The following is a 57288-nucleotide window of genomic DNA, read 5'->3' on the forward strand; positions in this document are numbered from 1 at the left end:
GCTGTCGTCGTTCTTTCCGTCGCAGTCGGTGGGCGACAGGTAGGTCGGCACCCCGAGTTGCTCGAACTGGTCCCGGTCGGCCACGCCACCCGCGCCGAGCGTGCCCCCGAAGGATGCCGAGACGAAGTCCGGTTCGGTATCGAGAACGACCTCGAAGGACGGCTTGTTGTCGGCGAGGCGGCGAACGGTCTCGTTGTCGGCGGCCAGGTTTGCGCGCACCGGGTCGGTCCACGTCGCGGTTCCCACCATGCGGTCCGCGAGACCGAGCGAGAGCAGGATCTCGGTCGAGCCCTGGTTGAGCGACACCGCCCGCTGCGGCGGCGCGGCCACGGTGACGGTCCGGCCGCAGTTCTCGACGGTCAGCGGGTAGGCGGTGGAGGCAGAACCGCTGCCGTCACCTCGATCGGCATCCGCTTCGGACGGGGCCGGTGAGCATCCGGTGGCCACGGTGGCCACCGCCAGCAATCCGATCCCCGTGTGCAGCAGCGATCGCCGCCCGTTCCGGGCGGAAGTTCTCCAGTTGTACATGTCCATCCTCGTGGTAGCGATATTCGGCGCAGGTGTCCTGGCTCCCGGATCGACGCTCTCCCCCGGCCTTCCAACCCTGATGGGCCGTGGCCGAGCGTTGGGGGATCGCTCCTCGGTGACAGTTGCGGGACAGCCCCGGATTCCCACCGGTGTTCCCTACGTCGATTTCGAACAGTACAAGATCGGCGACACCACGCGTCCCATCGCAACCGTGTCCTGCGTGTGACTCCCGCGTGCACGTCTCCCGTCTGCGGGGCGCATACTGGGGACCTTGTGCCCTGAGCGAGGAGGTCCGGTGCGCGACGACCTGTCCGCCTACCACAGCGAGTTCACCCGCATCGAGAAGAAGGTGGCCGGCGAGTTCGGCGCCGGCCGCCGGCAATGGGTGCTCGCCGGATGCGTGACCGTTCTGGTCGTCGCTCTGCTGATGCCCCAGACGGAGACCGCCGCGTCGTGGACGGTGCTGGGCGGCTGGTTCGGCGTGCACGCGACCGTCACGTTGCCGATGCGCCTCTTCGTCTCCCTCGCGCTCGTGTTCGGCGTTGCCGTGTCCACGGCGGCGCTGTGCCTGCGCCGGTGGCGTCTGGCAGTCGCCTCGATGCTCGGCTGCGGCCTGTCGTCGCTGTTCGGGCTGTTCGGGTACTGGTCGCAGAACGGTATGGAGACCTCGGCTCCGCATTCTCCGTCCTTCGGGATGGTGCTGGCCTGGCTCGCCGTGGTGGCGCTCACCTCGCAGTGGCTTCCCGTCGTCCTCAGCAGGTCCCCGACGGACTCCGGACCGCGTCCGGCGGTGCTGTTCGCGCAGCGGTGATACCTGCTCAGGCGCGCCGCAGCAGGTAGGTGTCCATCACCCAGCCGCGGGCGGACTTCGAGCGGGCGCGGGCCACCTCGATACGGTCCCGGACCTCGGACAGGCGCCCGGCGACGAGTTCCTCGTCCGCTGTCCCGAGGTTCGCTCCCCACCAGATGTCCCATTCCCCGGGCAATTCGGTACACGCGAGATTTCCGTCGAGCATCACGACGAGGTTGTCGCCGCCAGCCGCGACATCGTCGTGCAGACGACGCCCCGTCGTGATCGTCACCGGGCCGCCGATCCTGTTGAGCACCAGCCGGTGCCGGGCGGCGAGCATCTGCACGCTGCTGACACCGGGGATCACGTCGTAGTCGAGGTCGACGACCCCGCGTTCGCGGATTCGTTCGACGACGCGAATGGTGCTGTCGTACAGGCTCGGATCACCCCACACCAGGAACCCGACGGTTTCCCCGGCGCGCACCTGCTCGCGCAGCACCGTCTCGTAGGTCTCCGCGCGTGCGGCATGCCAGTCCCGCACCTCGTTTCCGTACCGTTGCGGTGCGCGGTCCCGGGGCGGGTCGGGTACGACGAGCACCCGATGGTCTCCGGTGATGTGACGGCGGCAGATCTCTTCGCGCACCGACACCAGGTCGTCCACGCCGCGTTGCTTGTCGGCGACGAGGAACACGTCCACATCGTTCAGGGCACGCACCGCCGTGACGGTCAGGTCGTCCGGCCCACCGGGTCCGATGCCGATGAGACGTAACCTCATTCGCGATCCTCGAGGTCTCCTTCGACGTCGAGGTAGGCCTGCTGCAGCGCCTGCATCGTCGCCGGGTCCGGTTCCGCCCACAGCCCACGGTCGGCGGCCTCGGTCAGTCGCTCGACGATTCCGCGCAACGCCCACGGATTCGCTTCACGCAGGAACTGCTGGTTCTCCGAATCCAGGGCGTACGTCTGCGCCAGAGTCTCGTACATCCAGTCGGCGACGACCCCGGCGGTCGCGTCGTACCCGTACAGGTAGTCGACGGTCGCCGCGAGCTCGAACGCGCCCTTGTAACCGTGCCGGCGCATCGCCGCGAGCCAGCGCGGATTGACCACCCGCGCCCGGAACACCCGCGCCGTCTCCTCTGCCAGCGTCCGGGTCCGTACGGCGTCGGGTGTGGTCGAATCCCCGATGTAGGCCTTGGGGTCGTGGCCGGTCAGCGCGCGCACGGTCGCGACCATGCCGCCGTGGTACTGGAAATAGTCGTCCGAATCCGCGATGTCGTGTTCGCGGGTGTCGGTGTTCTTCGCCGCGACCGCGATGCGCCGGTAGTTGGCGCGCATGTCGTCGGCGGCGGGTTCGCCGTGCACCCCGCGGCCGTACGCGAATCCGCCCCACGCGGTGTACACCTCGGCGAGATCCTCGTCGGTGCGCCAGTTTCCGGAGTCGATGAGCTGCAGGATGCCCGCGCCGTAGGAGCCCGGCTCGGATCCGAAGATCCGGCGGACCGCACGGTCCGCGTCGCCGTGCTCGGCCTCGTCGCGCCGGGCGTGGGCACGGACGTAGTTCATGTCGTCGGGTTCGTCGAGTGCCGCGACGGTGCGGATGGCGTCGTCCAGCATCCCGATGACGTGCGGGAACGCGTCGCGGAAGAACCCGGAGATCCGCACCGTGACATCGATGCGCGGACGGCCGAGTTCGGCGAGCGGCACGACCGTCAGCTCACGCACGCGGCGGGACTCGGGATCCCACTCCGGCCGGACACCGACGAGAGCGAGGACTTCGGCGATGTCGTCGCCCGCCGTGCGCATCGCGGAGGTCCCCCACACCGACAGTCCGACGGACCGCGGGTAGCTGCCGGTATCGGCGAGGTACCGCTCGACCAGTGCGTTCGCCAGTGCGACGCCGGTGTCGTAGGCGAGTCGACTGGGCACCGCCTTCGGGTCGACGGTGTAGAAGTTGCGCCCGGTGGGGAGCACGTTCACCAGACCGCGCAGCGGCGAACCGGACGGGCCGGCGGGCACGTAGCCGCCGTCCAGGGCATGCAGCACCATGTCGAGTTCGTCGGTCGTGCGCGCCAGTCTCGGCACCACCTGTTCGGCCGCGAAGGTCAGCACGCGTGCGATCTCCGCGTCGTCGGCACCGAGAACGGATTCGACTGCGCCCGAGACCGATCCGGTGGCCCACCCGGCGTCTTCCATCGCCTGCACCAGAGCCCGGGCCTGCGACTCCACCGCATCCACCTCGGTCAGGGGAGCATCGGGTTTCAGGCCCAGTGCGGCGCGCAGTCCCGGAACCGCATGGGCCTGCCCACCCCACACCTGTGCGGCCCGCAGGATCGACAGCACCAGATTCACCCGGGCCTCGCCGGCCGGAGCGCCGCCGAGCACGTGCAGACCGTCACGGATCTGCGCGTCCTTGACCTCGCACAGCCACCCGTCGACATGCAGCAGGAAATCGTCGAACTCGGCGTCGTGGGGCCGGTCGTCCAGACCCAGGTCGTGGTCGAGTTTCGCAGCCCGGATCAGCGTCCAGATCTGTGCGCGGATCGCCGGGAGCTTGGCGGGATCCATTGCCGCGATGTTCGAGTACTCGTCGAGCAACTGTTCCAAACGCGCTATGTCGCCGTACGATTCGGCGCGCGCCATCGGCGGGATCAGATGGTCGACGATCGTCGCGTGCGCGCGCCGCTTGGCCTGCGCGCCTTCCCCGGGATCGTTGACGAGGAACGGGTAGATCAGCGGGAGGTTGCCGATCGCCGCGTCGGTCGCGCAGGAGGCGGACAGTCCGGCGTTCTTGCCGGGCAGCCATTCCATCGAGCCGTGCTTGCCGAGATGCACGACGGCGTCGGCACCGAATCCTCGTTCCACCCATCGATAGGCCGCCATGTAATGGTGGGACGGCGCCATGTCCGGATCGTGGTAGATCGCGACGGGATTCTCCCCGAATCCCCTGGGCGGCTGGATCATCAGGACGATGTTCCCGGCCTGCAGGGTCGCCAGTACGACCGCCTCGTCCTCACCCTCGCCGTCGACGAACAACGATCCGGGTGCCTCGCCCCACGCCTCGGTCATCGCGTCGGTCAGCTCCGCGGGCAGGGACTTCGTCCACTCCCGATACCGAGCGGTGGTCACGCGTACCGGGTTACCGGACAGCTGCTCGGCCGTGAGCCATTCCTCGTCCTGACCGCCGGCGTCGATGAGCGCGTGGATCAGGGCGTTCCCGGCCTCCGTGTCGTCCTCCAGATCCATGCCGGGGAAGCCGTCGCCCAGGTCGTAGCCCTGGTCCCGCATGGCCCGCAGCAACCGGATCGCCGAGACCGGGGTGTCGAGACCCACCGCGTTGCCCACCCGCGAATGCTTCGTCGGGTACGCCGAGAGCATGATCGCGATGCGTCGCTGCGCGGGCGGCACGTGCCGCAATCGCGCGTGCGCGACCGCGATTCCCGCGACCCGGGCACAGCGTTCGGGGTCGGTGACGTATCGGGGAAGACCGTCGGCGCCGAGCTCCTTGAACGAGAACGGAACCGTGATGATGCGCCCGTCGAACTCCGGGACGGCGATCTGCGTAGCCGAATCCAGCGGGGAGACACCGTCGTCCGAGTCCGCCCAGTTCTCCCGGCTCCAGGTCAGGCACAGCGCCTGCAGGATCGGGATGTCGAGGGCGGCGAGCGTCGCGACGTCCCAGGCCTCGTCGTCGCCGCCCGCGCCGACGGTCGCCGGTTTGGTGCCACCCGCGGCGAGCACCGTCACCACCAGGGCGTCGAGGGTCCCCAGCAGACCGAGCAGATCCTCGGGTGCACCACGCAGCGACGCGCAGTGGATCACTACGGCCTGCGCCCGGCCGGTCGCGTCGATCGCGTCCGCGAGATCGTGCACGAACTGCACGTTTCCGCTCGCGTGGTGGGCGCGGTAGAACAGCACGCCCACCCTCGGCAACCCGCCGACGGCGGGCGCGGGACGGTCGGCGACGCCCCATTCGGGAAGTGCCGCAGGAGGTTCGAAACCGTCGCCGCCGAGGAGCACGGTGTCCGACAGGAAGGCATGCAGTTGCGCGAGGTTCCCGGGTCCGCCGTGGGCCAGGTATCGGTGCGCTTCGGACGCGGTGCCGATGGGCACGGTCGAGTAACCCATCAACTCGCCGTCGGGCGTCTGCTCGCCGCCCAGGACGACCACGGGGACACCCCGGGCGAGCACCCGATCGAGCCCCTCCTGCCAGGACCGGGCCGACCCGAGAATCCGCACGACGACCAGGTCGGAGCCCGCGAGCAGCGCGGGCAGGGCGGTCGGAGATTCACCGGTCAGGTCGAGCCGGGACGGGTTCCCCACCACCCAGTCGGCGCCGCTCGCCCGAGCCGACAGCAGGTCGGTGTCGGACGTCGACAGCAACGTCAGGCGCGTCACCGCACGCCCCGGAACAGCACGAAAACAGCCATGTTCAGTCTCCAAACCCTCGTGGACCTCGCGTGCCGTGGCCGGTCTCCTGGCTGACGGATCGACGCCGGCCGCACCGACCTTCCCGGAGGCAACTCCAGTGGTCTCCGCCCCGGCGAACCGGACCGGACGAGGGTGAGCCGACTACCCGCTCACAGTGGCGAGGGCCGCGCCGGTTTCTCACCGGCTTCCCGAACACCACGGCACGCCGAGAGTAGCGCACCTCCTGGGCAGGTATGCAACCATGTGCGGCCATGACGGACCGTTCGGCCGACCCCCTCCCCCCGGATCGATGCCCGGGGCTGCTGCGCCCGCACCTCGCCGCGGACGGCGCGCTGGTGCGCGTGCGTGCTCCCGGCGGGCGTCTCCCCGACCACGGGCTGCGTCGGCTCTCCGCCGCCGCAGCCCGGTTCGCCGACGGCGACCTTCACCTCACCTCACGCGGAAACATCCAGATCAGGGGTGTTTTCGTGGACGAGTGCGGTGGTGTCCCCGAGCGCCTGGTCACCGCGGTCGCCGACGCGGGCTTCCTGCCGTCCGCGAGCCACGAACGGGTCCGCAACGTCGTCGCGTCCCCGTTGTCCGGCATCACCGGAGGACTCGCGGACGTCCGCCCCCTCGTCGCCGAACTCGATGCGGCAGTGTGCAGCGAACCCGGCCTGGCGGACCTGCCGGGCCGGTTCCTGTTCGCAATCGACGACGGCCGCGGCGACGTCACCGGTCTCCGCTGCGACCTGTCCGCGACGGCGCTCGACGCCGAACGGATGCGGATCGGGATCGGCGGACTGAGCGGACCGGTCGTCCCGATCACCGGCGCGGTCCGGGCACTGGTCGACGCCGCGGTGAGGTTCGTCGAGGTGCGGGAAACGCTCTGGCACGTGCGGCAACTACCGGGCGAGGGCCGCGAGCTCGGTGGTGTGGCACCGCTCCCCCGGCTCGCGCCGTACCGGATGCCGTACGGGGTCCTCGACGGTGCCGTGTCCGTTCTGGTGCCCCTGGGAATCATCACTCCGGCGATGGCGTCGGTCCTGCCGGATCGCGGCGTGATCGTCACGCCGTGGCGGGGTCTCGTCCTTCCGCCCGACGTCGATGTGGATGCGCTCGCGGACGCGGGTTTCGAACCTGCCGAGAATTCTCCGTGGTCTCGGGTGTCCGCGTGCACCGGTGCGCCCCGGTGTAGTCTCGCCCGCAGCGATACGCGAGAAGCGGCCCGACGAACAGTCGCAGAGCCGTCCTCTTCCCGGCACGTCCACATCGTCGGATGCGAACGTGCCTGCGGCGCACCACCTTTTCCCCATACGCTCGTCGTCGCCAGGAGCCCCATGTGATCGAGACGCCCCCGCCCCGCCGGTACGACTACGAAACCGACGGTGCCGAGATCTATGTGCGGTCCTTCGCGACGATCCGGTCCGAGTCGGACCTGACCGGCATTCCCACCGACGCCGAGAAGGTCGCGGTGCGGATGATCCACGCCAGCGGCCAGACCGACCTCACCCGCGATCTCGTCATCCATCCCGGACTGGTCCGGGCGGCGCGGGACGCCTTGGCCGCCGGAGCGCCGATCCTCACCGACGCGAACATGGTCGCCTCCGGCGTCACCCGCAAGCGTCTGCCGGCGGACAACCCGGTGCTGTGCCTGCTCGGCGACCCACGGGTGCCGGGCATGGCCGAACGGTGGGGCACGACCCGGTCCGCGGCGGCGGTGTCGCTGTGGGCCGATCACCTCGCCGGCGCGGTCGTCGCGATCGGCAACGCACCGACCGCCCTGTTCCACCTGCTCGAGATGCTCGACGCGGGCGGCCCGCGACCGGCCGCCATCGTCGGTGTGCCGGTCGGCTTCATCGGCGCGGCGGAATCGAAGGAAGCCCTGATCGAACACGAACTGCAGATCCCGTTCCTGGCGGTCCGGGGACGACGCGGCGGCTCGGCGATGGCGTCGTCCGCACTCAACGCACTAGCGCAGGAGCAGGAATGAGCACCGGACGACTCTACGGCGTGGGCCTGGGCCCTGGCGATCCCGAACTGATCACCCGCAAGGCGGCGCGGCTGATCGCCGACGCCGACGTGATCGCGTACCACTCCGGCACTCACGGCCGATCGATCGCGCGATCCATTGCCGCCGAGATCATTCCGGTCGGCGTCGTCGAGGAGCGGATGGTGTACCCGGTGACCACGGGCACCACTGAACACCCCGGTGGGTACGACGGTGCGATCGCCGAGTTCTACGACGACTGCGCCCGGCGCCTCGCCGCCCACCTCGAGGCCGGGCGGACCGTCGTGGTGCTGTGCGAGGGCGATCCGCTGTTCTACGGCTCCTACATGTATCTGCACGACCGACTCGCCGATCGATATACGGCCGAGGTGGTCCCCGGCGTGACGTCGTTCTCGGCCGCGGCGGCGGCCACAGCGGAACCCCTCGTCCGGCGAACCGATGTGCTCACTGTCCTGCCCGGCACCCTGCCGGAACCGGAGCTGGCGCGGCGGCTCGCCGACACCGACGGTGCGGTGATCATGAAACTGGGACGGACCTTTCCCGCGGTCCGGAACGCTCTCGCGCAGGCCGGCCGGCTCGACGACGCCGTGTACGTCGAACGCGCATCGATGGGAGGACAACGCATCGCGCCGGTCGCCGACGTGGATCCCGATGCGGTGCCGTACTTCTCGGTGATCCTCGCGCCGGGCGACCGGGCCCCGCGCAATCGCGGCATCACCGACCGCTCCCGTCCGGCGAGCCCCGACCGCGTGGAAACCACTGCGGTACAGGAACTCCTGGTGATCGGACTCGGCCCCGCCGACGACAGGTGGCTGACTCCGGAAGCGTCCGCCGCATTGGCGTCCGTCGATCACGTCGTCGGTTACGGACCGTACGTGGACCGGGTACCGGTTCGGGCCGGACTGCAACGGCATTCGAGCGGAAACACCGTCGAGGTGGACCGGGCGCGCTTCGCACTCGACCTGGCGGCGGCGGGCGAGAAGGTCGCGGTGGTCTCCGGTGGTGACGCCGGCGTCTTCGGCATGGCGTCGGCCGTGTTCGAGGCCGCACAGGACGACCGCTACGACGAGATTCCGATCCGGGTACTGCCCGGGGTGTCCGCGGTGCAGGCCGTCGCCGCGCGGGCGGGCGCTCCGATCGGCGGCGACTTCGCGGTGATGAGCCTGTCCGACCGGCTCAAGCCGTGGCCGGTCATCGAGAAGCGCCTGATCGCGGTCGCGCAGGCGGACCTGGTGCTAGGCATCTACAACCCGGCGTCGCGGTCCCGCACCACGCAGGTCGCCGACGCCCGGGCCGTGCTCCTGCGGCACCGGCCCGCCGACACCGTCGTGGTCGTCGGCCGGGACGTGGGCCGTCCGGGGGAATCGCTCGACGTCACTACGCTCGAAAAGCTGGACCCGGCGACGATCGACATGAAGTGCCTGCTGATCGTCGGTGCGGCAGGTACGTCCGTGACACCCGCGGGCGCGGTGTGGACCGCCCGATCGGTGGACTGAACGCCACGCGGCCCGCTACAGCGCGGGGTCGTCGATGATCGCCTGCACGAGCGCGCCGTAGGTCGCGACGAGCCGGTCGCTCTCGATCACGTCGGGGGTGACCAGCTCGAAGGTTCGCAGTCCGCTGGCGAGCCCGAGCAGCATGCTGACGATGAGCCGCGCGCGCACCTGCGTCGGGGTGTCCTCGCCGATCGCGGCGGCGATGCGCGGGACGAACCGCGCCTCCATGTTCGCGCGCGCCGCGTCCCGGTCGGGTGCCTCCTGCAGCAGGAACGGCGCCATCGCCCAGAACTCGAAGTCGCCGGAATCACGACGCTCGACGAGCGCCCGGGTCATGCGGTGGCCGACCGGCTCGGCGGGATGGTCGAGTTCGTCGACGTTCGGTGCGTCGGGGACCGCGGCCTCGAACAGCTGCGCCTTGCTGCCGGTCAGCTTCATCACCAGCGCCGGCGAGACGCCGGCCCCCTCGGCGATGTCGCGGATCGTCGTCGACGTGAATCCACGCTCGGTGAACAGTTTCCGGGCCACCTCGAGGACGGCGTCCCGGGTGGTGCGTTCGGTCACAACCCTGCCCGGACGGACTCCGGGGTCGTCACCGGTTCGATGCGTGCGCGGGCGGGTCTGGGTAGGAACACACCGGCCAGGGTAGCCAACAGCGTCGCGGCACCGGCGACCGCGAACATCGCGACGAACGCGGCGTGTCCGGGGAAGGTGTGTCCGGCGGCCTCGACGGTGATGCCGGTCAGCAACGCCGCGACGACGGCGCTCATGCTCGACGAGCCGACGGTGCGCAGCAGCGAGTTGACGCCGTTGGCGGCGGCGGTCTCGTTCAGCGGCACCGCGTTCATGATGAGGATCGGCATGACGGCGAAGGCGAGCGCGTTGCCGATGCTCACCAGGACGCTGCCGACGACGATGAGGACGACCGTGTCGTCGAAGGTCATGCGGAAGGCGTAGGCCAGCGTCATCAGGAGTGTCGACGCGACCAGGGTGGTGCGGGCACCGAAACGTCCGGTGATCCGCGCGGAGAGCGGCGAGATGATCATCATGGCCATGCCGCCGGGCACCATGCACAGGCCCGCGGTCGCGGCACTGAGCCCGAATCCGAACCCCGTGATCTCCGGCAGCTGCAGCTGCTGGGTGGTCGCAAGGGTGTTGGCGTACGCGGCGAACGAGACGAACAGACCTGCGAGGTTGGTCAGCAGGACGGGACGGCGCACCGAGATGCGCAGGTCCACCATCGGCGCCTTCGCACGGAGCTCGTAGGGCACCCAAGCGGCGAGGACGAGGACGGCCGCGCCCAGGCTCAGCAGGATGCGGGGGCTGGTCCAACCCCAGGCCGGTCCTTTCGAGATGCCGAGCAGCAACGCGACCAGCGCGAGGGAGAGCAGTACCGCCCCGAGGACGTCGAAGCGGCCGGGGGTCCCGGAGACACCGGCGGGAACGAGGATCAGGATGCCGGTGAGCAGCAGCGCACCCGCGGCCGCGGACACCCAGAACACCGAGCTCCAGCCGAAGTGGTCGAACAGCACACCCGCGGCGGGGAGACCGAGGGCACCGCCGATACCCATCGTCGCGCTGACCATCGCGACGCCGGACGCGACCTTCTCCCGCGGCAGCACATCACGCAGCACCGCCATCGCGACCGGGATCAACGCGGACGAGAAGCCCTGGAAGGCACGGCCGACGAGCACGGTCACGTAGGTGCCGCCGATCGCCGCGACGAGGGAACCGAGCAGCATCATCGACAGCGACAGGATCATCATCCGGCGCTTGCCGTACATGTCGGCCATGCGCGAGACGATCGGCGTCGCGACCGCGCCGGTGAGCAGTGTGATCGTCACCAGCCAGGTCGCGTCGCCGTCGCTGACACCGAGGATGCCGGGCAGGTTGGGCAGCAACGGCACCACGAGGGTCGTCTGCAGCGCGACGACGAGCCCGGCCAGGCTCAGCAGTGCCGTGACGGCGGTATCGCTCTGCGGTTTCCGGTGATCTGGGCTCACTGCGCCCTCCCTGTCGACAATATGGTGAACAATGTTCACCGAAATACCAGTGAACGTCGTTCACCCCCGTCCGTCAAGCGTGATCCCGGCCACGCCCGCTCCACCGCCGGTAAGCGAGACTCTCCAATCACGAGAATGTGATTGACATCTCATTCGGGCCGATGCTAAACAGGTGCTCAGCACAGCGAGCCCGACCCGTGCAGCGACCTTCCCGTGTTTCGTGCGAAGTCCGAGGTGACGAGTGAGCGTGACCCCAACAGTTCCTTCCTGCTACGTCGGTGCCCGGGTTCCGCGCATCGAAGATCCGCGGTTGCTCACCGGCGCCGGGTTGTTCGTCGACGACGTCACGCGTCCGGGCATGTTCCACGCATGCTTCGTCCGCAGCCCGATTCCCCGGGGCAGAATCGTCTCGATCGACACCAGCGAAGCCGAGGCGCTCGACGGCGTGCACGCGGTGTTCGTCGCGTCCGACCTCAACCCGCGCGTCCACGAACAGAAGTACGCGCTGGACGGCCCGTTCATGCCGAGTCTGAACTGGCCACCGCTGGCCGAGGACGAGGTCCGGTTCGTCGGCGACCCCGTCGCGCTCGTCATCGCCCGCGACCGCTACATCGCCGAGGACGCCGTCGAACTCGTCGCGGTCGACTACGAAGCGCTCACGCCGGTGGTCGACTACGTCACCGCAGACACGAACGACGAGCTCGTGCACGCGCAGTTCCCCGGTAACAACGCCGGTGGCATGGCGCTGCCCCCGTCCGACGAATTGCTGCGGATCTTCGACGAGGCGCCGCACGTCGTGTCCCAGACCGTCCACCAGCAGGCGTACATCGCGGTCCCGATGGAGACGCGCGGCCTGGTTGCGGAATGGACCACATCGACCGGAGAGATGACCGTGTGGGCATCGACCCAGTCGCCACACGAAGTCCGCGGATTCTGCGCGAAGCTGCTCGGCATCGACGAACACCGGGTCCGCGTCCTCATGCGCGACACCGGCGGTGGATTCGGCCAGAAGGTCGTGCCGCAGCGCGAGGACATCTGCATCATGCTCGCGGCGACCCTGCTGCCGTTCGCGGTCAAGTGGATCGAGGACCGGCAGGAGCACATGATGTCGGCCGGGATGGCGCGGGAGGAACACGGCGAGGCCCGCATCGCCCTGGACGCGGACGGCAGGATCCTCGCCGCCACGCTCGACCACGTGCAGAACGTGGGCGCCTACCCGGTGCCGTCGCCGGTGACCGCCGCCTCCGCCGTCGGCATGCTCTTCCCCGGCCCGTATCGCGTCCCCGCCGCCACGTTCAGCCTGAAACTGCACTACACCAACACCGTCGGCCGCGTCGCGTACCGCGGACCGTGGCAGTACGAGTCGATGGCACGGGAAGTGCTGCTGGACACCGCGGCCCGCCGCATCGGACTCGATCCGATCGAGTTGCGCCGCCGGAACATGTACAGCAACGACGAGTTCCCCGTCGCCGCGCCGACCGGTATGCCGTTCAGCGACGTCACTCCACGCGAGACGTTCGAGCAGGCCCTGTCGATGCTCGACTTCGACGCCTTCCGCCGGGAGCAGGAAATGGCGCGCGCCGAGGGCCGCTACATCGGGCTCGGCACCTGCACCTATCTCGAACCCACCGCCGGCGCCACCCCGTTCCACAGCACCGAGGGCGCGACCATCCGCATCGAACCGTCCGGCAAGGTCAACGTGTACGTCGCGGGCGGATCGTCGGGCAACAGCCTCGAGACGACCGTGGTCCAGTTGACCGCCGACGCGCTCGGGTGCGCCCTCTCCGACGTCAACACCATCCAGGGCGACACCGCGGTCGCGCCGTTCGGCGCCGGCACCGGCGGCAGCCGCTCGGGCGCGATGACCGCCGGTGCGGTCGGTGAGACCGCGTCGGTGCTGCGCGAACGCATCCTCGCGATCGCCGCGCACCGGCTCGAGGCCGCCCCGGAGGACATCGAACTCGCCGAGAGCCGCGCCACCGTCCGCGGGGTACCCGGCGTCGGGCTGTCGCTGCAGGAGATCGCCGACATCGCGTACTTCCAGACCGAGACGTTGCCGCCGGGTGTGCCCGCGGGTCTGGAGGCCAGCGGTCGTTACCGCGCGGACCAGATGATGATCTGGGCCAACGCGACCCACCTGTGCACCGTCGAGGTCGACATCGCGACCGGCGCGGTGAAATTCCTGCGCTACATCGTCAGCGAGGACTGCGGCCCGATGATCAATCCCAACGTCGTCGAGGGACAGATCTGGGGCGGCACCGTGCAGGGCATCGGCGGCGCGCTCTACGAGCACCTGGCCTACGACGAGACCGGCAACCCGGTGACCACGACGTTCATGGACTACCTGCTGCCGACCGCCACCGAGGTCCCCGACATCGAACTCGGACACGTCGAAACACCGAGTCCCGGGCCCGGTGGGCACAAGGGTGTCGGTGAGGGCGGCGCGATCGGCTCCTCCCCTGCGGTGGTCAACGCGGTCGCGGACGCGCTCGCACCGTTCGGTGTCGAGGTGTCGAGACTCCCGCTGACCCCGTCGACGATCGTGTCGATGATCGAGCAGGCCCGGAAGGTGACGGCATGAAACCGGCAGCGTTCGACTACCACGCTCCCGCCACCGCAGAAGAGGCGATCGCCCTGATCACCGAACTCGGCGACGACGCGAAGTTCATCGCCGGCGGACAGTCGCTGATGCCGATGCTCAACCTGCGCCTCGCCGTGTTCGAGCACCTCGTCGACCTGCGTCGCGTGGAGACGTTGCGGGGCATCGACGTTCGGGACGACTCGGTGTGGATCGGCGCCGGCACGACCCACAGCACGGTCGGCCGGTCCGAACAGGTCCGCGACGCGGTGCCGCTGCTCTCCCGCGCGACCCCGCTGATCGGGCATTTCCAGATCCGCAATCGCGGCACGATCGGAGGGTCGATCGCCCACGCCGACGGCGCCGGCGAATATCCGGCCGTCGCACTGACACTCGACGCCGAGATCGAGACACTGTCGCCGCGGGGCGTCCGCACGATCCCCGCGTCGCAGTTCTTCACCGGCATGTGGAGCACCGATCTCGCCGAGGACGAGCTGATCACCGGCATCGTCTTCCCCGTCGCACCGCCCCGCAGCGGTTTCGCGATCGAGGAATTCACCCGGCGCAGCGGCGATTTCGCGGTCGCCGGCGCGCTCGTCGCACTCACCCTCGCCGACGATTCGACGATCGAACGATGCGCGATCACCACCTTCGGGTTGGGGCCGACCGCGACCCGAGCGACCGCCGTCGAGGAGACCCTCACCGGCCGTGGTGCCGCGGAGCACGATCCGGAGACGGTCGGACGCGATGTCCTCGACACCGTCGAGTCGATCTCCGAGGACCTGCACGGTCCGGTCGAGTACCGCAAGCGCGTGGGAACAGCAATGGTGGCGCGCGCCTTCAAGCGCGCCGTAGAGGAGGCAACGCATGGCTGACGTCGACATCGAGGTGCGGATCAACGGCACGAGCTATCGCCGCACCGTGCCTCCCCGGCTGACCCTCGCCGACTTCCTGCGCATCGACTGCGGCCTGACCGGAACACACCTGGGCTGCGAACACGGAGTGTGCGGCGCGTGCACGGTGCTGCTCGACGGCGAGGCGGTTCGCGCGTGCCTGGTGTTCGCGGTGCAGACCGACGGTTCCGAGATCACCACCGTCGAGGGTATCGCCGAACCCGACGGCACGCTGTCACCGGTCCAGGCCGCGTTCCGCGATCACCACGGCCTCCAATGCGGTTTCTGCACACCGGGGTTCGTCGTCACGGCGAGCGCGTTCCTGCGCGACAACCCGTCCCCGACGGACGGCGAGATCCGGGAGGCGCTGTCCGGAAACATCTGCCGCTGCACCGGCTACCAGGGAATCATTTCGGCCGTCAAGGCGGCCGCGGGAAGCGACACCGGCGGGAAGGGCTGAGGTCGCGGTCGCGTTCATCACCGGCGCCGAGCCCGCCCGTCGCCGAGCGAAGGATACACTCACTCGATTGAAGGAGACGAGGGATACATTCGCTCGGACGGCGGGGTCACCTGGCCCGGTCGCGTGCCGGGTCGTACAGGTGTGAGCACGCGACCTGCGACTGCTCGCGGATCCCGAGTGCGCGTCCGACCAGGACGACGGCGGTGTGCTTCAGCCCGGCCTCCTCGACCTTGTCCGCGATGTCGGCGAGGGTGCCGCGCAGCACGAGCTGGTTCGGCCGCGACGCGAACGCCACGACCGCGGCGGGACAGTCGACGCCGTATTCGGCGCTCAATTCGTCCGCCAGCACCCGGATCCGGGTGATCGCCAGGTGCAGCACGAGGCTCGCACGAAGCCCCGCGACCTTCGCGAGCGCTTCGGTCGCGGGCATCGCGGTGGATCGGGCCTGCGTGCGGGTGAGCACGACCGTCTGCGCGAGTTCGGGAACCGTCAGTTCCGCGCCGAGGGTCGCGGCGGCCGCGGCGTACGCGGGCACACCCGGTGTCACGTCCCACGGCACACCCGCGGCGTCGAGGCGGCGGGTCTGCTCGGTGAGCGCCGAGTACAGCGACGGGTCACCGGAGCACAGCCGCACCGTGTCGAGTCCGCGCCGGTGCGCGTCGACGAGATGGGCGGTGATCTCGTCGAGATCGAGGTGCTGTGTGTCGATCAGTTCGACGCCGGCGGCGCAGTGGGACAGCACCTCCTGGTCCAGGTAGGTCCCCGCGTACAGCACGACGCGCGCCTCGCGCAGCATCGTCACCGCCCGCAGCGTCAGCAGATCCGCCGCACCCGGTCCGGATCCCACGAAATGCACTGTCATTTTTCACCTTTCACGACGCTCCACTGCACCACCGGTCGCAGCGCCTGCCATCCGCTGAACGTCCCGATCGCGGCGGCCTGTTCGACCGAGTGCCGCGTCAGTTCTCCCCCGTGGCGTTTCCACCAGTCGACGAGGACCACTTCCGTTTCCAGCGTCACCGCATGCGCGACGAGCCTTCCACCGGGACGCAATGCCTCCCAACATGTCTCGAGCACGCCCGTCCGGCTTCCCCCTCCGCCGACGAAGATCGCGTCGGGGGTGTCCAGACCGGCGAGTGCGGCAGGCGCGGCACCCCGCACGACCCGTACCGTGGTCGGGACGCCGAGCCGGAGGGCGTTGCGTTCGATCGCATCGGCACGGGCGGCGTTCTGTTCGAGGGCGAGCGTGCGGCAGCGCGGGTCGGTGCGGGCCCATTCGATCCCGACCGAACCGGCACCCGCTCCGACGTCCCACAGCAGTTGCCCCGGTTTCGGGGACAGCGCGGACACCGCCGCGACCCGGATCGGGCGTTTGCTGAGCTGACCGTCGTGCTCGAAGCAGTCGTCGGGCAGTCCCGGAACGGTCGACAATCCCTCGGCCCCCGAGCATTCGATGCACAGCAGGTTCAGCTCGGCGGAGGTCGTGCCGACGAGGCCGGCGGCCGGGCCGTCCCGGCGCGTCTCGTCGGTCGGGTGCCCGAGGTTCGCGAGCACCGTCACGCGGGCATCTGCGAAACCGGCGTCGACGAGCAGCCGCGCGACCTCCGCCGGACCGGAGGCGTCGGAGGTCAGCACGACGAGCCGACGGCCGCGGGTCAGATAGCGGCGCAGAACGTCGACGTGACGACCGACCAGGGTGACGGTCTCGCAATCCTCGGCGGCCCAACCCATCCGGGCGCGGGCGAGCGCGACGGAGGACACCGCCGGGATCACCTGCACGGCGTCCGCGCCGAGGCGCCGGACGAGGGTCGCGCCGATTCCGGACACCAGCGGATCGCCCGAGGCGACCACCACCACATCCCGCCCGGTGTGCCGCGCCAGCAGGTCGTCGAGACCGGCGAGCAGCGGTGACGGCCACGGCTCGCGCAGGGCGTGGGTGTCGGGCAGCAGCGCCAGATGCCGGCGGCCGCCGAGGAGCACGTCGGCCTGCAGCACGCGTGCCCGCCCGGCCGATGCGATGCTGTCCCAGCCGTCCGCACCCATGCCGACGACGGTGATCGAGGAACCCATGGCGGTGAACCCTAACCGAGACACTCCGGCTACACTCGGCCGCGGCAGAGACAATCGAGGTGCCCCCCACGGGGATAATCGGGAAGCCGGTGTGAATCCGGCACAGGCCCGCTGCGGTGACCCGGGAGTCGTCGATCACGCGCGAGAGCGCAGCCACTGGACCACCGGTCCGGGAAGGCGATCGCACGGCGCTCGACCGGGAAGTCCGAATACCGGCCTCGATTCGCCTGCCGGAGGAAGAACGTCCCAGCGGGAGCCTGTGGAGGATCCAGTGCACGTGTATCCGTTCAGCGCCGTCGTCGGCTCCGACGACCTGGCACTGGCCCTGACCCTGTGTGCCGTGTCGCCCGCCATCGGTGGTGTGCTGGTACGCGGCGAGAAGGGCACCGCCAAATCGACGATGGTGCGCGCGCAGGCGGCGCTGCTTCCGCAGGTCACCGTGGTCGCGGACTGCCGCTTCGGGTGTGCGCCCGACGCCCCGGACCCGGCCTGCCCGGACGGACCGCATCCCGGCGGCGCACCCGTCCTCACCCGCCCCGCGCGACTCGTGGAACTTCCGGTCGGCGCCACCGAGGACCGTGTCACCGGGTCGCTGCACCTGGGCAAGGCGCTGGCCGGCGGTACCGCCGAGTACGAGCCCGGTCTGCTCGCGCTCGCCCACCGCGGGGTGCTGTACGTCGACGAAGTGAATCTGCTGCACGACCACCTCGTGGATCTGCTGCTCGACGCCGCGGCGATGGGCCGCTCGACGGTCGAACGTGACGGCGTCTCGGTCACCCATGCGGCACGATTCGTGCTGGTCGGCACCATGAACCCCGAGGAAGGCGAGTTGCGGCCGCAGCTGCTGGACCGGTTCGGCCTGACCGTCGAGGTCGCGGCGCCACGTGATCCCGTGCAGCGCGCGGAGATCGTCCGGCGCCGGCTGGCGTTCGACGCCGACCCCGAGGCGTTCGTCGCGCAGTGGTCGGACGCGGAGGCCGAGTTGTCCCGCCGGATCGCCGACGCCCGCAGCCGGCTGCCGCAGGTCCGTCTGCCGGATGCCGCGCTCGTCGCGATCGCGGAGGTCTGCGCGGCCTTCGACGTCGACGGCATGCGTGCCGACCTGGTGACCGCGAAGACCGCGGTCGCGCACGCCGCATGGTGCGGCCGTGACGAGGTGACCCGGGACGACATCGCGGTCGCTGCGAAACTCGCGCTGCCGCATCGGCGGCGTCGCAACCCGTTCGACTCCCCCGGCATGGACGAGCAGACGCTCGACGACCTTCTCGGCAACGACGACGGTGAGCCCGACGGACCCGACGACGATCCGGGCGGCGGTGGTGGTTCCGACGGATCGGAAGCCGCCGGCCCGGCCTCCGCGGGTCCGTCCGCCGAGGCGACGGTGACGGCCCCCGCCGAGCCGTATCGTGCGCGGCTGCTGGCCGCGGACCGGACCGGCCCCGGTGCGGCGGGCCGCAGGTCACGGGCCCGCACCACGATCGGCCGCACGGTGGGTGAACACAGCGGCGACACCGGCCCGATCCACCTGCCCGCGACCATCCGCGCCACCGCCGCCCGCCCGTGTGCCTTTGTGGCGCCCGGGACCGCCACAAAGGCACACGGGTGGGAGCTGCGCCGCAAGGTGATCGAGGGCAAGGAAGCCAACCTCGTGCTGCTGTGCGTCGACGCCTCCGGGTCCATGGCCGCGAAGGCCCGCATGACACAGGTGAAGACCGCGATCCTGTCGCTGCTGCTCGACGCCTACCGGCGCCGTGACACGGTGGGACTGGTCACCTTCCGCGGCGACCGCGCGCAGTTGCTGCTGCCCCCGACCAACTCGGTCGACGTCGCCGCGGCCCGGCTGCGGGAGCTCCCGGCCGGCGGACGCACGCCGCTCGCCGAGGGATTGGCCGAGGCGGCCGAGACGATCCGGCGGCACCGGCTGCGCGATCCCGACCGGCGGGCGCTGCTCGTCGTCGTCACCGACGGGCGCGCGACCTCCGGATCGGATGCCGTGAACCGTTCGCTCGATGCCGCGGACCGCGTTGCCGCCCAGGACATTCCCTCGGTGGTGCTGGACTCCGAGACCGGCCGTTTCCGGATGGGACTCGCGCAGCGCCTCGCCGACCGGCTCGGCGCCGAGTACATCCGGGTCGGGGACGTGCGCGCCGACGCCATCACCACCGCCGTACGAGGGAGGGCCGCCTGATGCCGCAGGGACAACCGACCGTGGTACCCGCCGACGGTCTCACCACCCGGCAACGCCGGAATCGGCCGCTGCTCATGGTCAACACCGGCGACGGCAAGGGGAAGTCGACAGCGGCGTTCGGTCTCGCGCTGCGCGGCTGGAACCAGGGCTGGTCGGTCGCGGTGTTCCAGTTCGTGAAGTCCGCGAAGTGGCGGCTCGGCGAGCAGACCGCCTTCGAGACACTCGGGGCCCTGCACGACGAGCGCGGCACCGGCGGCGCGATCGAATGGCACAAGATGGGTTCGGGCTGGTCGTGGTCGCGCAAGGAGGGCACCGAGGAGGACCACGCCGCCGACGCCCTCGCCGGCTGGCGGGAGATCCAGCGCCGTCTCGCGGCCGAGCAGCACGGGTTGTACGTGCTGGACGAGTTCACGTACCCGATCGGCTGGGGCTGGGTGGACATCGACGAGGTCGTCGACACACTCGTGAGCCGGACCGGCCACCAGCACGTGATGATCACCGGTCGCCGTGCCCATCCCAAGCTCGTCGACGCCGCCGATCTGGTCACCGAGATGACCAAGGTCAAGCACCCGATGGACGCCGGGCAGAAGGGCCAGAAGGGCATCGAATGGTAGGGACAACGTGGTAGCCGTTCCGAGGCTGGTGATCGCCGCTCCCGCGTCCGGGCACGGGAAGACCACCGTCGCCTCGGGTCTCATGGCAGCCCTCGGCGCAGCGGGGCACGACGTGTCCGGGCACAAGATCGGCCCGGACTACATCGATCCCGGTTATCACGCGCTCGCCACCGGACGGGCGGGCCGCAATCTCGATCCGCACCTCGTCGGCACCGACCTGATCGCACCGCTTTTCGCGCACGGAGCCACCGGCGCCGACATCGCCGTCGTCGAAGGCGTCATGGGCCTGCACGACGGGATGCTGGGGACCGACGGGTTCGCCTCGACCGCCCACGTCGCCGGTCTCCTGCAGGCCCCGGTCGTGCTCGTCGTCGACGTCTCGCACGCGTCGCGGTCCATCGCCGCGGTCGTCCACGGGATGGCTTCCTACGATCGCGGTGTCCGCATCGCCGGGGTGATCCTCAACAAGGCAGGGTCCGAACGGCATTCCGCCGAGGTGACCGCCGCACTCGAACCCACCGGCATTCCCGTGCTCGGGGTGCTGCACCGCGACGACGGGATCTGCGCGCCGTCACGGCATCTGGGTCTGGTGCCGGCGCAGGAACGCGCCGAGGCGGCCGGGCAACTCGACCGGCTCGCCGGCCGCATCGCCGCGCACGTCGACCTCGCCGAGATCGTGCGGATCGCCCACGGCGCCCCGGATTTGCACACGGTGCCCTGGTCGCCCGGCGGTCCCGGGGTCGACGGTCCGGTGGTCGCGATCGCCGGCGGCCGCGCATTCACGTTCCGCTACACCGAAACCGAGGAGATGCTGCGGGCCGCGGGATGCCGCACGGTCGTGTTCGATCCCCTCCGCGACGAACGGCTCCCCGACGGCACCGCGGGCATCTACCTCGGCGGCGGGTTCCCCGAGGTGCACGCGGCGGACCTGTCCGCGAACACCCCTCTGCGCGAGCATCTCCGGAGTGCGATCACGGCCGGTGTCCCGACCGTCGCCGAGTGCGCGGGGCTGCTGTACCTGTGCCGCGACGTCGACGGCGCCGACATGGTCGGGGTGCTCGGCACCTCCGGCCGGATGACCCCTCGCCTGACACTCGGCTACCGCACCGCGATCGCTCCCACCGACAATCTCCTCGCCGTCGCCGGTACCCGCGTGACCGGTCACGAATTCCACCGCACCACGGTCGATCCCGGAACCGAGCCGGGGTGGCTTCTCGGCGGCAGGCCGGACGGGCACGCGACCGCGACGCTGCACGCGTCGTATCTGCACACGCACTGGGCCGGGCACCCGGCGATGGTGCAGCGGTTCGCCGACGCCGTCCGCAATGCGACGACGGTGCCCGCTCCGCCGTCCCGGCCCCGCAGGCAGGCACCGGATCTGAGCCATCACGGCGACCGCGAGGCGACCCCCGGCCTGGTGGACCTGGCGGTGAACGTCTCCCGGCGGCCGCGCCCGGCGTGGCTCGACGCGGCCCTGCGCGCCTCGCTCGACGACGTGGCACGCTACCCCGATCCGGCCGCGGCGCGCGCGGCGCTGGCGGCACGGCACGGTCGCACGGGCGGGGAGGTGCTGCCCACCGCCGGCGGCGCCGAGGCGTTCACCCTGATCGCCCGGGCGCGACCGTGGCGGACTCCCGTCGTGGTGCACCCCCAGTTCACCGAACCGGAGGCCGCGCTCGTCGCCGCCGGGCACGACGTGCACCGGGTTCTGTTGCGGCCGGAGAACGGCTTCGTGCTCGACCCGGCCCTCGTTCCCGAGGACGCGGATCTGGTGATGGTCGGCAATCCCACCAATCCCACGTCCGTGCTGCATCCGGCCGGGACGTTGCGGTCACTGACGCGGCCGGGGCGTGTGGTCGTCGTCGACGAGGCGTTCATGGACGCGGTGCCCGGGGAACCGGAGACGCTGGCCGACCGGCTCGTTCCGGGACTGATCGTGGTGCGGTCGCTGACCAAGACGTGGGCGATCCCGGGGATCCGGGCCGGATACGTCGTGGGCGACGCGGCGGTGCTCGCCGATCTGGCCGCACAGCAGCCGCCGTGGTCGGTGTCGGCACCCGCCGCGGCCGCGATGATCGCATGCGCTGCACCGCAGGCCACCACCGAAGCCGAAGCGATCGCATCCGGGACAGCCGCGGACAGAGCGCTCCTCATCGCCGAGCTGGCCGAACTCGGGTTCCCCGTCGCGGGCACACCGGCCGGCCCGTTCGTACTCGTCCGGGTCCCGGAGGAGACGCGGGACAAACTGCGCGCGAACGGATTCGCGGTCCGTCGCGGCGACACCTTCCCCGGTCTCGGCGAGGACTGGATCCGGATCGCGGTACGTGACCGGCAGACAACCGCGGCGCTGATCGGCGCCTGGAAGCAGATCCTGTGAGGGCGGCGGGCCTGGCCCTCGGGTATGCCGCGGACCTGATCTTCGGCGATCCGCGCCGCTGGCATCCGGTGAGCGGATTCGGGAAGATCGCCCGCGCCGCCGAGCACATGATGTACGCCGACACGCGCCGCGCCGGAGCACTGTTCACGACGGTCCTGGTCGGCGGCACCGCCGGTCTCGGGTACGCCGCCGATCGCGCAACGCGGCGGCATGCCGTGCTGAACACGGCCGTCACCGCGGTCGCGACCTGGGCGGTGCTCGGCGGCAGGTCGCTGGGCTACGAGGCCCGCACCCTCGACGACCAGCTGCGCCGGGGGGATCTGGCCGCGGCCCGCGCCCAGGTGACGCATCTCGTGGGGCGCGACCCGTCCGTTCTCGACGCCGGCGGGATCGCCCGGGCCACCGTCGAATCCGTTGCCGAGAACACCTCCGATGCGGTCGTCGCTCCGCTGGTGTGGGGCGCGCTGCTCGGCCCCGCCGGACTGCTGGGCTACCGGGCCGCCAACACGCTCGACGCGCGGGTCGGGCACCGCACCCCACGGCTCGAACGGTTCGGCTGGGCTTCGGCCCGGTTCGACGACGTGCTCAACCTCGCGCCGGCGCGGCTCTCGGCGTTGCTGGCGGCAGGGCTGGGCGACGACGCCCGCGCCGCGCTGCGGGTCTGGCGACGCGATGCGCACAAACATCCGAGCCCCAACGCCGGACCCGTGGAGTCCGCGTTCGCGGGTGCCCTCGGCGTCACACTCGGGGGCGTCAACGTCTACCACGGGCGAGTCGAGAATCGCGGAACGCTGGGCGACGGTCCGCATCCCGTGCCCGCCGACATCGGCCGCGCAGCCCGGCTCGCCGCGAAGGTCGGGGCAGGGGCGCTGGGTGCAGCCACGGTGCTGGCCCTCGCCGTCGATCCACGAGGCCGGTGACCACCGCTACGGCCGGTGCTGCACCGTGGTCATGTGCACGTACCCGATCCGTACGAGTTCGGCGAGCACGTCGAGATCCACATCGGCGAGCGTGGTGATGTACAGGCAGGCCACCCCGGTTCTGTGTTTGCCCAGGGTCGCGAGCAGGTCCGCGGCTTCCGGCGCGGTCGTGAGTCCGTACAGTGCGAGGTTCGCCTTCCGCGGAGAGAACCCCACGGCGAGCGCGTCGCCTTCCCTGCCACTGGCGTAGCGGTAGTGGTACCGTCCGAACCCCACCATCGACGGCCCCCACATCACCGCCGGCTGCCCGGTGGCCTCGCCCATCAGGCCGAGCAGGGTCCGGCCGTCGGCACGGCGAACCGGGTGCTCGACCGCGTCGAGGAACGCCGGCACGGACTGCGAGGTGGGCTGGGTCTTGTTTTCGGCCATGCCCGCAGTCTGGCAGCTTCGCGCGGCCGGCGAGAAGATTACGGACGAGCACTGGTGGCCGTCCGGAATCGGCGTAACGTTGTAATCAGTGCAACACGCACCTGCCGATCGGTCCCAGGGAGGACCATCATGAACACCTACAGGCGATTCGGCCGCCCCGGCGGCTGGCAGCAAGCCGACATCCCCGACGCGTCCGACGCGGCCGAATGGTTCGCCGGGCGGCTACCCGACGACTGGTTCACCGGCCCCGCCGAGGTCGAGGTCGACCGCGAGGAGATCGTCGTCGTCGGTGCACTCCCCCCACCCGACGAGAACTCGGACGCGACCGCGGACGGACGCATCTCCCGGTTCCGCGAAACCACCCGGGGCGATCGCATGCGCATCGCCGACGAGGCCGAGGCCCGCTACGGACGGAAGGTCGCGTGGGGGGTGACCCTCGGCGACCGTCGAGTTCTGTTCACCCACTTGGCGGTTCCCGTGATGACGCGGCTACGCCAACCGGAACGCAAGGTTCTCGACACCCTCGTCGATGCCGGCGTGGCCCGCTCGCGCGCGGATGCCCTGAGCTGGACGGTCAAACTCGCCGGACAACACAGCGAGCAGTGGCTCGCCGAACTGCGGGAGGCGATGCGCAAGGTCGACGACCTGCGTGCCGAAGGACCGCAGCTCTGACACCGGTCAGAGGTTGCGAGCCCACGCGGCCGCGGCATCGACGCTGTCGACCGTGTCGACTCCCGCGGGCGTCGCGGGCCGATGCACGACGATCACCCGCACGCCGAGGTCGGCGGCGGCGTCGAGCTTGCCGCGCGTGTGGTCACCCCCCGAGTCCTTCGTGACCAGCGTGTCGATACCATGCTCCCGCATGAGTTTTCGTTCGCCGTCGACAGTGTAGGGACCGCGGGCGTGCAGCACCGTCCACTGATCCGGCACCTCGATGTCCAGCGGTTCGACGACCCGCACCAGCGTCTCGTGCCGGGCCAGCGGACCGACGAAACGGTCGAGGGTCTGGCGGCCCGTACTCAGGAAGACGCGGTGGCCGGACGCGGCGGTGGCTGCCGCCTCGTCGTGTCCGGACACCCAGGTCCACGTGGCCGAGCCCGCGGTTCCGGCCCAGCCCGGGCGCGCGAGCCGCAGCAACGGCACACCCGCCGCGACGCACGCCACCGCCGCATTCGCGGTGATGCCTGCCGCGAACGGGTGCGTGGCGTCGACCACTGCACCGATCGCGTTGTCCCGCAGGAATTTCCGCAAACCGTCAGACCCGCCGAATCCGCCGATCCGGACGTCCCCGACCGGCAGCCGCGGGTCCCGGACGCGGCCGGCGAGCGAGGACACGAATTCGGTTCCGTCCGACTGCAGACGCTCCGCGAGAGCGCGTGCCTCGCCGGTGCCGCCCAGCACCAGGACCGTCACGACAGGATTCCGGTCAATGTCGGCAACGCCGGCTCGTCGGCGAGCATCCCCAGCAGCAGGTCGACGTCCAAGTGCTCCTCGATCAGGTCTGCCAGTGCCTCGAGCCGCGCCTCCCGCGCCGCCGGGAAACTCACCACGCCCGTGCGCACCTCGCGGTCGGCAGCGGTCGCGACCTCCCGCAACCACGCCGCACGCAGTGCATCGCCTTCGAGGCTGCCGTGCCACATCGTGCCGAACACCGAGCCCGCGCGGGCTCCGCCGAGGAACTCCTCGGCGCTCCCGACCGTGATCCGGCCGTGGTGGATCTCGTACCCGGACGCCGCGACGCCGAGCGCAGATCCCGTCGGCAGCCGCAACGCCTTCTCACGCGCGAAAACCGTGCGCACATCGAGTAATCCGAGGCCCTCGGCGGAGGATCCGGGGACTCCCTCCACACCGTCCGGGTCCTCGATCACCGCACCGAGCATCTGGAATCCCCCGCAGATTCCCAGGACGGCGCCGCCCCGTCGGGCGTGCTCGCGCAGTGCGACGTCGAGCCCCCGCGACCGCAGCCACGCCAGGTCGGCGAGGGTCGCGCGGGTGCCGGGCAGGATCACGGCGTCGGCTCCGGCCAGCGCGCGCGGGTCGTCGACGAAGCGCACGCGCACGTCGGGTTCGAGGCACAGTGCGTCGACGTCGGTGAAGTTGCTGATGCGGGGCAGCATGACGACCGCCACCGTCAGGACACCGGCGCCGTCGTGAGCGGGACGCGACGTCAGTGCCAGCGAATCCTCCGAGTCGATCCACAGGTCGCGCTGCCACGGCAGCACACCGAGCACCGGGCGGCCGGTGAGCGCTTCGAGGGAATCCAGGCCCGGCCGGAGCAGCCCGACGTCGCCGCGGAACTTGTTGACGACGAAACCGCGGATCAGCGCCTGGTCGCCGGCGTCGAGCAGAGCCAGGGTGCCGTACATGGAGGCGAACACCCCGCCGCGGTCGATGTCGCCGACGAGGATCGTCGGCATGGCTCCGTGCCGGGCGAGTCCCATGTTCACGTAATCGTGCGCACGCAGATTGATCTCGGCGGCACTGCCTGCGCCCTCGCACACGACGACGTCGAACCGGGACCGCAGCTCGTCCAGTGCCGCGAAGGCCGCGTCCGCGAGATGTTTCCGGCCACCGGCGAATTCACCGGCCTCTAGGCGCCCTGCGGGCGCGCCCATGACGACGACGTGACTGGTGCGGTCGCTGCCGGGTTTGAGCAGCACCGGATTCATCGCCGGCTCGGGCACGGCACGGGCGGCGACCGCCTGGATCCACTGTGCCCGGCCGATTTCGGATCCGGTGCCGGTGACCGGATCGAGGGTGACCATGGAGTTGTTGGACATGTTCTGCGCCTTGAACGGCGCGACCGAGAGTCCGCGGCGGGACAGGGCCCGGCAGATCCCGGTGGTCACCACGGACTTCCCTGCGTCCGAGGTGGTTCCGGCGACGAGCAGGCCCCGTCCCATCTCTCAGGCCACCGCGATCGGGGTGCGACGGTCCGCGCGTTCGGTCAGGAACGCGAAGACCGCGCCGAGCCCCGCCCAGAGGGTCGCCTGCACCGCCAGCGACGACACGCGGAATTCCCACAGCAGTGTCGCCGGGAAGTCGTCGGCGACCTCGTCGATCGTCGGCAGCACCACGTAGCCGAGGGTCACGACGACCAGGAAGGTGAGCACCGGCGCGACGACCCGGACCGTGCGCAACTCCTGCGCGGCCAGTGCCTTCCGGACGACGACCGCGACCACGACGGCCACGACTCCGAGGACCACGGTCGCGAGCCACAACCAGGTGCGCTGGGCGATGGTGTCGGGATCGCCGACCGCGGGCGGGTTCGCGGGGTACTTCACGAACGGCACCGCCTCGATCGCGAGCCATCCGAATCCCGCGGTCGCCAGGGCGAGCGACCACCCGGACAGCGCGGTGTGCCGGCGAGCGAAATGCAGTACGGCAGCGTAGATCGCGCCGAGCGCGAGTCCGGCGAGCGCCGTCGCCAGGAACAGCCCGGCCTTCTGCCCCGCACGGCCGACGAGGGCGTCCTCACCATGACTGTGACCCTGAGGGGCCTCGGCGTCGGCTGCGCCGTGGGTGTGCCCGTGACCGTCGGTGGCGTCGGCAGCCTCCTCGAGCGCGATCGCCGACTCGATGTGCGGCTCGCCGACGACGAACGCGACGGCACCGGCGAGCAGGCCCGCGATCAGACCGGCCAGCAGGCCGCGCAGCAGGAGCTGCAGGAATCCGCCGGCCAACGGGCGGAGGGACGATTCAGTTGTGTCGGGGTGCATCGGCTCGCCCGTACTCAGTGGCACGGCAGGCCCAGCAGGTGCCGGCCGTCGTGCATCAGTTCGTGCATGAACATGCCGCTGCGGGAGATCGCGCCCTGGTCGAATCCGACCAGGTAGAGAACGACGAATGCGAGCAGAACCGTCGCGGCGATCGCGGCGGCCAGCGCCGCGTTGCCCAGCGACTCGTCGGGAAGGTGAACGACAGCCATGGCAGAAGCCTCCTCGGGATTGACGCGTCCCATCGAAAAGGTCACGCGCCGAGGGAGTTTTCTGGCTCCCGGGCCGTTTGCCCGGTCACAGTGGCGCGACCGCTCCGGCTTCCCACCGGATTGCCTGCACCTCGACACATGCGTACGCGGAACAATGGCACCGCGCCGCCGCACCTGTCAAGCCGGAGACCGTTGTGGTCGAATGTCGCTCGTGTTGCGACTGCAGCTGTTCGCCCACGCGTCCACCGATGCGCTCGCAGAGGTGCGCTTCCCCGCCGACGAACCGGTGTCGGACCGGGGCAGGCGCGAACTCGAGCGCGTACGGCCGCCCGTCGTCGATCACGCGCTCACCGCACCGGAGCGCCGGACCGTCGACACGGCGGCGGTGCTGGGGGTGCGCGCCGAATCGGATACGGCCCTGCGGGAACTCGACTACGGCACCTGGGCGGGGAAGCCGATGTCGACGGTGCCCGAGGCCGACCTCGCCGCGTGGCTGATCGATCCACATGCGGCGCCGCACGGCGGCGAGTCGATCGTGGCACTGCTCGGCCGGACCCGCGGCTGGCTCGACGAGATGGGCGGCCGGTCGGGCCGGTGGCTCGCGGTGACCCACCCGTCCGTGATCCGGGCCGCGACGGTGTGCGTGCTGGAGGCTCCGGCGTCGGCGTTCTGGCGGGTCGACGTGCGGCCGGCGAGCGTCACCCGGTTGCACGCGCGGGACGGCAGATGGACACTGCGGTTGGCCTGACCTGCTACCAGGTGACGTCTTCCTCGCACCGGCGCCCGTCGACGGTGGTTTCGATCTGCACGGTCGCGTGGTCGAGCCCGTGGGTGGACAGGACGGTGCGGGCGGAGTCGAGGACCCATCGTGTGTCGTGATCGCTGACCAGGTGCACGGTCGCGACGTCCATGCCGGTCGTCAGTGTCCAGACGTGGAGGTCGTGAACGCCGGCGACACCGGGCAGCGCGGCGAGGTCGGCGCGCACCGCGTCGACGTCGAGATGCGCCGGCGACGCCTGCGTGAGGATGCGGAGCGACGCCGCCGCCAACCGCAGGGCTCGGGGCACCACCCAGAGGGAGATGAGCACGCCGACGACGACGTCGGCGAAGTTCCATCCGAAACCGATGATCAACGCGCCCGCGACGAGGACCCCGACGCTGCCGACGGCGTCGGCGAGCACTTCGAGATAGGCACCCCGCACGGCGAGACTGTCCTTGGCGTCGGCGCGCAGCATGAACATCACGACGAGGTTGGCGGCGAGACCGGCCGCGGCGGTGAGGATCATCGCCAGGCCGGGCAGTTCCGGTGTGTCACCGATGCGCTCGATCGCCTCGTAGAACACCCAGGCGGCGACGGCGAGCAGCAGCACGGCGTTCGCCATCGCGGTGAGCACCTCGGCGCGGTGCCAGCCGAACGTGCGGGCCGCGGCGCTGCTGCCGCGGCGGGCCAGCAGGAGCGCGACCAGGCCCATCGACATGCCGACGACGTCGGTGAGCATGTGCCCGGCGTCGGCGAGCAGGGACAGCGAACCGATCCACAGGCCGACGACGGCCTCGAGGATCAGGAAGGCGACGAGGATGCCGAGCGCCACCGCCATCCGGCGGATCGTCGTGGCGGACGGGCCGACCGCGCCGCCGTGCCCTTGCCCCGCTCCGTGTGAATGTCCGTGACCGGCCCCCATGGCCCTCCCTCCGAATCCCGGCCAGCATATGCACACATGCGCATGTATTCAACACTTCCGCCGGCGGGGGTCGAACCACCTCCCGGTCAGGGGCGACCGGAATGACGAGCGGGACGGTGGTCGTGATCGTGATCCTGGTCGAAATCGGGCCGGTAGGCAGGAGTGCCGGTGGTGGGCGGCAGGGTTGCGATCGCGGAGATCCGCCCCAGGCCCGCCGCCTGCATGAGGTCGACGATCAGCGAGCGCAACTGCGCGAACACCACCGTCGACGACAGGCCGGCGCCCTCGATCAGTTCCGGCTTCATCTTGCGGGCGACGCTGCGCAGCACACGCGCCGCCTCGGCCTGATCGGGCTGGTCCCCCGGCTCCGCGAGAACAACCTCGCGCAGCACGTCGACGGCGTCCGCGAGTTCCCGAATCCGGTGGACGAGCCGCGGGTCGAGGATCTCGTCGTCGCGCACCAGCGACAGGGACCGCCGCGAGAGGACCCGGATGTTGCGCATCGCGTTGTCGATCGGATCGGCCGCCGCGGTGAGCCGTTCGAGCCGGGGTTTGGTATTCCAGTACAGCGGTGAGATCCGGCTGATCTCCCGGCCGCCCGTGAGGTGGGTGCGCATCCCGTCGATCGCCGGCTGCGTCGCACGGGCCTGCTGCAGCGCCTCGTCGATCGGTTTCGGGTTGTTCTCCACCAGCCCGGCCTCGACCTTGCGCAGTACATCCGCCGCGGTCGCCAGGATCCCGGCGGCGTCGCGACGCGCGCGTCGCACCGGATGGGTCGGCACGATCGCGACCACCGCGATCCCCACGAGGCCACCGACCAGCGCGTCGACCATCCGATCGATACCGCCGGTGCCCCCGGGCGGGATCAGGGTGGCGACCAGCACCGCCGAGTTGCCGGCCTGCATCGCGAAGATCACGCCACCGTTGATCAGCACCGCCGTGGACATGGCCATCACCACGACCAGCGCGATCTGCCACGGACCGCTGCCGATCACCGAAATGATCAGATCGCCGACCCCGATGCCGATCGTGACACCGCAGACCAGTTCGACCGATCGCCGCAGCCGCGCGCCCAGCGACAACCCGAGCGACACCACCGCGGCGATCGGCGCGAAGAACGGACGCTCGTGCCCGACCGGACCGCTCGCCACCCACCAGGCCAGTCCGGCTGCGAGCGCACACTGGACGATCGGCAGCGCCGACCCGCGCAACCTCGTCGCCGGCCCCCGCAGGCGCCGTCGGATCTCGGTCCGGTCGGGCAGGCGCCTACTCGACGCCGAGCTCACGCGCGGCCCGCGGATCGCAGTCCTCGAGCAGGTCGAGGCAGCGGGCGTGCTCGTCGGTCTCGCCGATCGTCTGCGCGGCCCGGGCCAGAGCAGCGACGCATCGCAGGAATCCGCGGTTCGGTTCGTGCTCGAACGGAACCGGGCCGAAGCCCTTCCACCCGTTGCGGCGCAGCTGGTCGAGGCCACGGTGGTATCCGGTGCGGGCGTAGGCATAGGCGGTGATCGTCTCGCCGCGTTCGAGTGCGGCCTCGGCCAGGTACGCCCACGCGATGGACGCCGTCGGATGGTCCGCCGCGACCTTGGCCGGGTCCTCGTGGTTGAGCAGCGCCGATTCCGCGTCGTCGTCGCCGGGAAGCAGGGTGGGCTGGGGTCCGAGAAGGTCACCGAAAGAGGTCATGGCGACCATTCTGCCCGCCCCCGCGCGACGCTGGATAGGCTGCCCGGGAAACCGTAGGCCGTCGAACGAGGTGCATTCGTGCCGGATCCGAAGAACGAAGACGCTTCCACTCCCCCGGAAGCGGCTGCAGCCGAGCCGCAGCAGGCCGATCCGGCGGGCAGCCCGGAACCGGACGACGGCGCCGCGAGCGGCGAGACCGCGGACCCGGACACGAAGCCGGCCGCGGGTGCCGACGCGCCGGATACGGACACCGCCGACGAGAAGCCGGCCCCCGAGAACCTCCCGGCGACCGGCGGCGGGAAGGGCGCCGGCAGCAACAGGCCGGACGGCACCGACGAGGCCCCCGACACGGACGCCGATGCCGATACCGATGCCGCGACGGTCGCGACCGTCCGGCCGAAACCGGTGGGGGCCGACGCCGAGACCGTGGCGATTCCCATTGCCGGCGCGCGCCCGTCCGGAACACCCACGCCCGAAACTCCTGTCTCCGGCCCGAAGACCGACGCCAAAGAGGCAACGGGCGCCGAGACAACGGGCGAGGCAGAGACCGTCGCGATTCCGGCCGCCGACGCGAAGACCGTCGCCATCCCGATCGCCGGTGCCCGCACCCGCGAGACACCCGGCACCGGCGACGCCACTCCGGCCGAGTCCCGTGAGAAGCCCGCCGAGGAGACCGGCACGAAGGCCGAGGATTCCCCGTCCGCCGCCGAGGCCGCGACCGTGCAGATCCCGGTGCGGTCGCACACGCCGAACAAACGGCAGCCGCAGCGCATCGAACCGCGCTCGACCGAACCCGCGCGGCCCGAACCCCAACGCTTCCAACCGCAGCCGACGCCGCAGCGCATCGAACCGTCCCGCTCCCGCGGTGGCAGGCGGTGGGCGCTCGCGGCCACCGTTGCGGGAGTGCTGGTGGTCGCGGCGGTCGTGGTCGGGGCACTGCTGGTCTTCCTCGACCATCGGGCCGACAACTCACCCGAGGCGCGGATCCGCGCGAGTGTCGACACGTTCGTGACCGCGCTCGCGGCCGGTGACCTCGCGACGTTGCGGGCGTCGACGTGTGGGGGTCTGGCCGACTTCTACGCGACGGTGGACCCGGCGACGTTCACGGAGATCCACGACCTGGCGGTGCAGCAGGGTTCGGTGCCGGTGGTGACGAGTGTCGACAAGGTTCAGATCACCGACAACCACGCGATCGTTCAGGTGACCGCGCATCCGACGGGAACACCGACCGACGTCACCGAGCGGACGTTCGACCTGTCCGAGGTGAACGGGGAATGGAAGGTCTGCGGCGAATGAAGGTCGTGCGTGTTTCTGGTAGTCGGAACTACCAGAAACACGCACGGAGGGTGATCAGCCGGCGGAGACCGAGCGGCCGGCCGACTTCAGGTCGTTGCAGGCCTCGATGACGCGGGCGGTCATCGACGCTTCGGCCTTCTTCAGGTAGCTGCGCGGATCGTAGGTCTTCTTGTTGCCGACCTCGCCGTCCACCTTGAGCACACCGTCGTAGTTCGCGAACATGTGGCCCGCGACGGGACGAGTGAACGCGTACTGGGTGTCGGTGTCGACGTTCATCTTCACGACGCCGTAGCTCAGCGACTCCTCGATCTCCGACTTCAGCGAGCCCGAACCGCCGTGGAAGACCAGGTCGAACGGCTTGGAACCGGCCGGCAGACCCAGCTTCTTCGACGCGGCGGCCTGGCCGTCGGCGAGGACGGACGGCTTGAGCTTGACGTTGCCCGGCTTGTAGACGCCGTGGACGTTGCCGAACGTCGCGGCGAGCAGGTACTGGCCCTTGTCACCGGCGCCGAGCGCATCGACGGTCTTCTCGAAGTCCTCGACGGTGGTGTAGAGCTTGTCGTTGATAGCGTTCTCGACGCCGTCCTCTTCACCGCCGACGACGCCGATCTCGATCTCGAGGATGATCTTCGCGGCCTGCGCGGCGGCGAGGAGTTCCTGCGCGATCTCGAGGTTCTCGTCGATCGGAACGGCCGAGCCGTCCCACATGTGCGACTGGAACAGCGGGTTGCGGCCGGCGTTCACGCGCTCCTGGGAGATCGCGATGAGCGGGCGCACGAAGGTGTCGAGCTTGTCCTTCGGGCAGTGGTCGGTGTGCAGGGCGATGGTCACGTCGTACTTGTCCGCGACGACGTGCGCGAACTCGGCGAGCGCGACCGCGCCGGTCACCATGTCCTTCACGCCCAGGCCGGAACCGAACTCGGCACCACCGGTCGAGAACTGGATGATGCCGTCGCTACCGGCGTCCGCGAAGCCCTTGATGGCGGCATTGATGGTTTCGGACGAGGTGCAGTTGATCGCGGGGAACGCGAAGGAATGCTCCTTCGCGCGGGCGATCATCTCGGCGTAGACCTCGGGAGTCGCGATAGGCACAGCGGCTGTCCTCCAGATGAGATGTCGTCGCCTACCCGTGGTGGCGGTAGGCGCAAGGGTTGTCCCTGCAGTATGTCAACAGTCCCGGGAACTGCACAGTTGGGTCCGGTTGCGGGCCCCCGTCCAGCCCGGTCGCGCGGACACCGGACCCCGCCGGGATGCGCCGCGCCGGTACGCTGGTGACCGTGACTGTGTTGGAAGCCTCGGAATCTGTGACCAATCTGGCTCTCTTACCGGGATTCCTCGATCCGGTCAATCTGCTCAACTCGTTCGGCGCCTGGGTCCTGGTCGGCCTGCTGCTGGTCGTGTTCATCGAATCGGGTCTGCTGTTCCCGCTGCTGCCGGGCGACTCGCTGCTGTTCACCGCCGGCCTCGTCGTCGCAGGCAAGTCCGCGGAGGTCGACGCGTTCGCGCCGCTGTGGGTGCTGCTGGTGACGATCCCGATCGCCGCGATCCTCGGCGACCAGGTCGGATACTTCATCGGCACGAAGGGCGGCACCGCCCTGTTCAAGAACGACGATGCGAAGTTCTTCAAGAAGAAGTACATCGACGAGTCGCACGCGTTCTTCCTGCGGCACGGACCGATCACGATCGTGCTGGCGCGGTTCGTCCCGATCGTCCGCACGTTCGCGCCGCTCGTGGCCGGTGCCGCGAAGATGCCCTACCGCGTGTTCATCACCTACAACATCATCGGTGGTGTCCTGTGGGGTGCGGGTGTCACGCTGCTCGGTTATCTGCTCGGACAGATCGGGTTCATCCGCGACAACGTCGATTTCATCTTCCTGCTCATCGTGTTCGTCTCCGTCGTGCCGATCCTGATCGAGATCGGCAAGCGATACGTCGCGTCGCGAGGCGCCGGCACGGCGTCCGACGAGGCCGCCGCCGAGGCGAACGACACCGTGCCGAGCGGCCCGGCGGAGCTCGCCGAGAACGAGAAGACACTGGTCATCGACACCTCGACGTTCGCTGACGAACCCCGGCGCAGTGACGACCCGACCGTCGACACCACTCCGATCCCGACCCCCGGCCACCGCGAACGCTGACGTTCGAACGCACGATGCCCCTTCCGGTCCGGAAGGGGCATCGTGCGTTTCGTGCACCGCGACCCCTCAGGGTCGCAGCGGCCTGCTGAGTGCCACGGCCGGCGTGTGGACGCGCGCGTGGAGATCGACCCGCCGTGTCCCGCATCCGGCGCAGCGCACATAGAGCACCTCGCCGATCGAGGTCCGATGCCGGGACTCCACCTCCCACGAATGCTCGTGGGACGCAGCCGCCGGCGTGCGTTCGTGTTCGTTCCGTACTTCGCGGGTGGTCATGGACACCACGATGATGTAATGCCCTTATGCATCTCAACCCTTACGGCGAGTACGCGGTGGTGCTCGCGGCGTCGCTGGCGAACGACTGGCCCGCCACTCGCTCCGAGATCGTGGCCCGCACACGAGAGGTCGGCATGACGATGGAGTTCCCCGAAGCCCCCCACGATCACTCCCGCGTCCGGGCGGTGATCGACGAGTGGCTGACGGTCGTCGACGCCGCCGAGCCGGAGCGACGCGCGCGGTTGCTCAACGAGCAGATGGCCGCGGCCGCCGCCTACCCACGATTGACCGATCACGACGGCGAGGGATGGCATCTGCACTACCGCGAAGGAGAGTCGCTCCCCGACGTTCTCCGCTCCGTCATCAGTGTCGGCACGGCACTGCACCTCACCACCCGCGGAATGCACCGGCTGAGCCGCTGCGCCGCAGGGCAGAGCGCCGGAGACCCCTGCTCGGCGGTCGTCGTCGACATCACCCGCAACGGCAGGCAACGGTACTGCTCCGTGCGCTGCGCGAACCGGGACGCCGTCCGGCGGCACCGGTCCCGCATCAAACACGGACGGTGACCCTGCGCCAGGCCGTGCCCGATCCGCCCACGGACTCGCGCACGCTCTACACCGCGACGGTCGCGAACCGGCTCGCCGGACTCGGCAACCCCAAGTGATCATGCAGGGTCCGGGGCTACGGTTGCGACGATCGCAAAGCCCGGTCGGCCGCGACCGCGTGCGCCGCTTCCATGAGCATCCACCCACCGAGTTGCACGGACAGATCGCGCTCGGCGACCTCGGATTCGTGGACGGTGCCACCGGAGAATCGCGCGACGGCGCGCCCGGTGCCGGGCAGCCGCGCCTGCACCGACCAGTCCCGCCCGAACAACGGCAGTTCCTCGATCTGCAGGCGGTTGTCCCATGCGGCGTCCGCCGACATCAGCACCAGGCGCGCGGCGGTGTTGCGGGCACGTTCGTCGTCGATGTCGTGGACGGGCAGACTCGTCGCGATCATCGCGAGGTACCGGGCGAGGATGCCGTTGAACAGTCCGCCGTCACCTCCCCCGCCGCCGGTGATGACGCTGGCGTCGGCGAGTTCGCGGTCGACGGCGTCGACGAGGGAATGCACCCGCTTGCGGTGCCGGTCGTCGCCGATGCGGATGGCCAGATCGGTTTCGAGTCCGAGAACCACACCCTGGCAGTAGCTGTAGATCGCGCGTTCGATCTCACCGTTCCGGATCCCGTCGAAGACCAGTCCGGTGTCGGGGTCCTTGAGGGTCTCGTCGATCCAGTCCGCGATCTCCTGCGCGCGCCACACCTTGCCGGTGCGGGCCAGCAGGATCCCGGCGGGTCCGTTGGCGGGGGTGTTGTAGAAGTTGTCCCGCCGGCGCCACGGCAGCCCGCCACCGCGTTCGGGTTGCCATGCCGCGAACAGCGTGGCCTCGAGATCGCCGATGCCGTCGCGGTGATCGACGAACAGGTGCCGTTGCGCGCGTTCGAGTGCGAGCCCGAGCCACGCCATGTCGTCGTAGTAGTTGTTGGTCCACCCGCTGAGATTGCGGATGCGGTGGGTGCGGGTCAGACGGACCACGCGGCGCCGGCGGCGCGTGGTCGGCTCACGTTCGGCGGCGTCGACCGCGAGATCGATCAGATGGGCCTGCCACCAGTAGTGCCACGTGAGGAACATCCGTTCCCGGCGAACCGCGGGCCACCCGACGACACCCATCGCCGTGCCGGGCAGCGCCCACAACCGGCGCACGTGCCGGGAGTCGACAGCTGCTTCGGCGGCATCGGCCCGCTCAGCCCACAGTTCCGGCATGAGTTCGATCATCCTCACTTCACGATGAGTGTGCTACCGATTGCAGCACCACCCCAAGACTGTGCGCGCGTCACCACGCGCGCGTCGGGTCCGCATGCTGACGTATCCACGCGTGCATCGCGATTCCCGCGGCGACCCCGGCGTTGATGCTGCGGGTCGAACCGAATTGGGCGATGGACACGGTCGTCGACGCGACCTGCCGGGCTCGCTCGGTGACACCCGGACCTTCCTGCCCGAACAGCAGCAGGCAGTGGTACGGCAGCGTCGTCGTCTCGAGCGGCACCGAACCGGGTGTGTTGTCGACCGCGACGATCTCCAGGTTCCGGTCCGCCGCCCAGTCGATCAACGCATCCACGTCCGGATGGTGCATCAGATGCTGGTAGCGGTCGGTCACCATGGCGCCCCGGCGATTCCAGCGTCGCCGGCCGACGATGTGCACGGTGGCCGCCGCGAACGCGTTGGCGGTCCGCACGACCGTGCCGATGTTCGCGTCGTGCCCGAAGTTCTCGATCGCCACGTGCAGCGGATGCCGCCGCGAATCGATGTCCGCGACGATCGCCTCCCGCGTCCAGTAGCGGTACGCGTCGACCACGTTGCGGCGGTCGCCGCGGGCGAGCAGTTCCGGGTCGTAACGCGGATCGCGCGGCGGTTCGGTTCCGTACTCGTCGACCCACGGGCCGACGCCGTGCGGGTGCTCGCCCCACTCGGTCGGGCCGGCACCCTCGTCCTCGGCGGTCACTGTCAGAACGTCTCGTTCGAACCGGCCGCCACCGTGAAGCCGTGCCCGGTGTCGTCGTTGACGCAGGTCACGTCCGCCTCGGTGGTGGTGCACGAGAACCCGAGCTTCGACAGCGTCGACCCGGCGGGCAACGCGGCGGTCTCGTCACCGGACAGATAGACCGGGCCGCCGGAGCACATGAACGCTCCCTCGCCCTCGTTCTCCACACGGATACCGTTGCCCCAGTTCACGACACAGTCGTCGGGTCGCGGCGGCACCGGGTCGGTGGTGCCTTCGCATCCGGCTTCGGTGCGGGTCGGCAGCTTGACGATGCCGCAGTGGAACTGCCCGTCCGGGCTGGTGAAGTAGTACGACTCGTTGCGCTCGTAGGGCACGTCGACGAGCGAGGTCGGTGCCTCCGGCACGGTCGTGGTGGTCGTGGGCTCGCTCGTCGTGGTGGTCGTGGTCGGCGCGACCGTTGTCGTGGTCGGTGCCGCGGTGGTCGTGGTGGTGGTCGGGGGCGCCGCCGCAACGGATTCCGTCTGTGCTTCCTCGTCCGATCCCCCGCACCCGGCGAGCAGCAGAACCGCTACCGTCACCCCACCGATGGACGCCACCCGACGCACGTTCACGCAACTCCCTCCGAAGATCCGGGTGTCACTCTATCGGCCGGTCATCGGTGGCCCGTGAGCCACCGGTTCACCAGCCGGTTGACCGGTGCCGGCGACACCTGGGCGGTGGCGGCGAACAGCTTCGCCTGCCAGCCCACCGGCCGGTGCACCTTCCAGCGGGGCTGCCCGGACCGGGTCGCGTCGTACAGGGCCCGCGCCACGTCGTCGGCGGTGAGCCGGATCCCGAGCGACCGGGTCGTGCCGGTGTCCATGTCGGTGGTCATCGCCGTGTCGACGAACAGCGGCCACATCGCCAGCACCCGGATGTCGTGCTCGGCCCATTCGATCTCGAGCGCCTCGGTCAGGCCGCGCACTGCGAACTTGGTGGCGCTGTAGGTCGCGAGTTCGGGCTGGCCGTAGATCGCCGACGCCGAGCACAGGTTCACCACGTGCGAGCCCGGTGTGCGGCGCAGATATTCGAACGCCGTGTGGCAGCCGTTGACGGTGCCGGTCACGTTGACCTCGACGATCCGGCGGTGCCGCTCGAGCGGGGTGTCCGCGAACGGCCCCGACGCCAGGACCCCGGCGTTGTTGACGAGGATGTCGAGGCGCCCGTCCGGACAGAATCCCTCCAGCGTCCGCGCCCACTGCTGTGGGTCGGTGACGTCGAGGACGCCGGTGACGATCCCGGGCTGCTCCGCCGCCAGAATGTCGAGCCCCTCGGCGTCGACGTCGAACGCGCCGACGCGGTAGCCGCGTCGCGCGAAGAGCAGGGCGGTGGCACGACCGATACCGGCAGCGGCACCGGTGACGAACACGCTGGTGACGGGCATGAGCGCCAGCCTAGCGACCCCGCCGCCACCGCGCGGGCGGGTTATCCTGGGTGACGGAGGAAGCAATGAATCACCAGCGCGTCGCGCGCGCCGTCGTCGTCGTCACCGGCGCCTACGTCCTCGTGCTCGCACTGTGGCTGACGTACTTCGTGGGCGGCTCCCCCGAGGGCACCATCGGATTCCAGGTGATGTCCCTGGTCTGTGTCTACGGTTCCGCGCTGGGGCTGGCCATGATCGTCGCCGGCCGTCCGTCCCGCAGCGACCGCCGCCTGGAACGGCACGGGCTCGAGGGTTGGGCGACGATCCGTTCGGCGACACCGATCGCACACACCGTCGACAACGGCGAGATCACCGAACTCGACCTCGACCTGACCGTGCCCGGATCCGAGTCGTACCGCGGCCGCGTGGTCTACGAGGTGAGCCCGGAGTTCGCCCGGGCCTTCGAACCGGGCCGGGTGGTCACCATCCGGGTCGATCCGAAGAATCGTGACCGAATCGTGCTGTGCCCGTGAAGTGCTCGGGTCACCGGCCCCCGCACCACCGCGTGTTCCGTCCCGAGCGCCGATCCCGACGGGACGCGAGCATGCCTTCCACCAGCAGCAGTTGCGCCGCCGCGTAGGTCGCCAGGACGAAACCCTCCGCCAGCGCCCGCGCCTTCTCGTTCGTCAACAGGACGCGACGCCCCACGATCGTGCCGTCCGAGAGCGTGAACACGAAACCGCCCAGGCCGAGCCAACTGCGCCGGTCCGCGGACGGCAGTGGCATCCCGGCCACCTGCGCCGAGCCGGGTGCCAGCACCGGATCTGCCGCCAGGGTCGCGGTGGTGGCGAGCAGGGCACCGTATCCGGTCAGCGGCGCGGCGACGTTGCGGGACTTCGCCGCCAGCAGGCTCGCGGCGCCGAGCGCGGCCACCGCCCGCGGCACCGCAGCGACCGCGTGCGGACGGGCGCCGTGCCGCGCGAGCACCGTCGAGTAACTCGCCTGCATCACCGCGAACGACGACGCACCGCGCACCAGCCGCCGGTCGTCGTCCGGGTCGATCATGAACACGTCGCCGACGGTCGCTCCGGCCAGGCCGAGCAGGAGCAGCGCGGTGTCGACGCGGTCGGTGTCGCGGCCGCGGCGCAGCACCCGCACCGCCAGCGCCGGGGCGATCAACGGTTTGGCGACCCGCTGCAGCTTCTCGTTGCCGAGCACCCCGCCGACCACCGTCGCCGCGGTCGCGGCGGCGAACACCGCGTGTTCGGCGCCCCAGTTCTTCCGGCTGAACCAACCCATGATCGGCACAGTACCGGCTCGGGCACGGTTCACGGACGGTCGCAGCGACGCGCCCCCGCGGCCGGTGTCACCGTCCGGAATCTCGGCCGCGGCAGTCCACGACGCGCGGCCGCGGTCAGGACGGCTCGCGAGATCTGCTCGACCGCGCCCGCCTCACACAGGGCGAGTGCCGAACCGCCGAAACCCCCGCCGACCATGCGTGCGCCGAGGGCCCCGGCATCCCGCGCGGCGTCGACGGCCGAATCGAGCTCGACGGAGCTGACCTCGAAATCCTCGCGCAGGGAACGGTGCGACGCATCGAGCACGGGACCGAGCGAACGCACGTCGCCCGCGTCGAGTGCAGTCACCGCCTCGCGGACCCGCCCGATCTCGGTGACGACATGGCGCGCCCGGCGGCGGAGTATCGGATCACGCAGTGCCGAAACATCTTCCACGTCCCGCAGGGACGCGACACCGAGTTGCCGTGCGGCTTCCTCGACGGCGCGACGTCGCTGCGCATACTGCCCGTCGACGAGGCGGTGAGGGGCGGCGGTGTCGATGACGAGCACCGCCAGGTCGTGGGCGGCCGGGTCGAACGGCACGTGCCGGATCCCGCCGGTGCGGCAGTCCAGCAGCAGCGCGTGCCCGGCCCGGGCACGCAGCGAGATCTGCTGATCCATGCTGCCGGTGGGGACACCGACGAAGTCGTTCTCGGCGCGCGTGCAGGCGGACGCGAGGGTCGCGCGGCCGGCGTCGCCGGTGTCACGTCCGCACAGTTCGGCCACGGCCAGCGCGACCGCGCATTCGAGCGCCGCGGAGCTCGACAGCCCCGCCCCGACCGGAACGTCCGACGTCACCGTGAGATCGGCGCCCGCGAAGTCCGGCAACGCCAGCGCCCACACGACCCCGGCGGCGTAGGCCGCCCAGCCGGGCACCGCGCGCGCTGCGACGTCGGCGACGGTGACGTCCGTGTCGGCGAACCCGGCACTGCGCAGCCGCACCACCCCGTCCGCGCGCCGGCGCACCGCGACGGCCGTGCGCTGTTCGATCGCCATCGGCAGGCACAACCCGTCCGCGTAGTCGACGTGTTCACCGATCAGGTTGACGCGCCCGGGCGCGCACCACACCCCGTCCGGTGATCCACCGAAACAGTGCGCGAACAGGGTGCGGGTGTCGGCGCACGCGCTCATTCCGCGACCTCCCGCAGTCGTGCCGCGATGCGTTCGGGCGTGGTGTCGCTGATCCACGCACCCATCGCCGATTCCGAACCGGCGAGGTACTTGAGCTTGCCGACGGCCCGGCGTACCGAGAACACCTGCGCGAACAGCCGTCCGTGCTCGCGACCGTCCCCCACCGGAGCCTGGTGCCACGCCGCGATGTACGGCACGCGGTCCCGCCCGTCGAAGAACCGGTCGACGCGGGCGAGCACGTCCCGGTACATCAGCGCCAGCTCGTCGCGCTCGCCGTCGGTGAGTGCCGCCAGATCCGGGACGTCGCGGTGCGGCGCCACGTGCACCTCGACGGGCCAGCGCGCCGCCGCCGGAACATACGCCGTCCAATGCTCGCCCGTCGCGACGACGCGGGCGCCGTCGCGGCGTTCGGCGTCGAGCACGTCGCGTTGCAGCGACCGCCCGGTCGCCGCCCGGTGGGCGCGAGCCCGGTCCAGCAGCACCTGTGACCGCGGCGGAAGGAACGGGTAGGCGTAGATCTGACCGTGCGGATGTTGCAGTGTCACACCGATTTCCGTGCCTCGGTTCTCGAAGCAGAACACCTGCCGCACGCCGGGCAGCGCGGAGAGTTCGGCGGTGCGGTCGGCCAGCACGTCGACGACGGTGCGCGCCCGCGACGCGGTCAGGTCCGCGAAACGTGCGTCGTGATCGGACGTGAACGCCACCACCTCGCAGCGACCACCGGCCGGTCGGCGCGGCCACAGCGGTTCGTCACCGACGACGGCATCGGCGGCGCCACCGGAGGCCAGCGACGGGAAGCGGTTCTCGAACACGACCACGTCGTAGTCGGCGGCCGGAATCTCGGTCGGCGGTCCACCCGGGCGAGTCGGACAGAGCGGGCAATCCGCCACCTGCGGCAGGAACGTGCGATCCATCCGGTGCGCCGCGAACGTCACCCATTCCCCGGTGAGCGGATCGAAGCGCAGTTCCGACGCCGCGGTCACCGGCGGAAGATCGCGGGTGTCGCGCAGGTCCCGCGCGGCGCCACCGGAGACGTACGGTTCGGTGTCGTCGAAACAGATCAGTTCCCGACCGTCCGCGAGGTGCGTGACGGTGCGGCGCAACCGCGCGGTCACCGGCCGTCTAGTCGGCCAGGCCCAGGTCCGCCAAGCCCAGCAGCGAACGGTACTCGAGGCCCTCGCCGGCGATGACGGCGTCGGCACCGGTGGCCCGGTCGACGACGGTGGCGACACCGACGACGATCGCACCGACCTCCCGCAGCGCCTTGACGGCGGTGAGCGGCGAGTTTCCGGTGGTGGTGGTGTCCTCGACGACCAGCACGCGCTTGCCGACGACGTCCGGTCCCTCGATCTGCCGCTGCATGCCGTGGGCCTTCGCGGCCTTGCGGACGACGAACGCGTCGATGGGACGGCCGGCGGCGTGCATCACGGCCATCGCCACCGGATCGGCGCCCATGGTGAGCCCGCCGACCGCATCGAAGTCCCAATCGGCGACGAGTTCGCGCAGGAGGCTGCCGATCAGCGGGGCGGCCCGGTGATGCAGGGTCGCGCGCCGCAGGTCCACGTAGTAATCGGCTTCCTTGCCGGACGACAACGTCACCTTGCCGTGCACCACCGCCAGCTCGCGCACCAGCGCAGCCAGCTCTTCGCGATCAGTCATCGCTCGTCCTCACCGTCGATTGGTCGTCCGCGGCCCGCGGGACCGCGGCAAGAAGCCTAGTCGGTTGCGGAGTGCGATCAGGCCGCGACGGTGCCGGACGCTTCGTCGGCCGTGGCCACCACCGGCTGCCCGGCGTCCACCGCGACGACCGGCTCCGGCATCGGGGCGACCTCGAACAGCGGAACAGCGGTGACACCGGCGAGCTTCGCGAACACCGACGACGGGAAGCTGCTCACGGTCCGGTTGAGTTCGTGGGCGAGATCGTTGTGGACGCGCGCCGCCCCCGCGATCCGCACCTCGCGGTTCTGCAGCTCGCGAGCGACGCGGATGAACGGCCAGTGGGTGCCCTGGTCCGGGTCGCCGATGAGTTCGTGCAGCGTCGCGGACAGCGTGTTCTCGGCGGCCGCGCGCTCGCCGAGGCTCAGCCGCTGATCGCGCATCGCGATCGCGAGCGTGCGGGCGCCGACGAGGGGGCTGATGCGGCTGCGTTCGACACCGGCGCCGGCCGATGCCGCGATCAGGGCGGGCACGAGGTCGTAGCGATCGTCGAGTTCGTTGGCGAGCAGACGCAGGCTGTCGCGGTGCCGCGTTCTGAGCTTCTGCGCGCGGCGCATCGCCGTGCGTGTCGACAGCACCAGCAGCACAATCACACCGATCACAACAGCCACAACGGTCACGCGCAGAAATGTACCGAGGGCGCCCACCCACACGCATCACCGGTCCGGCGTGTCCGCACGGCGTGTCCGGACCGTGACCTGGCGCACCCTCTCAGGTGCGGCCGCGACCCCGGCCGAAGACGTTCGTCAACCTGCGCACCAGATCGACCGGAATCAGGCGGCCCCCGGTGGTGAGGACCTTGTACTGCAGACCGGGAATGCTGCGGACCTTTCCCGCCTCGAGATCGGCGAGCGAGGTCCGCACCACCGTGTCGACGTCCAGCCACATCCACTCGGGGATCGAGCCCATCTCGATGCCCGCGCGGCGGTGGAACTCGGTGTGCACGAAACCGGGACACAAAGCCTGCACCTGCACGCCGGTCCCCGCGAGACCGCCGGCCAGTCCCTCCGTGAAGGAGACGACGTACGCCTTGCTGCCCGAGTAGGTCGAGCCACGGCCGGGCAGCAGACCGGCCACGCTCGCGACGTTGACGATGCGGCCCGAACCGGCGTCGATCATCGACGGCAACGCCGCTCGCGTCAGCTGCATCACCGCGGTGACGTTCACGTCCAGCTGCGCCTGCAGCAGTTCCGGTGCAGCCGTCCAGAACTCGCCGGTCGTCCCGAAGCCGGCGTTGTTGACGAGCATGTCGACACCGCGGGCGAGCCGTTCGACGACGCGGGTCCGGCCCGCCGCGGTCGCGAGGTCGGCGGGCAGCATCTCCGACTCGGCGCCGAAACGGCCCTTCAGGTCGGCGGCGAGGTCGGCGAGTTTCGTCTCGTTCCGGGCCACCAGCACCAGGTCGTAGCCCTGAGCGGCGAGCGCACGGGCATATCCGGCGCCGATGCCCGAGGTGGGGCCGGTGACGAGAGCGACGGGTCGAGCAGCGCGATCCGGTGTCATGCCCGTCACACTAGCGCGTTCCTACTCGCGGGTAACGCCCGGTGGGCGGAGTCAGTGGTGCGCCGACGGACGGCCGGGATCGTGCATGCCCCGGTCCATCTCGGCCGGTTCCACGACCGGCGGCAACACGTGCAGGATCCCGGACAGCCGTGCGACCGTGTCGATCGCGGCGTCCCACTCGCGGCCGTTGCTGTTCAACGGGATCGACCCGAGGGTCCAGTCGTTCTCGCTCCACAGCATCTGCACGTGCGGCGGGATCGACTCGGTGAACGCGACCATCCGCTGATCGCAGACGCGGCGCGCGATCTCGAGGTCCGTCGTGAACACCACCCGCGGCCCGATCGAGCCCAGCAGGTTCATGTCGGGATCCTTGGGCGGCGGCGTCGACTTCAGGCGCAGGTCGATGTCGACGTCGGACCCCACCTTGCGGCGCACCGCGACGATGGTGGCGGTCTCCTCGATGTCGAAGAGCAGGAACTCGTCGCCCCGGCGCACACCGTGCACCACGTCGATCGCGCCCAGGTACTCCTGCTTCGCGAGAGCCGCCCGATGCCAGTTCGACGGCAGCGAATCGTCGGACGCGGTGTACTTGTAGCCCTGCGCGCGCGCCCAGATCTCCCGCACCCGCCCGGACTGCTCCCGGCGCGTGCGGTCGATGTAGAGCAGCACGAGCGCGCCGAGGAGCGCGACCGCTGCAAGACCGAACCACATGACCGTCATCGGGCCCAGCCTAGCCTGTTCAGTTGCCCGAACGGTTGAACCCGGGCACCGTCGCGCTGACGACCGTGTCCGCGGTCATCACGCCGTCCCGGACGGGAGTGCCCTGGGCGAGGACCGTGTCCCCCACCTTCAGCGCCGACGGCGACGAACCGGCGAGCGCGATGATCTGGGTCTCCGGCGTCAATCGGACGGTGACGACCGTGCCGCCGATCCCGCTGATCGTGATGCTCGATCCGTCGTTCGCCGTCACGGTCCCGATGGTCGTGCCGTTGGATCCGATCGCGTCCCCGAGCCCACCCGGGAGCCGATCGAGCGGAAGTGTCGGGGGCAGCGACGGCTCGGTCGTCGGCGGCTGCGTCCTGGTCGTCGCAGGCGGCGGCGCGACGGTGGTCGTGGGGGTGGACGCGGTCGTCGCATCGTCTCCGCTGCCACCGCTGAGCAGGTAACCGAAGACACCGGCCAGCGCGATCACGAGGAGAGCGCCGAGTGCCGGCAGGACCCATCTGCGGCGGCGCGGACCCTGAGGTCCGGGTGCGGGCGCTTGTCCCGGCGGCACCGGGCCACCAGGGCCGTATCCGTACTGCTGGGTGGGCTGATACTGCTGGGTTGCCTGGTACTGCGGCTGCTGGGTCGGCTGGTACTGCTGGGTCGGCTGGTACTGCTGGGTCGGCTGGTACTGCTGGAACTGCTCGGTCGGCCCGAACTGCTGCGTCGGCTGGTACCCCGGCGCCGAGGGCGGAATTGCCTGCGTCGGCTCGCCTCGGCCGTAGGCCGCCGTGCGGCCGTAGGCCTCGGTCGGATCGGACGTGTGCAGCACCCGCGTCTCGTCGTGCGACTCGTCGAGCGAGTACGCGCGCTCCTGCGGTGTGCGCGGATCCTGCGGATTCGTCATGGTTCCTCCCAAGGTACTCGTGCGCGTTTCCGGTAGCGGGTGCTACCGGAAACGCGCACGAGGGTAGGTCAGGCGCCGATCGTCAGGCGGTCGCCGTCATCGGTGACACCGACATGCACGGTGTCGCCGTCGCGGATCTCACCGGCCAGCAGCTTCTTGGCGAGCTGGTCGCCGATGGACTGCTGGATCAACCGGCGCAGCGGACGGGCACCGTACTGCGGGTCGTACCCGCGCACCGCGAGCCACATGCGGGCCGAACCGTTCACGTCGAGCGTGAGCCGGCGTGCCGCGAGCCGCTGGGCGAGCTGACCGAGCTGGATCTCGACGATCTGCTCGAGCTGCTCCTCCGACAACGGGTCGAAGATGACGACGTCGTCGAGCCGGTTGATGAACTCCGGCTTGAACGCGGCCCGCACCGCTGCCATCACCTGATCCTTGTCGCCACCCGCACCGAGGTTCGAGGTGAGGATCAGGATGGTGTTGCGGAAGTCCACCGTGCGACCCTGCCCGTCGGTGAGCCGACCGTCGTCGAGCACCTGCAGCAGCGTGTCGAACACGTCCGGGTGGGCCTTCTCGACCTCGTCGAACAACACCACCGAGTAGGGGCGGCGACGTACCGCCTCGGTGAGCTGGCCCCCGGCCTCGTAGCCGACGTAGCCGGGAGGCGCACCGACGAGCCGCGCCACCGAGTGCTTCTCGCTGTACTCGGACATGTCGATCCGCACCATGGCGCGTTCGTCGTCGAACAGGAAGTCGGCGAGGGCCTTCGCGAGTTCGGTCTTGCCGACACCGGTCGGGCCCAGGAACAGGAACGAACCGGTGGGCCGGTTCGGGTCCGCGACACCGGCGCGGGCGCGGCGCACCGCGTCCGAGACGGCCTGCACGGCCTCGTTCTGCCCGACGACCCGTTCGCCGAGTTCGTCCTCCATGCGCAGCAGCTTGGCGGTCTCGCCCTCGAGCATGCGGCCCGCGGGGATACCGGTCCACGCGGCGACGACGTCGGCGACGTCGTCCGGGCCGACCTCCTCCTTGAGCATCACGTCACCGTCGGAGGCGGCACCGGAGGCGTCCGCGGCGGCCTGGAGTTCCTTCTCCAGCTGAGGGATACGTCCGTATCGCAGCTCGGCCGCCTTGCCGAGATCGCCGTCGCGTTCGGCGCGTTCCTCCTCGCCGCGCAGCGACTCGAGCTGTTCCTTGATCTCCCGCACCGAGTCGATCGCGGTCTTCTCGTTCTGCCAGCGGGTGGTGAGCTGGCTCAGCCGCTCGCGTTCGTCGGCGAGTTCGCCACGCAGCTTGTCGAGCCGGTCCTTGGATGCCTCGTCGGTTTCCTTCTGCAGTGCCATCTCCTCGATCTCGAGACGGCGCACGACCCGTTCGACGGTGTCGATCTCCTCGGGACGCGAGTCGATCTCCATGCGCAGCCGGGACGCGGCCTCGTCGACGAGGTCGATGGCCTTGTCCGGAAGGAACCGGGAGGTGATGTAGCGGTCGGAGAGCGTCGCGGCGGCGACGAGCGCGGAGTCGGTGATGCGCACACCGTGGTGCACCTCGTAACGCTCCTTGAGCCCGCGCAGGATGCCGACAGTGTCCTCGACACTCGGTTCGCCGACGAGCACCTGCTGGAATCGGCGCTCGAGCGCGGCGTCCTTCTCGATGTACTTGCGGTACTCCTCGAGGGTCGTCGCACCGACGAGCCGCAGCTCACCGCGGGCCAGCATCGGCTTGATCATGTTGCCCGCGTCCATCGCGGATTCACCGGTCGCACCGGCGCCGACGATGGTGTGGAGTTCGTCGATGAACGTGATGATCTGACCCGCGGACTGCTTGATCTCGTCGAGAACGGCCTTGAGGCGTTCCTCGAACTCACCGCGGTACTTGGCGCCGGCGACCATCGAGCCCAGATCCAGGGAGATGACGGTCTTGCCGCGCAGCGACTCGGGAACGTCGCCGGCGACGATGCGCTGCGCGAGTCCTTCGACGATCGCGGTCTTGCCGACACCGGGTTCACCGATGAGCACCGGGTTGTTCTTGGTGCGACGCGAGAGCACCTGTACGACTCGCCGGATCTCGTTGTCGCGTCCGATGACGGGATCGAGCTTGCCTTCGCGGGCGCGGGCGGTGAGATCCGTCGAGTACTTCTCCAATGCCTGGAACGTCGATTCCGGGTCGGCGGTGGTGACGCGACCGCTGCCGCGCACGGCGGTGAACGCCTCGCGCAGCGCGGACGGAGTGGCACCGTGTCCGGCGAGGAGCTTGGCGACGTCGGAGTCACCGCTCGCGAGGCCCACGAGGACGTGTTCGGTGGAGACGAACTCGTCGGTCAGCTCGGTCGCCAGGTGCTGGGCAGCGGTCATCGCCGCGACGGCCTCCCGGCCGAGCTGCGGTGTGGTGGTCGCGCCGCTGGCCTTGGGCAGCCGGTCGACGAGGTTCTCGGCCTCGCGGCGGACGACGGCCGGATCGACGCCGACGGCCTTGAGCAGCGGCGCGGCGATACCGTCGGCCTGGTCCAGCAGCGCCACCAGCAGGTGCGCGGGGCGGATCTCCGGGTTGCCCGCAGCGGACGCCGACTGGAGTGCGGCGGTCAGTGCAGCCTGGGTCTTCGTTGTCGGGTTGAACGAGTCCACTACGGGCCCCTTCCATTCTCGAGTGTGTTCGTGTCAATTTCTGCGTCCCGTGGGTACTCTCCACGGGAACTCGACATGATCAACGAGTCTAAAGTTGAGTTTGTTCCGCTCAAGTTCAATGTCGACGGTGACCTGCGTCACTGCCCCGTGCTTCCAGTGTGCGATATCGGGTTCGTTCGGGGACCACCCTTGGTGGCCGATCGACCGGTGAACGGCTACAGTTGCGGCCGACCAGCAGGAACAGCACGTGGGAGGGTGGCGTGGAAGCCTTCGCCATCGCCCGTGTCCAGCTCAGTTTCGCCTCCATCGTCGCCACGCCCACCGGCTCCGAACGGTTCGCGTCGGCCTTCTACACCGCACTGTGGGCGGAGAATCCGGGACTGCGCGAGCTGTTTCCCGCCGGCATGGAATCGATGCGGAACCGGTTCGCGACCGCGGTCGGATGGGCCGTGAACCGGCTCAGCGATTTCGCCGCCGTCGAGGACTTCCTCGGCCAGCTCGCCCGCGACCACCGCAAGTACGGGGTCAAACCCGAGCATTTCCGCGCGGCGGGGGCGGCGATGCTCGTCGCGGTCCGCGAATGCACTCCGCTGATCCTGTGGACGGCCGCCCTCGAACACACCTGGCGCGAGATCATCAGCCGGCTGGTCGCCGCCATGGCGATCGCATCCGCCGAGGACGACCTGCCCGCCGTGTGGGGAGCGACCGTCGTCGGCCACGAACGCGTGATGCCGGACCTGGCGATCATCCGGCTCGAAACCGACTCCCCCATTCCGTTCCACGCGGGTCAGTACATGAGCGTGCAGACCCCGCACCGCCCGCAGATGTGGCGTTATCTGTCCGCGGCGATCCCGCCGAATCCCCAGGGGCAGATCGAATTCCACGTGCGCCGGGTGTCCAGTGGCTGGGTGAGCCCGGCACTCGTCGGCGAGACCGCGGTCGGTGACCGCTGGGTCATCGGCCCGCCGCTCGGCGGTCTGCACGTCGATCGGGCCCGCGGCGACGTTCTGATGATCGCCTCGGGGACCGGGCTGGCACCGCTGCGCGCGCAGCTCATGGAAATGGCGATGCGCGGCGACAACCCGCGTGTGCACCTGTTCTACGGCGGCAAGTACCCGTGCGACCTGTACGACATCGAGACGCTCTGGCACCTGTCGATGACCAATCCGTGGCTCACCGTCGTTCCGGTCGTCGAGGAGAAGGAAAACCCTTGGTGGCATCCGGTTCCCGTGCAGGAACCGCCGAACGGCCTGCACCGCACGATGTACGGCAAGCTCGGTAAGGTCGTGGCCCAGTTCGGGTCGTGGGCGGACCGCCAGATCCAGATCGCCGGCTCACCGTCGATGATCAAGACGACGCTGTACGCACTGTCCGCGGCCGGAACTCCACGCCAAAACATCAGTTTCGATCCACTGTAGACGTGACCTGCGCACTTCGGTCGTGCAGGGCCACGAACGGGGGCATACCTCCTCAGTACGTGAGAGTTTCAGGAGGACCGGCAAGTACAGCCCAATCGCCTGCGGCCCCGTCACCTACAAGTTCCTGCCCGCCGGGACCTCCGGGCGTGACGAGCCCGAACGGGTCGTTCGGTGCAGTCGGCCGCCCGAGCTGATCGACCGCGCTACCGCCGACTGCAGAGCCGGCCATTCCGCCCAAGAGACCGCCGGCCATTCCGCACAGGAGAAGTCCGACCCCACCTGTTGCAATACCGAATCCCACACACGCGGCGCCTGCCAAAACAGCTCCAGCCAGGCCGAAGAGTTGGCCGCCGGCCTCTTCTCCGATTACGTGTGCGCGCTTGACCTCATCTGCGGTTGCAATGCGGTAACCGGATATTGCGAAGGACACGATGATCATCCCTCGCCCGGCCCAGCGCAGTTGCGTGGCATTCCGCGCCATCCACGCGGTACTCCCCGCGACCAACTCGCCCTTCACGGACGTTCTCAAGGGCTCGACCGTCAGAACCCGGGCGTTGCTCTCTGCCGTCGCAAGGTACTCCGCTTCGTCGGGATTCACTCCGGCAACGAATCCCGAGTCCGCCGGACTCAACGTGTTGGCAGCGCTCGCTCGGGTGTTGTCCAGTACATCGTTCGCGTTGAAGGTAGCCCGCACACGGAATTTGCGATCCCCCGACCACGTGACCGGTTCCGGTTGGCCTTTTCTCGGCGGCACGCTCCATGACACCCACGGGGATCCGCCGCGGACGACGTCGATACTGTCGACATGCAGCGACACAGTCCGGCTGAGCAGAGTCGCCTCGGCAGGTGTCAGTGAATTTCGATCGGCATTGAACTTCTTGACCAAAGCGGGGATCGACTGCAGTTCCGCAACGGTGAAAGGTCGATCCATTGCTCCGATATTCTTGCTCACCCACCGGAACGTCGGGGCCGTTCCGGGAGGGGTCTCCGCGAGGCGAGTTTCCAACCACGGGGCCAGGTCTTGTGGCAACTCGTTGAGAATCCGCTGCAGCTCGATCGCGCGCGGCGACGGAATCATCGCGGACCAATAGCGAGTACGAATCATCCTCATACCGCTCGATGCATTCGTGGGTCCGACGGCATGTGCCCCTTGGCTTGCCATGTAGGCCGAGGGACCGGCAGCTGTGAGCGTTCTCGGGGGTAGCTCGTCCGCCACCCAGGCCAACGGAAAGCTCACCGGACGGATCGACGGAACCACATCCGGATCGACCTGGGCAAGCTGTCTTTCCAGACGTATCCTGTCGATCGGCGCTGTAGCCAAGCCCTGCTGAAGGATTCGGCGTTCCGGTTCCCCGAGTTGGTTGAGGACGGCGAGCTGATCGGTGTCGCTGAGGCCGTTCAAGACGCCGTATGCTCCCCAAGGACCCCGAGGTTCGTTCATACGCCGTGCCGTCATCAGGGAGCGGACCGCGTAGGTGCGGGCCTCCGTCGAGACGGTCTCGATGATGGTGTGCCAGGTGGCGTCATCCCGACGAGCGAGCCAGAGCGTCACCCAGACCAGTTGCTGGCCGCGCGTAAGCGCACGTATGGTGTCGCGTTTGTGGTCCGGAGGCATCCGATCATAGATCTGCACGACGTCGAGAAGTGGCGGGTGGGCGGCAGCGGAGCCTGGCAGTCGACCGGCATCCAGACCTTGCCCGAGGAGGGGATCGACGAGTCGCTGCGCGGTTGCTCCGACCCCGCGCTCATCGGATTGTTCGTCGGCCCTGTCATCGCTACCGCCATTGCACCCATCGCTGCATTTCGTGGCCCCGCACCGCTGCAGGGGCGAGTTGAGGCTTCGCAGACGGGCTCCTCGCTCGAGAAGCTCGATGGTCGCCGCGTTTCCCGCATGCCGTTGCATGGCCGCGATACCGGCAATCGACGGAGCCATCACGGACACGGTAGGAGCGACAGTCGTGACCGGCGTCCGCCGAACTCGCACGGCGTCGACTGCGTCCGCTCTGGCAATCCCGACCAATTCGGCCCCTTCTCCGAACCTCGGCTGTGAGGAATCAGGTCTCGTCAATGCTGGCCGATGCATCGGTCCTGATCGATGCCTGGAGGAGCACACTTTCGACCCGGATGACATGCACGAGCGGATCACCAGTCCTTCCGTTGAGCGAGCCCACTCGCCCGTTGAGCCGTTGTTGAGCGCCGTCCGGACACTCGTTGTTGCCCCATTCACCCCATCTCCCGGGAGCAAAGATGCAACCCCGAGTGCCTGTTTACGTGTACGCCGACGACGCGATACTCCGGGCCGGTGTGGTCAGCCAGCTGCGCATGCGGAGCGAAGTCGCCGTCGTCGACACCGATCCGGAGTCCGCAGAGGTCGCCGTTCTCGCCGCGGATGTTCTCGACGACACCACCGTGCGAACCCTCCACGCCCTCCAGCGCGGCTTCTCGCCGCGCGTGATCCTCGTGTTGCGTGTCATCGACGACGCCACCCTCGTCGCCGCCGCGGAAGGCGGCATCAGCGGTCTGCTCCGTCGCAGCGATGCCACGCCCGACCTGCTGGTGCGCACCATCCAGCGTGTGGTGGCCGGCGAAGGCGTGGTTCCCCCCGACGTCCTGGGCCGCCTGCTCGGACAGGTCGGGGCGCTGCAACGACAGGTTCTGGCACCGCGCGGACTGCGGTTCTCGGGGCTGTCGGATCGGGAAGTGCAGGTCCTGCGGTTGGTCGCCGACGGACACGACACTTCGGAGATCGCGCAGCAGCTCTGCTACAGCCAGCGAACCGTCAAGAATGTGCTGCACGACATCACCACCCGCCTGCAACTTCGCAACCGATCGCATGCCGTCGCATACGCGGTTCGCGAAGGACTGATCTGAGGCGGTGGTCGCCGTGATCTCCGATGTCGACGATGCACTCCGCCGGCTGATCGAACAGGAAGCGGTCGACGACGCCGAGGTCGATGTCGTCTTCGACGCGCCGACGAAGGACTGGGCGGCCCGCCGCACCGGCCCGACCGTCGACGTGTACCTGTACGACATCCGCGAAGACCTGCGGCGGCGCCAGCGCGGCCTGGTGAACGAGTACGACAACGGTCGAGTCCGCGCCCGGCACCTGCCCCCCCGCTATTTCAAGCTCTCCTATCTCGTTGCCGCATGGACCCAACGCCCCGAGGACGAACATCACCTCCTCGGTCGATTGCTGGCCTGCTTCCTCCGCCACGACGCACTGCCCGGTGATCTGTTGTCCGGGCCGCTGGCCGCCCTCGGACTACCGGTGCCGGTCACCGTCGCCCTGCCACCGCCCGAGGACCGTTCGTTCGCGGACGTCTGGACCGCGCTCGGTGGCGAACTGAAACCGTCGCTCGACGTCGTCGTCAGCGTGCCGGCCGACACGGGCCGCGCGCAGCCGGCCGCTCCCCCGGCCCTGCGGACCCCCAGACTGTCCGCCGCCGGCAAGGACGGTTCCGTTCCCGGCGAACAGAAACGTCGACGCGGTCTCATGCCCGACGGGTCCGACCCGGTGCCGGCCGGGCTCGAAACACTGTCTGACGAAGCGCCGTCGCGCGGAACCACGGCGCCGACCGTCACCGTGCGTAAACGGCGCAAGCAGCGGCGACCCGAATGAACGGGGACGCGAACCTCCGGGACGTGCGCGACCGATGTGCGCTCGTCGAGGAGCGGGTCCGCCTCGTGGTGACACACCGACGCAGTGGCGATCCCACCCCGGACGATCCGTTTCGGGGCCTGTATCTGAGCGATGAATCGGCGGTCGCGCTGCTGGATGCGCCCGCGCCGCCCCCGGGTCCCGATCGGTCGGCCCGGGCTGCACTCGATCGGCGTGCCGCCGCGGCCGAGGCATCCGGTGCCGAACTCCGGCTACGCCGGCTCGCCCGCGCGGCCGCGCTCTCCGACGTCGACGTCGACGCGTTGCTGATCTGCATGCTGCCGGACCTGAACTCCCGGTTCGAGCGCCTGTACGGCTATCTCAACGACGACGTCACACGCCGGCGGGCGACGGTCGGCCTGGTCCTCGAGCTGCTCGACCTGTCCCCCGCCGTCGCCACGCATCGATCCCGGCTCGGGGCGGGAGCACCGCTGATCGACAACGGACTCGTCCTGGTCGAGGACGGCGAGCGGCCGTTTCTCACCCGGGGTCTGCGGGTTCCCGATCGCGTGACGCAACATCTGCTGGGCGACGATCGCCGCGACCCGGAGATCGACGGATTACTGGTCGATGCACCATATTTCGAATCGCCGATGTCCCACCGGATCGCGCGCGCGATACGAGCAGGCCAGCCGAACGTCTACATGCGCGAAGCCGTCGGTTCCGCCGCGCCGGCCGTCGCCGCCGCGGCACTCGACGCAGCGGGGTACCCCGCCCTGTGCGTGGATGCGGTCCGGCTGTTCGAGCACACCGATCCGGCCGGAGCCGTGCGCGCACTCGGCCGAGAGGCGTTGCTGCGCGGCGCCGGCGTTGTCGTGAGCCCGGTCGAGGCGCTGAGCGCCCGCGGGGACGTGTTGCGGACACTGTGCGAGACGACGGCCCCGACCGTCGTCATCGGGACCGTCACGTGGGATCCGCGCTGGTCCGATGCAGTGCCGCTGCAGGTCGACGCCGTGCGCCTGTCGACGGACGAACGAGCCCGACTCTGGGCGGTCGCGGCCGGCGACGGCGTCCCCGACGGCTCCGTCGACGCTGTCGCGAACCAGTTCGTGTTGGGACCGTCACAGATCGAACGCGCGGTCCGCTCCGCACGCGCGTCGGCGTCACTGACCGGCGGCACTCTCACCGGGAGCGATCTGTACCAGGGCGCGAGGTCGCAGAACGCCGCCGGGCTCGAGCGGCTGGCCCGGCGGATCGAACCGTCGGTGGCGTGGGCCGATCTCGTGCTCCCCGTCCGGGTCACCGATCAACTGCGCGAGCTGACTGCACGCGCCCGCTATCGGGAACGGGTACTGACCGACTGGCGGATGCGGCCCGGTGGTGGACGAGGATGCGGAGTCACCGCGTTGTTCGCCGGTGAATCGGGGACCGGCAAGACCATGACGGCGGAAGTGATCGCCGGGGATCTCGGCCTGGACCTGTACTCGGTGAATCTTGCTGCGGTCGTGGACAAGTACGTGGGGGAAACCGAGAAGAACCTCGAACGCATCTTCACCGAAGCCAGCGGTGTCAACGCGGTGCTCCTGTTCGACGAGGCCGACGCCGTATTCGGCAAACGCAGCGAGGTCCGCGACGCCCACGACCGCTATGCGAACATCGAAAGCGCGTATCTGCTGCAGCGCATGGAGAGCTTCGACGGTCTCGCGATTCTGGCGACCAATCTGCGCGCGAACCTCGACGACGCGTTCGTCCGCCGGCTCGATGCCATCGTGGACTTCCCCACGCCCGACGAGACCGCGCGACGTGCACTGTGGCTGAGCTGTTTCGACTCGCCGGCACCCCTCGGTGACGATCTGGACGTGGAGTATCTGGCGCGGTGCTTCACATTGTCCGGCGGCAACATTCGTTCCGCGGCGATCACCGCCGCGTATCTCGCCGCGGCGAGCGACACCCCCATCGGAATGAGCCATGTCCTGTCCGCGGTTCGGCAGGAATACCGCAAGCTCGGGCGGCTGGTGCCGGAGTCCGTCGCCGCGGAGTGATTCGGTAGCTCATCAGGATTCCCTTCTGCGAATGCACAATCCGCCGATACATCCGAGCGCGCAGCCCAGCACCACGAGTGTCGTCCCGCTTCCCCACGGCACCGCGGCGAAGTTGAGGTTCGCGTAGACCACGAACCCGATCGTCACCGCCATGGCGAGCAATCCCGCGACGATGGTGACGGTGCCCTTGGGACGGAGGATGCCGAGCAGCATGATTGCGACGAGCACCAACACGATCGCCCGGCCGACCGGCTGCGTCACGTACGTGTAGCTGTCGTCCTTCGCGACCTCCAGAATCTCGCCGATACCGGGGAAGTACCGCACGGTCACCAGCGGAACCACCCCGGTCTCACGCACCCAGGGCAGGAAAGCGCCGATCAGGGCGATCAACCCGCCGAGGAGGGTCGCCGCAATCCTGATCAGCGGCAGAAGGTCGTCCGACGTCTGGGTGAATGCTGCCCGCGCGTCCACCACGGTGCCGCCGTCGTCGGCGCCCACCTGGAAGTTGCGGACCGTCGCGTGCCCCATCCTCGGGCGCGGCGCCCGGACCGAGACTTTCGCCCAGCCCGCCTGACCGGGCGCGATGTCCAATGTCGGTGGATCGAACACGAACTGGACGACGCCTTCCGTGTCCCGCCCGAGCAATCGCACCCGCAGGGGAAGTTCCCGGCTCCGGTTGTCCACCACCACACGCAGTTGCCCGCGGGCGCTGTTGTGGACCGTGAACTGTTCCGGCTCCAACCTGATCTTCGCCAGTGTGATGGGGGCCGGAGACGCAACCTGAGTGAACGTGCCGCGGGCCTGCATGGAACCGTCCCCGTTGCTCGCGACCACTGTGAGTTCACGGGACAGGGTCTCCCCACCCTCGGGTGACGGCGCGGACACCACCACCCCCACCCGGAAGACCCGGCCCGGCGGCACTTCGAGTGTCCACGCCTCGAACTCGAATCCGACGGTGCGTTCCGGATCCGAGCCGCTCAGGCGGACAATCAGCGGTTTGGCTCCCCGGGTGTTGTCCACGATCGCGTGACAGCGGCCGAATGTCCGGTCCCGGACGTTGATCCGTTCCGGTTCGAGCCGGATCTCGGCGGTGGCGATCGGCGTCGGCGACGTGCTCTGAACGAGAGTCCCGTCCACCGTGCTCTCGTTGGCGCCGTCCGACGCGACGACGGTGAACGGCCTGCTCGTTTCCGCTTCCTTGGGTGGGGCGACGAGATGGGCGCGAATGCGGGTTCGGCTCTCGGTACCGGCACGCACACCGATCTTCGCCTCGTAGAACAACACCCGTACCGCCCCCTCCGGATCACGGCCGGAGAGCCGGACCTGACGGTCCACCCCACCCTTGCGGTTGTCGACGATCAGCCAGCCCTCTCCGTACGGCGCATCGGAGGCCTTGAGTGTGGTCGGGTCCAGGCGCAACTGGAGTGTCGACGCCTCCTGCTCGATGGTGAGATTCGTTTCGATACTGCCCTGATCGTTCGCGCCGCAGATTGTGGCTCGAAGCGACCGTGCCGGCCCAGCCTCCGGCGGCGGCACCGTGACGGTCAGGCCGATCGAGATCGTCTCACCGGGTGGCACTTCGATGATCACAGCGGAGAACTC

At 69.8% G+C, this 57288-nt stretch carries 53 protein-coding genes and 4 riboswitches (2 of these 57 cut by a window edge); of the genes, 21 read left to right on the forward strand and 32 right to left on the reverse strand.

Features of this window, described 5'->3' with window-relative positions; genetic code table 11:
* Window positions 1–528 carry the 5' end (the start) of an ABC transporter substrate-binding protein gene (locus tag A8G15_RS02430; protein ID WP_068155108.1) on the reverse strand. 555 nt of this gene lie to the left of the window's left edge, so only the first 528 of its 1083 coding nucleotides appear in the window; it begins with the start codon at window positions 526–528; its stop codon lies beyond the left edge, outside the window.
* A 10-nt stretch (window positions 529–538) separates the two neighbouring features.
* Window positions 539–737, reverse strand: a riboswitch (cobalamin riboswitch).
* Window positions 738–823: 86 nt separating this feature from the next.
* On the opposite strand from A8G15_RS02430, the gene A8G15_RS02435 reads away from it, so the two are divergent.
* Complete coding sequence (locus A8G15_RS02435) at window positions 824–1339, forward strand: Rv2732c family membrane protein (RefSeq protein ID WP_068154969.1); 516 nt, start codon at window positions 824–826, stop codon at window positions 1337–1339.
* A gap of 7 nt (window positions 1340–1346) precedes the next feature.
* Here A8G15_RS02435 and cobF read toward each other — a convergent pair whose 3' ends face one another.
* A complete protein-coding gene (gene cobF / locus A8G15_RS02440; RefSeq protein WP_068154972.1) occupies window positions 1347–2093 on the reverse strand; it encodes a precorrin-6A synthase (deacetylating) in 747 nt (248 codons plus the stop codon).
* Window positions 2090–5710: a cobaltochelatase subunit CobN gene (cobN, locus tag A8G15_RS02445; RefSeq protein WP_068154974.1), complete on the reverse strand. Its 3621-nt coding sequence runs from the start codon at window positions 5708–5710 to the stop codon at window positions 2090–2092. Before cobN ends, cobF begins: the two co-directional genes overlap by 4 nt.
* 52 nt (window positions 5711–5762) lie before the next feature.
* Window positions 5763–5958, reverse strand: a riboswitch (cobalamin riboswitch).
* Window positions 5959–5994: 36 nt separating this feature from the next.
* On the opposite strand from cobN, the gene A8G15_RS02450 reads away from it, so the two are divergent.
* Genes A8G15_RS02450 through A8G15_RS02460 form a run of 3 tightly spaced genes read left to right on the forward strand, consistent with a single transcriptional unit; the run spans window position 5995 to window position 9229 of the window.
* Window positions 5995–7068: a nitrite/sulfite reductase gene (locus A8G15_RS02450; protein WP_068154975.1), complete on the forward strand. Its 1074-nt coding sequence runs from the start codon at window positions 5995–5997 to the stop codon at window positions 7066–7068.
* Window positions 7065–7715: a precorrin-8X methylmutase gene (locus tag A8G15_RS02455; protein WP_156665228.1), complete on the forward strand. Its 651-nt coding sequence runs from the start codon at window positions 7065–7067 to the stop codon at window positions 7713–7715. The genes A8G15_RS02450 and A8G15_RS02455 overlap by 4 nt, the downstream gene beginning before the upstream one ends.
* Window positions 7712–9229 carry a precorrin-2 C(20)-methyltransferase gene (locus A8G15_RS02460; RefSeq protein WP_068154977.1) on the forward strand — a complete coding sequence of 506 codons (1518 nt, stop codon included), beginning with the start codon at window positions 7712–7714 and terminating at the stop codon, window positions 9227–9229. Before A8G15_RS02455 ends, A8G15_RS02460 begins: the two co-directional genes overlap by 4 nt.
* 15 nt (window positions 9230–9244) lie before the next feature.
* Here the strand turns inward: A8G15_RS02460 and A8G15_RS02465 are convergent, their stop codons facing one another.
* Window positions 9245–9793 carry a TetR/AcrR family transcriptional regulator gene (locus tag A8G15_RS02465; protein WP_068154979.1) on the reverse strand — a complete coding sequence of 183 codons (549 nt, stop codon included), beginning with the start codon at window positions 9791–9793 and terminating at the stop codon, window positions 9245–9247.
* Window positions 9790–11232 carry an MFS transporter gene (locus A8G15_RS02470; protein WP_068154981.1) on the reverse strand — a complete coding sequence of 481 codons (1443 nt, stop codon included), beginning with the start codon at window positions 11230–11232 and terminating at the stop codon, window positions 9790–9792. The genes A8G15_RS02465 and A8G15_RS02470 overlap by 4 nt, the downstream gene beginning before the upstream one ends.
* 247 nt (window positions 11233–11479) lie before the next feature.
* Here A8G15_RS02470 and A8G15_RS02475 point away from each other — a divergent pair, with 247 nt between their 5' ends.
* Genes A8G15_RS02475 through A8G15_RS02485 form a run of 3 tightly spaced genes read left to right on the forward strand, consistent with a single transcriptional unit; the run spans window position 11480 to window position 15163 of the window.
* Entirely contained in the window at window positions 11480–13813 is a 2334-nt protein-coding gene (locus A8G15_RS02475) for a xanthine dehydrogenase family protein molybdopterin-binding subunit (protein ID WP_068155112.1), read from the forward strand.
* Window positions 13810–14685 carry an FAD binding domain-containing protein gene (locus A8G15_RS02480; protein ID WP_068154983.1) on the forward strand — a complete coding sequence of 292 codons (876 nt, stop codon included), beginning with the start codon at window positions 13810–13812 and terminating at the stop codon, window positions 14683–14685. Before A8G15_RS02475 ends, A8G15_RS02480 begins: the two co-directional genes overlap by 4 nt.
* Window positions 14678–15163: a (2Fe-2S)-binding protein gene (locus A8G15_RS02485; protein WP_068154984.1), complete on the forward strand. Its 486-nt coding sequence runs from the start codon at window positions 14678–14680 to the stop codon at window positions 15161–15163. Before A8G15_RS02480 ends, A8G15_RS02485 begins: the two co-directional genes overlap by 8 nt.
* Before the next feature lie 106 nt (window positions 15164–15269).
* Here the strand turns inward: A8G15_RS02485 and A8G15_RS02490 are convergent, their stop codons facing one another.
* Window positions 15270–16025 carry a cobalt-precorrin-4/precorrin-4 C(11)-methyltransferase gene (locus tag A8G15_RS02490; protein WP_068154985.1) on the reverse strand — a complete coding sequence of 252 codons (756 nt, stop codon included), beginning with the start codon at window positions 16023–16025 and terminating at the stop codon, window positions 15270–15272.
* Window positions 16022–17233: a bifunctional cobalt-precorrin-7 (C(5))-methyltransferase/cobalt-precorrin-6B (C(15))-methyltransferase gene (locus A8G15_RS02495; RefSeq protein WP_068154987.1), complete on the reverse strand. Its 1212-nt coding sequence runs from the start codon at window positions 17231–17233 to the stop codon at window positions 16022–16024. Before A8G15_RS02495 ends, A8G15_RS02490 begins: the two co-directional genes overlap by 4 nt.
* A 40-nt stretch (window positions 17234–17273) precedes the next feature.
* Window positions 17274–17468: riboswitch (cobalamin riboswitch) on the forward strand.
* Window positions 17469–17504: 36 nt separating this feature from the next.
* On the opposite strand from A8G15_RS02495, the gene A8G15_RS02500 reads away from it, so the two are divergent.
* From A8G15_RS02500 to A8G15_RS02515, 4 genes are read left to right on the forward strand one after another with little or no spacing between them, the layout of a single operon-like run.
* Window positions 17505–19421, forward strand: a complete 1917-nt coding sequence (locus A8G15_RS02500; protein ID WP_211270101.1) for a magnesium chelatase subunit D family protein — start codon at window positions 17505–17507, stop codon at window positions 19419–19421.
* A complete protein-coding gene (gene cobO, locus A8G15_RS02505; RefSeq protein ID WP_068154991.1) occupies window positions 19421–20035 on the forward strand; it encodes a cob(I)yrinic acid a,c-diamide adenosyltransferase in 615 nt (204 codons plus the stop codon). Before A8G15_RS02500 ends, cobO begins: the two co-directional genes overlap by 1 nt.
* A gap of 7 nt (window positions 20036–20042) precedes the next feature.
* A complete protein-coding gene (gene cobBC, locus A8G15_RS02510; RefSeq protein WP_068154994.1) occupies window positions 20043–22412 on the forward strand; it encodes a bifunctional hydrogenobyrinic acid a,c-diamide synthase/histidinol phosphate aminotransferase CobBC in 2370 nt (789 codons plus the stop codon).
* The gene (locus A8G15_RS02515; protein ID WP_245687682.1) at window positions 22409–23332 is read left to right on the forward strand and encodes a cobalamin biosynthesis protein; all 924 of its coding nucleotides are present in this window, start codon (window positions 22409–22411) and stop codon (window positions 23330–23332) included. Before cobBC ends, A8G15_RS02515 begins: the two co-directional genes overlap by 4 nt.
* A gap of 6 nt (window positions 23333–23338) precedes the next feature.
* Here the strand turns inward: A8G15_RS02515 and A8G15_RS02520 are convergent, their stop codons facing one another.
* Complete coding sequence (locus tag A8G15_RS02520; RefSeq protein ID WP_068154998.1) at window positions 23339–23761, reverse strand: DUF1801 domain-containing protein; 423 nt, start codon at window positions 23759–23761, stop codon at window positions 23339–23341.
* A 129-nt stretch (window positions 23762–23890) separates the two neighbouring features.
* Between A8G15_RS02520 and A8G15_RS02525 the strand changes: the two genes are divergently transcribed.
* Window positions 23891–24433, forward strand: a complete 543-nt coding sequence (locus A8G15_RS02525) for a hypothetical protein (protein ID WP_068155000.1) — start codon at window positions 23891–23893, stop codon at window positions 24431–24433.
* Between the two features lie 6 nt (window positions 24434–24439).
* Here the strand turns inward: A8G15_RS02525 and A8G15_RS02530 are convergent, their stop codons facing one another.
* From A8G15_RS02530 to A8G15_RS02545, 4 genes are read right to left on the reverse strand one after another with little or no spacing between them, the layout of a single operon-like run.
* On the reverse strand, window positions 24440–25174 hold the full coding sequence (locus A8G15_RS02530; protein ID WP_068155001.1) for a cobalt-precorrin-6A reductase: 735 nt from the start codon (window positions 25172–25174) through the stop codon (window positions 24440–24442).
* Window positions 25171–26664 carry a cobyric acid synthase gene (locus A8G15_RS02535; protein WP_068155003.1) on the reverse strand — a complete coding sequence of 498 codons (1494 nt, stop codon included), beginning with the start codon at window positions 26662–26664 and terminating at the stop codon, window positions 25171–25173. The genes A8G15_RS02530 and A8G15_RS02535 overlap by 4 nt, the downstream gene beginning before the upstream one ends.
* A gap of 3 nt (window positions 26665–26667) precedes the next feature.
* Window positions 26668–27480, reverse strand: coding sequence for a CbtA family protein (locus A8G15_RS02540; protein ID WP_068155116.1), 813 nt, complete (start codon window positions 27478–27480; stop codon window positions 26668–26670).
* 14 nt (window positions 27481–27494) lie between these two features.
* Window positions 27495–27689 carry a CbtB domain-containing protein gene (locus A8G15_RS02545; RefSeq protein WP_068155005.1) on the reverse strand — a complete coding sequence of 65 codons (195 nt, stop codon included), beginning with the start codon at window positions 27687–27689 and terminating at the stop codon, window positions 27495–27497.
* Window positions 27690–27724: 35 nt separating this feature from the next.
* A riboswitch (cobalamin riboswitch) is annotated at window positions 27725–27838 on the reverse strand.
* Window positions 27839–27891: 53 nt separating this feature from the next.
* On the opposite strand from A8G15_RS02545, the gene A8G15_RS02550 reads away from it, so the two are divergent.
* Window positions 27892–28437 carry a histidine phosphatase family protein gene (locus A8G15_RS02550; protein WP_068155007.1) on the forward strand — a complete coding sequence of 182 codons (546 nt, stop codon included), beginning with the start codon at window positions 27892–27894 and terminating at the stop codon, window positions 28435–28437.
* 4 nt (window positions 28438–28441) lie between these two features.
* Here the strand turns inward: A8G15_RS02550 and A8G15_RS02555 are convergent, their stop codons facing one another.
* The 3 genes from A8G15_RS02555 to A8G15_RS02565 all read right to left on the reverse strand — a co-directional run bounded on the left by A8G15_RS02555 (window position 28442) and on the right by A8G15_RS02565 (window position 31054).
* Window positions 28442–29371 carry a cation diffusion facilitator family transporter gene (locus A8G15_RS02555; RefSeq protein WP_068155009.1) on the reverse strand — a complete coding sequence of 310 codons (930 nt, stop codon included), beginning with the start codon at window positions 29369–29371 and terminating at the stop codon, window positions 28442–28444.
* Between the two features lie 86 nt (window positions 29372–29457).
* Entirely contained in the window at window positions 29458–30657 is a 1200-nt protein-coding gene (locus tag A8G15_RS02560) for an FUSC family protein (protein WP_082899607.1), read from the reverse strand.
* Window positions 30638–31054, reverse strand: a complete 417-nt coding sequence (locus A8G15_RS02565; RefSeq protein ID WP_068155118.1) for a DUF3151 domain-containing protein — start codon at window positions 31052–31054, stop codon at window positions 30638–30640. Before A8G15_RS02565 ends, A8G15_RS02560 begins: the two co-directional genes overlap by 20 nt.
* 78 nt (window positions 31055–31132) lie before the next feature.
* On the opposite strand from A8G15_RS02565, the gene A8G15_RS02570 reads away from it, so the two are divergent.
* Window positions 31133–32350, forward strand: coding sequence for an Rv0361 family membrane protein (locus A8G15_RS02570; protein ID WP_068155010.1), 1218 nt, complete (start codon window positions 31133–31135; stop codon window positions 32348–32350).
* A 54-nt stretch (window positions 32351–32404) separates the two neighbouring features.
* On the opposite strand, the gene fbaA is transcribed toward A8G15_RS02570, so the two are convergent.
* A complete protein-coding gene (gene fbaA, locus A8G15_RS02575; protein ID WP_068155012.1) occupies window positions 32405–33442 on the reverse strand; it encodes a class II fructose-bisphosphate aldolase in 1038 nt (345 codons plus the stop codon).
* 158 nt (window positions 33443–33600) lie between these two features.
* Here fbaA and A8G15_RS02580 point away from each other — a divergent pair, with 158 nt between their 5' ends.
* The gene (locus A8G15_RS02580) at window positions 33601–34485 is read left to right on the forward strand and encodes a VTT domain-containing protein (RefSeq protein WP_082899608.1); all 885 of its coding nucleotides are present in this window, start codon (window positions 33601–33603) and stop codon (window positions 34483–34485) included.
* A 66-nt stretch (window positions 34486–34551) separates the two neighbouring features.
* On the opposite strand, the gene A8G15_RS02585 is transcribed toward A8G15_RS02580, so the two are convergent.
* A complete protein-coding gene (locus tag A8G15_RS02585) occupies window positions 34552–34758 on the reverse strand; it encodes a hypothetical protein (RefSeq protein ID WP_068155013.1) in 207 nt (68 codons plus the stop codon).
* A 26-nt stretch (window positions 34759–34784) separates the two neighbouring features.
* On the opposite strand from A8G15_RS02585, the gene A8G15_RS02590 reads away from it, so the two are divergent.
* Window positions 34785–35324 carry a CGNR zinc finger domain-containing protein gene (locus A8G15_RS02590; RefSeq protein WP_068155016.1) on the forward strand — a complete coding sequence of 180 codons (540 nt, stop codon included), beginning with the start codon at window positions 34785–34787 and terminating at the stop codon, window positions 35322–35324.
* A gap of 115 nt (window positions 35325–35439) precedes the next feature.
* Here A8G15_RS02590 and A8G15_RS02595 read toward each other — a convergent pair whose 3' ends face one another.
* The 4 genes from A8G15_RS02595 to A8G15_RS02610 all read right to left on the reverse strand — a co-directional run bounded on the left by A8G15_RS02595 (window position 35440) and on the right by A8G15_RS02610 (window position 38726).
* A complete protein-coding gene (locus A8G15_RS02595; protein WP_068155121.1) occupies window positions 35440–36564 on the reverse strand; it encodes a glycoside hydrolase family 76 protein in 1125 nt (374 codons plus the stop codon).
* 70 nt (window positions 36565–36634) lie between these two features.
* Window positions 36635–37303 (reverse strand): TrmH family RNA methyltransferase, encoded by a 669-nt coding sequence (locus A8G15_RS02600; RefSeq protein ID WP_245687683.1) that lies wholly within the window; start codon window positions 37301–37303, stop codon window positions 36635–36637.
* A gap of 2 nt (window positions 37304–37305) precedes the next feature.
* Entirely contained in the window at window positions 37306–37914 is a 609-nt protein-coding gene (locus tag A8G15_RS02605) for a DUF6636 domain-containing protein (RefSeq protein ID WP_068155019.1), read from the reverse strand.
* Window positions 37915–37955: 41 nt separating this feature from the next.
* Window positions 37956–38726, reverse strand: a complete 771-nt coding sequence (locus A8G15_RS02610) for an SDR family oxidoreductase (protein ID WP_068155020.1) — start codon at window positions 38724–38726, stop codon at window positions 37956–37958.
* A 65-nt stretch (window positions 38727–38791) separates the two neighbouring features.
* Between A8G15_RS02610 and A8G15_RS02615 the strand changes: the two genes are divergently transcribed.
* Window positions 38792–39238 carry a hypothetical protein gene (locus tag A8G15_RS02615; RefSeq protein ID WP_068155022.1) on the forward strand — a complete coding sequence of 149 codons (447 nt, stop codon included), beginning with the start codon at window positions 38792–38794 and terminating at the stop codon, window positions 39236–39238.
* Window positions 39239–39248: 10 nt separating this feature from the next.
* Here A8G15_RS02615 and A8G15_RS02620 read toward each other — a convergent pair whose 3' ends face one another.
* The 9 genes from A8G15_RS02620 to clpB all read right to left on the reverse strand — a co-directional run bounded on the left by A8G15_RS02620 (window position 39249) and on the right by clpB (window position 48628).
* The gene (locus A8G15_RS02620) at window positions 39249–40004 is read right to left on the reverse strand and encodes a lysoplasmalogenase family protein (protein WP_068155125.1); all 756 of its coding nucleotides are present in this window, start codon (window positions 40002–40004) and stop codon (window positions 39249–39251) included.
* 29 nt (window positions 40005–40033) lie between these two features.
* Window positions 40034–41173, reverse strand: coding sequence for a galactokinase (galK, locus tag A8G15_RS02625; RefSeq protein WP_068155024.1), 1140 nt, complete (start codon window positions 41171–41173; stop codon window positions 40034–40036).
* Window positions 41170–42276: a galactose-1-phosphate uridylyltransferase gene (galT, locus tag A8G15_RS02630; RefSeq protein WP_068155127.1), complete on the reverse strand. Its 1107-nt coding sequence runs from the start codon at window positions 42274–42276 to the stop codon at window positions 41170–41172. The genes galK and galT overlap by 4 nt, the downstream gene beginning before the upstream one ends.
* 19 nt (window positions 42277–42295) lie before the next feature.
* Entirely contained in the window at window positions 42296–42832 is a 537-nt protein-coding gene (gene pyrE / locus A8G15_RS02635; protein WP_068155027.1) for an orotate phosphoribosyltransferase, read from the reverse strand.
* 77 nt (window positions 42833–42909) lie between these two features.
* Window positions 42910–43509, reverse strand: a complete 600-nt coding sequence (locus A8G15_RS02640) for a LemA family protein (RefSeq protein ID WP_245687684.1) — start codon at window positions 43507–43509, stop codon at window positions 42910–42912.
* Between the two features lie 91 nt (window positions 43510–43600).
* Window positions 43601–44392 carry an SDR family NAD(P)-dependent oxidoreductase gene (locus tag A8G15_RS02645; protein ID WP_068155131.1) on the reverse strand — a complete coding sequence of 264 codons (792 nt, stop codon included), beginning with the start codon at window positions 44390–44392 and terminating at the stop codon, window positions 43601–43603.
* A gap of 51 nt (window positions 44393–44443) precedes the next feature.
* Complete coding sequence (locus tag A8G15_RS02650; RefSeq protein ID WP_068155133.1) at window positions 44444–45103, reverse strand: type III secretion system chaperone family protein; 660 nt, start codon at window positions 45101–45103, stop codon at window positions 44444–44446.
* Window positions 45104–45131: 28 nt separating this feature from the next.
* Window positions 45132–46004: a DUF5666 domain-containing protein gene (locus A8G15_RS02655; RefSeq protein ID WP_068155028.1), complete on the reverse strand. Its 873-nt coding sequence runs from the start codon at window positions 46002–46004 to the stop codon at window positions 45132–45134.
* Between the two features lie 68 nt (window positions 46005–46072).
* A complete protein-coding gene (clpB, locus tag A8G15_RS02660; RefSeq protein ID WP_068155030.1) occupies window positions 46073–48628 on the reverse strand; it encodes an ATP-dependent chaperone ClpB in 2556 nt (851 codons plus the stop codon).
* Between the two features lie 260 nt (window positions 48629–48888).
* On the opposite strand from clpB, the gene A8G15_RS02665 reads away from it, so the two are divergent.
* Entirely contained in the window at window positions 48889–50046 is a 1158-nt protein-coding gene (locus tag A8G15_RS02665) for a globin domain-containing protein (RefSeq protein WP_068155032.1), read from the forward strand.
* A 52-nt stretch (window positions 50047–50098) separates the two neighbouring features.
* Here A8G15_RS02665 and A8G15_RS02670 read toward each other — a convergent pair whose 3' ends face one another.
* Window positions 50099–51979: a hypothetical protein gene (locus tag A8G15_RS02670; protein WP_156665229.1), complete on the reverse strand. Its 1881-nt coding sequence runs from the start codon at window positions 51977–51979 to the stop codon at window positions 50099–50101.
* 326 nt (window positions 51980–52305) lie between these two features.
* Between A8G15_RS02670 and A8G15_RS02675 the strand changes: the two genes are divergently transcribed.
* Genes A8G15_RS02675 through A8G15_RS02685 form a run of 3 tightly spaced genes read left to right on the forward strand, consistent with a single transcriptional unit; the run spans window position 52306 to window position 55686 of the window.
* A complete protein-coding gene (locus tag A8G15_RS02675; RefSeq protein ID WP_342671533.1) occupies window positions 52306–52917 on the forward strand; it encodes a response regulator transcription factor in 612 nt (203 codons plus the stop codon).
* A gap of 13 nt (window positions 52918–52930) precedes the next feature.
* Window positions 52931–53665, forward strand: a complete 735-nt coding sequence (locus tag A8G15_RS02680) for a Pvc16 family protein (RefSeq protein WP_082899616.1) — start codon at window positions 52931–52933, stop codon at window positions 53663–53665.
* Window positions 53662–55686, forward strand: coding sequence for an ATP-binding protein (locus A8G15_RS02685; RefSeq protein ID WP_068155037.1), 2025 nt, complete (start codon window positions 53662–53664; stop codon window positions 55684–55686). Before A8G15_RS02680 ends, A8G15_RS02685 begins: the two co-directional genes overlap by 4 nt.
* A 12-nt stretch (window positions 55687–55698) precedes the next feature.
* On the opposite strand, the gene A8G15_RS02690 is transcribed toward A8G15_RS02685, so the two are convergent.
* On the reverse strand, window positions 55699–57288 hold the 3' portion of the coding sequence (locus tag A8G15_RS02690) for a hypothetical protein (protein WP_068155038.1). It continues 750 nt past the right edge of the window; the window shows 1590 of its 2340 coding nt (coding positions 751–2340); the start codon falls outside the window, past its right edge — the gene reads right to left on this strand; its stop codon occupies window positions 55699–55701.

This window comes from Rhodococcus phenolicus (genome assembly GCF_001646785.1).
Taxonomy (GTDB): domain Bacteria; phylum Actinomycetota; class Actinomycetes; order Mycobacteriales; family Mycobacteriaceae; genus Rhodococcus; species Rhodococcus phenolicus.

Coding starts and splice junctions, on each gene's coding strand:
- cobF (WP_068154972.1), bottom strand. CDS start 2,093: ATGAGGTTACGTCTCATCGGCATCGGACCCGGTGGGCCGGACGACCTG.
- A8G15_RS02450 (WP_068154975.1), top strand. CDS start 5,995: ATGACGGACCGTTCGGCCGACCCCCTCCCCCCGGATCGATGCCCGGGG.
- A8G15_RS02460 (WP_068154977.1), top strand. CDS start 7,712: ATGAGCACCGGACGACTCTACGGCGTGGGCCTGGGCCCTGGCGATCCC.
- A8G15_RS02480 (WP_068154983.1), top strand. CDS start 13,810: ATGAAACCGGCAGCGTTCGACTACCACGCTCCCGCCACCGCAGAAGAG.
- A8G15_RS02485 (WP_068154984.1), top strand. CDS start 14,678: ATGGCTGACGTCGACATCGAGGTGCGGATCAACGGCACGAGCTATCGC.
- A8G15_RS02490 (WP_068154985.1), bottom strand. CDS start 16,025: ATGACAGTGCATTTCGTGGGATCCGGACCGGGTGCGGCGGATCTGCTG.
- A8G15_RS02495 (WP_068154987.1), bottom strand. CDS start 17,233: ATGGGTTCCTCGATCACCGTCGTCGGCATGGGTGCGGACGGCTGGGAC.
- cobO (WP_068154991.1), top strand. CDS start 19,421: ATGCCGCAGGGACAACCGACCGTGGTACCCGCCGACGGTCTCACCACC.
- A8G15_RS02520 (WP_068154998.1), bottom strand. CDS start 23,761: ATGGCCGAAAACAAGACCCAGCCCACCTCGCAGTCCGTGCCGGCGTTC.
- A8G15_RS02525 (WP_068155000.1), top strand. CDS start 23,891: ATGAACACCTACAGGCGATTCGGCCGCCCCGGCGGCTGGCAGCAAGCC.
- A8G15_RS02535 (WP_068155003.1), bottom strand. CDS start 26,664: ATGGGACGGGGCCTGCTCGTCGCCGGAACCACCTCGGACGCAGGGAAG.
- A8G15_RS02540 (WP_068155116.1), bottom strand. CDS start 27,480: ATGCACCCCGACACAACTGAATCGTCCCTCCGCCCGTTGGCCGGCGGA.
- A8G15_RS02545 (WP_068155005.1), bottom strand. CDS start 27,689: ATGGCTGTCGTTCACCTTCCCGACGAGTCGCTGGGCAACGCGGCGCTG.
- A8G15_RS02550 (WP_068155007.1), top strand. CDS start 27,892: ATGTCGCTCGTGTTGCGACTGCAGCTGTTCGCCCACGCGTCCACCGAT.
- A8G15_RS02555 (WP_068155009.1), bottom strand. CDS start 29,371: ATGGGGGCCGGTCACGGACATTCACACGGAGCGGGGCAAGGGCACGGC.
- A8G15_RS02565 (WP_068155118.1), bottom strand. CDS start 31,054: ATGACCTCTTTCGGTGACCTTCTCGGACCCCAGCCCACCCTGCTTCCC.
- A8G15_RS02580 (WP_082899608.1), top strand. CDS start 33,601: ATGCGCCGCGCCGGTACGCTGGTGACCGTGACTGTGTTGGAAGCCTCG.
- A8G15_RS02585 (WP_068155013.1), bottom strand. CDS start 34,758: ATGACCACCCGCGAAGTACGGAACGAACACGAACGCACGCCGGCGGCT.
- A8G15_RS02590 (WP_068155016.1), top strand. CDS start 34,785: ATGCATCTCAACCCTTACGGCGAGTACGCGGTGGTGCTCGCGGCGTCG.
- A8G15_RS02595 (WP_068155121.1), bottom strand. CDS start 36,564: ATGCCGGAACTGTGGGCTGAGCGGGCCGATGCCGCCGAAGCAGCTGTC.
- A8G15_RS02610 (WP_068155020.1), bottom strand. CDS start 38,726: ATGCCCGTCACCAGCGTGTTCGTCACCGGTGCCGCTGCCGGTATCGGT.
- A8G15_RS02615 (WP_068155022.1), top strand. CDS start 38,792: ATGAATCACCAGCGCGTCGCGCGCGCCGTCGTCGTCGTCACCGGCGCC.
- A8G15_RS02620 (WP_068155125.1), bottom strand. CDS start 40,004: ATGGGTTGGTTCAGCCGGAAGAACTGGGGCGCCGAACACGCGGTGTTC.
- galK (WP_068155024.1), bottom strand. CDS start 41,173: ATGAGCGCGTGCGCCGACACCCGCACCCTGTTCGCGCACTGTTTCGGT.
- pyrE (WP_068155027.1), bottom strand. CDS start 42,832: ATGACTGATCGCGAAGAGCTGGCTGCGCTGGTGCGCGAGCTGGCGGTG.
- A8G15_RS02645 (WP_068155131.1), bottom strand. CDS start 44,392: ATGACACCGGATCGCGCTGCTCGACCCGTCGCTCTCGTCACCGGCCCC.
- A8G15_RS02650 (WP_068155133.1), bottom strand. CDS start 45,103: ATGTGGTTCGGTCTTGCAGCGGTCGCGCTCCTCGGCGCGCTCGTGCTG.
- A8G15_RS02655 (WP_068155028.1), bottom strand. CDS start 46,004: ATGACGAATCCGCAGGATCCGCGCACACCGCAGGAGCGCGCGTACTCG.
- A8G15_RS02670 (WP_156665229.1), bottom strand. CDS start 51,979: ATGGCTCCGTCGATTGCCGGTATCGCGGCCATGCAACGGCATGCGGGA.
- A8G15_RS02685 (WP_068155037.1), top strand. CDS start 53,662: ATGAACGGGGACGCGAACCTCCGGGACGTGCGCGACCGATGTGCGCTC.